46 protein-coding genes (2 of these 46 only partly in view) are annotated in these 57,671 nt (G+C 62.2%); 30 read left to right on the top strand and 16 right to left on the bottom strand.

From position 1 onward, the window contains the following. Both LVD10_RS07740 and LVD10_RS07735 read left to right on the top strand, forming a co-directional pair. Nucleotides 1-1,010, top strand: the 3' portion of a protein-coding gene (locus LVD10_RS07740) for an MFS transporter (RefSeq protein WP_370636813.1). Its footprint begins 475 nt before the window's first position; the window shows 1,010 of its 1,485 coding nt (coding positions 476-1,485); its start codon lies beyond the left edge, outside the window; its stop codon occupies nt 1,008-1,010. Between the two features lie 145 nt (nt 1,011-1,155). Next, the gene (locus tag LVD10_RS07735) at nt 1,156-2,565 is read left to right on the top strand and encodes an alanine/glycine:cation symporter family protein (protein WP_233006443.1); all 1,410 of its coding nucleotides are present in this window, start codon (nt 1,156-1,158) and stop codon (nt 2,563-2,565) included. Nucleotides 2,566-2,684: 119 nt separating this feature from the next. Here the strand turns inward: LVD10_RS07735 and LVD10_RS07730 are convergent, their stop codons facing one another. After that, nucleotides 2,685-3,278 (bottom strand): L,D-transpeptidase family protein, encoded by a 594-nt coding sequence (locus LVD10_RS07730; RefSeq protein ID WP_233006442.1) that lies wholly within the window; start codon nt 3,276-3,278, stop codon nt 2,685-2,687. A 541-nt stretch (nt 3,279-3,819) separates the two neighbouring features. Here LVD10_RS07730 and LVD10_RS07725 point away from each other — a divergent pair. Together LVD10_RS07725 and LVD10_RS07720 are read left to right on the top strand one after the other, a co-directional pair. Continuing rightward, nucleotides 3,820-5,490 carry a flavin monoamine oxidase family protein gene (locus tag LVD10_RS07725; RefSeq protein WP_237062825.1) on the top strand — a complete coding sequence of 557 codons (1,671 nt, stop codon included), beginning with the start codon at nt 3,820-3,822 and terminating at the stop codon, nt 5,488-5,490. A gap of 273 nt (nt 5,491-5,763) precedes the next feature. Next, nucleotides 5,764-6,018, top strand: a complete 255-nt coding sequence (locus LVD10_RS07720; RefSeq protein WP_237062823.1) for a hypothetical protein — start codon at nt 5,764-5,766, stop codon at nt 6,016-6,018. Nucleotides 6,019-6,238: 220 nt separating this feature from the next. On the opposite strand, the gene LVD10_RS07715 is transcribed toward LVD10_RS07720, so the two are convergent. Further along, nucleotides 6,239-7,879, bottom strand: coding sequence for an alpha-amylase family glycosyl hydrolase (locus tag LVD10_RS07715; RefSeq protein ID WP_233006439.1), 1,641 nt, complete (start codon nt 7,877-7,879; stop codon nt 6,239-6,241). Nucleotides 7,880-7,979: 100 nt separating this feature from the next. Further along, the gene (malT, locus tag LVD10_RS07710) at nt 7,980-10,712 is read right to left on the bottom strand and encodes an HTH-type transcriptional regulator MalT (protein WP_237062821.1); all 2,733 of its coding nucleotides are present in this window, start codon (nt 10,710-10,712) and stop codon (nt 7,980-7,982) included. Between the two features lie 322 nt (nt 10,713-11,034). On the opposite strand from malT, the gene LVD10_RS07705 reads away from it, so the two are divergent. The 8 genes from LVD10_RS07705 (at nt 11,035) to LVD10_RS07670 (ending at nt 16,352) form a co-directional block, all read left to right on the top strand. Then, complete coding sequence (locus tag LVD10_RS07705; protein ID WP_233006437.1) at nt 11,035-11,922, top strand: hypothetical protein; 888 nt, start codon at nt 11,035-11,037, stop codon at nt 11,920-11,922. A gap of 79 nt (nt 11,923-12,001) precedes the next feature. Next, on the top strand, nt 12,002-12,652 hold the full coding sequence (locus tag LVD10_RS07700; protein WP_305080580.1) for an MBL fold metallo-hydrolase: 651 nt from the start codon (nt 12,002-12,004) through the stop codon (nt 12,650-12,652). 81 nt (nt 12,653-12,733) lie between these two features. Then, nucleotides 12,734-13,306, top strand: a complete 573-nt coding sequence (locus LVD10_RS07695) for a DUF2799 domain-containing protein (RefSeq protein WP_233006436.1) — start codon at nt 12,734-12,736, stop codon at nt 13,304-13,306. 10 nt (nt 13,307-13,316) lie between these two features. Next, the gene (locus tag LVD10_RS07690; protein ID WP_233006435.1) at nt 13,317-13,748 is read left to right on the top strand and encodes a hotdog fold thioesterase; all 432 of its coding nucleotides are present in this window, start codon (nt 13,317-13,319) and stop codon (nt 13,746-13,748) included. Further along, nucleotides 13,745-14,452, top strand: coding sequence for a M48 family metallopeptidase (locus LVD10_RS07685; RefSeq protein ID WP_237062819.1), 708 nt, complete (start codon nt 13,745-13,747; stop codon nt 14,450-14,452). The genes LVD10_RS07690 and LVD10_RS07685 overlap by 4 nt, the downstream gene beginning before the upstream one ends. Nucleotides 14,453-14,545: 93 nt before the next feature. Continuing rightward, nucleotides 14,546-14,914, top strand: a complete 369-nt coding sequence (locus LVD10_RS07680) for a DUF2750 domain-containing protein (RefSeq protein ID WP_233006433.1) — start codon at nt 14,546-14,548, stop codon at nt 14,912-14,914. 92 nt (nt 14,915-15,006) lie between these two features. After that, a complete protein-coding gene (locus LVD10_RS07675) occupies nt 15,007-15,426 on the top strand; it encodes a VOC family protein (RefSeq protein WP_233006432.1) in 420 nt (139 codons plus the stop codon). Further along, nucleotides 15,423-16,352, top strand: a complete 930-nt coding sequence (locus tag LVD10_RS07670; protein WP_237062817.1) for an SDR family oxidoreductase — start codon at nt 15,423-15,425, stop codon at nt 16,350-16,352. Before LVD10_RS07675 ends, LVD10_RS07670 begins: the two co-directional genes overlap by 4 nt. A 30-nt stretch (nt 16,353-16,382) precedes the next feature. Here the strand turns inward: LVD10_RS07670 and mnmH are convergent, their stop codons facing one another. Beyond that, a complete protein-coding gene (gene mnmH, locus LVD10_RS07665) occupies nt 16,383-17,471 on the bottom strand; it encodes a tRNA 2-selenouridine(34) synthase MnmH (protein WP_233006430.1) in 1,089 nt (362 codons plus the stop codon). Between the two features lie 84 nt (nt 17,472-17,555). Between mnmH and LVD10_RS07660 the strand changes: the two genes are divergently transcribed. After that, a complete protein-coding gene (locus LVD10_RS07660) occupies nt 17,556-19,424 on the top strand; it encodes an SLC13 family permease (protein WP_233006429.1) in 1,869 nt (622 codons plus the stop codon). Between the two features lie 21 nt (nt 19,425-19,445). Here the strand turns inward: LVD10_RS07660 and LVD10_RS07655 are convergent, their stop codons facing one another. Further along, nucleotides 19,446-19,892 (bottom strand): CBS domain-containing protein, encoded by a 447-nt coding sequence (locus LVD10_RS07655; protein ID WP_233006428.1) that lies wholly within the window; start codon nt 19,890-19,892, stop codon nt 19,446-19,448. Between the two features lie 604 nt (nt 19,893-20,496). Here LVD10_RS07655 and LVD10_RS07650 point away from each other — a divergent pair. Then, nucleotides 20,497-20,970 (top strand): hypothetical protein, encoded by a 474-nt coding sequence (locus LVD10_RS07650; protein ID WP_233006427.1) that lies wholly within the window; start codon nt 20,497-20,499, stop codon nt 20,968-20,970. Between the two features lie 78 nt (nt 20,971-21,048). Here the strand turns inward: LVD10_RS07650 and cobB are convergent, their stop codons facing one another. The 3 genes from cobB to selD all read right to left on the bottom strand — a co-directional run bounded on the left by cobB (nt 21,049) and on the right by selD (nt 25,588). Then, nucleotides 21,049-21,762, bottom strand: a complete 714-nt coding sequence (cobB, locus tag LVD10_RS07645) for a Sir2 family NAD+-dependent deacetylase (protein ID WP_233006426.1) — start codon at nt 21,760-21,762, stop codon at nt 21,049-21,051. Between the two features lie 84 nt (nt 21,763-21,846). Further along, nucleotides 21,847-23,154: an NAD(P)/FAD-dependent oxidoreductase gene (locus LVD10_RS07640; protein WP_233006425.1), complete on the bottom strand. Its 1,308-nt coding sequence runs from the start codon at nt 23,152-23,154 to the stop codon at nt 21,847-21,849. Nucleotides 23,155-23,290: 136 nt separating this feature from the next. Next, complete coding sequence (selD, locus tag LVD10_RS07635) at nt 23,291-25,588, bottom strand: selenide, water dikinase SelD (RefSeq protein ID WP_233006424.1); 2,298 nt, start codon at nt 25,586-25,588, stop codon at nt 23,291-23,293. A gap of 207 nt (nt 25,589-25,795) precedes the next feature. Between selD and LVD10_RS07630 the strand changes: the two genes are divergently transcribed. The 3 genes from LVD10_RS07630 (at nt 25,796) to LVD10_RS07620 (ending at nt 33,723) form a co-directional block, all read left to right on the top strand. Next, complete coding sequence (locus tag LVD10_RS07630; RefSeq protein WP_233006423.1) at nt 25,796-31,051, top strand: DUF748 domain-containing protein; 5,256 nt, start codon at nt 25,796-25,798, stop codon at nt 31,049-31,051. 213 nt (nt 31,052-31,264) lie between these two features. Further along, a complete protein-coding gene (locus tag LVD10_RS07625; RefSeq protein ID WP_233006422.1) occupies nt 31,265-33,211 on the top strand; it encodes an aconitate hydratase in 1,947 nt (648 codons plus the stop codon). Nucleotides 33,212-33,237: 26 nt separating this feature from the next. Further along, nucleotides 33,238-33,723 carry an MgtC/SapB family protein gene (locus LVD10_RS07620; protein WP_233006421.1) on the top strand — a complete coding sequence of 162 codons (486 nt, stop codon included), beginning with the start codon at nt 33,238-33,240 and terminating at the stop codon, nt 33,721-33,723. Here the strand turns inward: LVD10_RS07620 and LVD10_RS07615 are convergent. Together LVD10_RS07615 and LVD10_RS07610 are read right to left on the bottom strand one after the other, a co-directional pair. After that, nucleotides 33,720-34,523: an ABC transporter permease gene (locus tag LVD10_RS07615; protein WP_233006420.1), complete on the bottom strand. Its 804-nt coding sequence runs from the start codon at nt 34,521-34,523 to the stop codon at nt 33,720-33,722. The genes LVD10_RS07620 and LVD10_RS07615 overlap by 4 nt on opposite strands. Then, nucleotides 34,524-35,123, bottom strand: a complete 600-nt coding sequence (locus LVD10_RS07610; RefSeq protein WP_233006419.1) for an ABC transporter ATP-binding protein — start codon at nt 35,121-35,123, stop codon at nt 34,524-34,526. A gap of 168 nt (nt 35,124-35,291) precedes the next feature. Here LVD10_RS07610 and LVD10_RS07605 point away from each other — a divergent pair, with 168 nt between their 5' ends. The 11 genes from LVD10_RS07605 to LVD10_RS07555 all read left to right on the top strand — a co-directional run bounded on the left by LVD10_RS07605 (nt 35,292) and on the right by LVD10_RS07555 (nt 47,331). Then, nucleotides 35,292-35,903, top strand: coding sequence for a hypothetical protein (locus LVD10_RS07605; RefSeq protein ID WP_233006418.1), 612 nt, complete (start codon nt 35,292-35,294; stop codon nt 35,901-35,903). 156 nt (nt 35,904-36,059) lie between these two features. Beyond that, nucleotides 36,060-38,306 carry a DNA topoisomerase IV subunit A gene (parC, locus tag LVD10_RS07600; RefSeq protein WP_233006417.1) on the top strand — a complete coding sequence of 749 codons (2,247 nt, stop codon included), beginning with the start codon at nt 36,060-36,062 and terminating at the stop codon, nt 38,304-38,306. A gap of 991 nt (nt 38,307-39,297) precedes the next feature. After that, nucleotides 39,298-39,813, top strand: coding sequence for a hypothetical protein (locus LVD10_RS07595; protein ID WP_233006416.1), 516 nt, complete (start codon nt 39,298-39,300; stop codon nt 39,811-39,813). A gap of 256 nt (nt 39,814-40,069) precedes the next feature. Continuing rightward, entirely contained in the window at nt 40,070-40,225 is a 156-nt protein-coding gene (locus LVD10_RS07590; protein ID WP_233006415.1) for a hypothetical protein, read from the top strand. 34 nt (nt 40,226-40,259) lie between these two features. Further along, the gene (locus LVD10_RS07585) at nt 40,260-40,649 is read left to right on the top strand and encodes a c-type cytochrome (protein ID WP_233006414.1); all 390 of its coding nucleotides are present in this window, start codon (nt 40,260-40,262) and stop codon (nt 40,647-40,649) included. A 688-nt stretch (nt 40,650-41,337) separates the two neighbouring features. Further along, nucleotides 41,338-41,979 (top strand): hypothetical protein, encoded by a 642-nt coding sequence (locus LVD10_RS07580; RefSeq protein ID WP_237062815.1) that lies wholly within the window; start codon nt 41,338-41,340, stop codon nt 41,977-41,979. A 93-nt stretch (nt 41,980-42,072) separates the two neighbouring features. After that, complete coding sequence (locus LVD10_RS07575; protein ID WP_237062813.1) at nt 42,073-43,110, top strand: sodium:calcium antiporter; 1,038 nt, start codon at nt 42,073-42,075, stop codon at nt 43,108-43,110. Between the two features lie 401 nt (nt 43,111-43,511). Continuing rightward, complete coding sequence (locus LVD10_RS07570; protein WP_233006411.1) at nt 43,512-44,102, top strand: nucleoside deaminase; 591 nt, start codon at nt 43,512-43,514, stop codon at nt 44,100-44,102. A gap of 151 nt (nt 44,103-44,253) precedes the next feature. Next, entirely contained in the window at nt 44,254-44,739 is a 486-nt protein-coding gene (locus LVD10_RS07565) for a MarR family winged helix-turn-helix transcriptional regulator (protein ID WP_233006410.1), read from the top strand. A gap of 1 nt (nt 44,740) precedes the next feature. Further along, the gene (locus tag LVD10_RS07560; protein ID WP_233006409.1) at nt 44,741-45,850 is read left to right on the top strand and encodes an HlyD family secretion protein; all 1,110 of its coding nucleotides are present in this window, start codon (nt 44,741-44,743) and stop codon (nt 45,848-45,850) included. Beyond that, nucleotides 45,847-47,331 (top strand): DHA2 family efflux MFS transporter permease subunit, encoded by a 1,485-nt coding sequence (locus tag LVD10_RS07555; protein WP_237062811.1) that lies wholly within the window; start codon nt 45,847-45,849, stop codon nt 47,329-47,331. Before LVD10_RS07560 ends, LVD10_RS07555 begins: the two co-directional genes overlap by 4 nt. Nucleotides 47,332-47,597: 266 nt before the next feature. Here LVD10_RS07555 and LVD10_RS07550 read toward each other — a convergent pair whose 3' ends face one another. From LVD10_RS07550 to LVD10_RS07540, 3 genes are all read right to left on the bottom strand, one after another. Then, entirely contained in the window at nt 47,598-48,014 is a 417-nt protein-coding gene (locus LVD10_RS07550) for a DUF2147 domain-containing protein (RefSeq protein ID WP_237062809.1), read from the bottom strand. Between the two features lie 114 nt (nt 48,015-48,128). Next, a complete protein-coding gene (locus LVD10_RS07545) occupies nt 48,129-49,598 on the bottom strand; it encodes a protein adenylyltransferase SelO (protein WP_233006406.1) in 1,470 nt (489 codons plus the stop codon). A 7-nt stretch (nt 49,599-49,605) separates the two neighbouring features. Next, a complete protein-coding gene (locus tag LVD10_RS07540) occupies nt 49,606-51,078 on the bottom strand; it encodes a Ppx/GppA phosphatase family protein (RefSeq protein WP_237062807.1) in 1,473 nt (490 codons plus the stop codon). Nucleotides 51,079-51,362: 284 nt separating this feature from the next. Here LVD10_RS07540 and ppk1 point away from each other — a divergent pair, with 284 nt between their 5' ends. Further along, the gene (gene ppk1, locus LVD10_RS07535) at nt 51,363-53,453 is read left to right on the top strand and encodes a polyphosphate kinase 1 (RefSeq protein WP_233006404.1); all 2,091 of its coding nucleotides are present in this window, start codon (nt 51,363-51,365) and stop codon (nt 53,451-53,453) included. Here the strand turns inward: ppk1 and LVD10_RS07530 are convergent. Both LVD10_RS07530 and aceK read right to left on the bottom strand, forming a co-directional pair. Further along, the gene (locus LVD10_RS07530) at nt 53,415-53,903 is read right to left on the bottom strand and encodes a hypothetical protein (RefSeq protein ID WP_233006403.1); all 489 of its coding nucleotides are present in this window, start codon (nt 53,901-53,903) and stop codon (nt 53,415-53,417) included. The two genes, ppk1 and LVD10_RS07530, sit on opposite strands and share 39 nt — an antisense overlap. Before the next feature lie 83 nt (nt 53,904-53,986). Continuing rightward, nucleotides 53,987-55,741 (bottom strand): bifunctional isocitrate dehydrogenase kinase/phosphatase, encoded by a 1,755-nt coding sequence (gene aceK, locus LVD10_RS07525; RefSeq protein WP_233006402.1) that lies wholly within the window; start codon nt 55,739-55,741, stop codon nt 53,987-53,989. Nucleotides 55,742-55,883: 142 nt separating this feature from the next. On the opposite strand from aceK, the gene LVD10_RS07520 reads away from it, so the two are divergent. Continuing rightward, nucleotides 55,884-56,492 carry a MarC family protein gene (locus LVD10_RS07520; RefSeq protein ID WP_233006401.1) on the top strand — a complete coding sequence of 203 codons (609 nt, stop codon included), beginning with the start codon at nt 55,884-55,886 and terminating at the stop codon, nt 56,490-56,492. A 40-nt stretch (nt 56,493-56,532) separates the two neighbouring features. On the opposite strand, the gene LVD10_RS07515 is transcribed toward LVD10_RS07520, so the two are convergent. Next, nucleotides 56,533-57,671 carry the 3' portion of a PhoX family protein gene (locus LVD10_RS07515; RefSeq protein ID WP_237062805.1) on the bottom strand. 790 nt of this gene lie beyond the right edge of the window, so the window shows 1,139 of its 1,929 coding nt (coding positions 791-1,929); its start codon lies off the right edge, out of view; it ends in the stop codon at nt 56,533-56,535.

Raw genomic sequence — 57,671 nt, 5'->3', positions numbered from 1 at the left:
TGCTGGGATCCATGCTGCCGTTTATCCTCACCAACGTGATCGGCCTGGAGAACACTTCCAGGGCCGGTGAGGTGGCGCCCTCGGTGATCTGGGCCTTCTACATTGGTGCCTCGGTGCTGCTGGGCAGCGTGCTGTGGACCGTATTCCGCACGAAGGAGTACGCCCCCAGAGAGTACAACGCCTACAAGGGGATCGACGAGAAAGCGCTGGCCCGCGAGCTGGCCGAGCGCAAGACCCTGCTGCAGCGCCTAGGTGGTTTCACCCGCCTGCTGTTCAATATGCCCCGCACCATGCGCCAGCTGGCAGTGGTGCAGTTCTTCTCCTGGTTCGCCCTGTTTATCATGTGGGTGTATACCACCCCGGCCATTACCCAGCATGTCTGGGGCGTGGACGCCAAGTGGTTCGACCACGATTACCTGGCCACCGTGGGCCAGATCCCCGACCATATTGCCGCCGCCAAGGGCGCCGCGGGTGACTGGGTGGGGATTATCTTCGCCGCCTATTCGCTGTTTGCCGCGATCTTTTCCATTGCCCTGACCCGCATCGCCGGTGCCCTGGGCCGCAAGCCCACCTACGCGCTGTCGCTGCTGCTGGGGGGCGTGGGCTATATCAGCTTCCTGCTGTTCAAGGGCGGTGCGCCGACCCAGGTAGACCTGCTGATCACCGAGGTTACGGTGCCCAGCGGCGCGCTGGGGCTGTTGCTGCCGATGGTGGGAGTGGGCATTGCCTGGGCCGCGATCCTGGCCATGCCGTACTCGATCCTGTCCGACTCCCTGCCGGCGAGCAAGACCGGCGTTTACATGGGGATCTTCAATTTCACCATCGCCGCACCGCAGATCCTGTCGGCGCTGGTGGCGGGCCCGATCCTGCACAGCGTGTTCGACAACCAGGCCATTTACATCATCGTGCTGGCCGGTGTGTTCATGATCCTGGGTGCCCTGTCGGTGTTCTTCGTGCGGGAGCCCGAAGTGGCCCCGACCGGGCTGGAACCCGAGCCGGCGGTTGCCTGACCGGCTCCCGTTGTTGCCAACCAAGAAGCCCCTCAATGAGGGGCTTTTGTGTTTTCTGGCCGTCGAGCCTGCGCTTGCCTGTTTTGACAAGCGGGCGCGCCGCTTCATAGACTCCCGGATCTACCCGTAATTGACTGAAACCTGCATGTCATTCCTAAAATCCATCGATGCGGCACTCGCCGCGTTCGCCTCGTTTGTCTGGGGCACTCCGCTGCTGGTCCTGCTGGTGGGCGGCGGGCTCTATCTCCTGATCGTCTCCCGCGGCCGGCCCTATCGCCACCTGGGGCACAGTATCGACCTGCTGCGGGGCAAGTACGATAACCCCGATGACCCCGGCCAGGTGCCACACCGGCAGGCGCTGTCCACCGCCCTGTCCGGAACGCTGGGGCTGGGCAATATCGCCGGTGTGGCGATTGCCATCAGTACCGGTGGGCCGGGTGCGATCTTCTGGATGTGGGTGACCGCCCTGGTGGGGGTGGCGACCAAGTTCTACACCGCCAGCCTGTCGGTGATGTATCGCGGGCGGGATGCCGCCGGCGAGCTGCAGGGTGGCCCCATGTATGTGATCCGCGAGGGCCTGGGACGGCGCTGGATGCCGTTGGCGCTGCTGTTTGCGGTGGCCGGGCTGTGCGGCATGCTGCCGGTGTTCCAGTCCAACCAGACCGTGCAGCTGCTGCGGGAATCCTTCGCCGTGCCACTCGGGGTGGTGGGCGAGGACGGTTCGTTGTGGTTCGACTTCGCCATCGGCCTGGTGCTGGCCATCGCCGCCGCGGTGGTGATTGCCGGGCGCATCCAGCGCATCGGCAAGTTTGCCGTGCGCGTGGTGCCGGGCATGGTGCTGTTCTACCTGGCGCTGACGTTTATCGTCATTGGCTATTTCTGGCAGGACGTGCCGGCGGCGCTGTGGCTGATTGTGAGCGACGCCTTTTCCGGGCAGGCGGTGGCCGGTGGTGCACTGGGCGCGGTGATTGCCACCGGTATCAGTCGCGGGGCTTTCTCCAATGAAGCCGGTATCGGCACCGAGTCCCTCGCCCACGGTGCGGCCAAGACCACCGAGCCGATCCGCGAGGGTGTGGTGGCGATGGTGGGCCCGATTGTGGATACGCTGGTGGTGTGTACCTGCACGGCGCTGGTGATCCTGCTGACCGGGGTGTGGCAGCACGGGGAGGGGATCGAGGGCGTATCGCTGACCGCCGAGGCCTTTTCCCAGGTGTTTGGCCACTGGGGACCGGTGTTGCTGTTGTTGATGGTGTTGCCGCTGGCGTTCAGCACCATCGTTACCTTCTGGTATTACGGCGTGAAGTGTTTTGTGTTCCTGTTCGGGACCCGCTACCAGGCGCTGTATACCGCAGCCTATATCGCCCTGATTGTCATCGGCGCGGTGGCGTCCCTGAATGCGGTCAACAGCATCATCATCGGTATGTACGCGGTGATGGCGGTGCCCACCATGACCTCGACCCTGGTACTGGCAAAACGGGTCAACCGGGCCGCCCACGATTACTTCACCACCCACGACCTCGAGGCAAGCGGGGTAAGCAAGGGCTCACCTTCCTGAGGCACCGGGACGCGCTGGTACGCTGGCGCAGTCGCTGAATCGCGCGGCAGTACTCGCAAACGAAAGCCCCCTTCCCGGGCAGGGAAGGGGGCTTTTTTTATGCTCGCCAGGTGAGCGGGTCAGTGGACGATGCTGACCTTGGTGCCCGTTGGTGTATGGGCGAAGAAAATCTTCGCCATATGCCAGGGCAGGCGGATACAGCCGTGGGAGTCGGGCCAGCCCGGCACGCGGCCGGCGTGCATGGTGATGGCACCGTTAACGCGCATCATGAAGTCCATCGAGGCACCGCGGAAGACTGCACCCGGGGGGCGGCGATCGCGGCGCACATCCACATTGCTGCGCATTACATAACCCCGCGGGCTGACATAGTGGCCGTAGAGGTTGGAGCGGTGGTTCACCTTTTTCTCGGAAATACGGAAGGTGCCCGTGGGGGTGCGGTGGCCGGGCTTACCGGTGGATACCGGCGACATTCCCACCAGCCGGCCGCCCTTGTAGTAGTAAGCCATCTGGTCACTCAGGTCGATGCGGATATGTGCCGCTCCGTGCCCCGCGTCGGGCCGGAACCAGGCCGAGCCATTGTGCTGGGATGGATGGCGCTGGTAGGGGTACGCATAGTCGCGGGCCTGGGCCAGCGGCGCCAGTAAGCTGCCGCTGCCGATCAGCAGGGCTGCGGTGATGGAAAAGATCTTGGTTAGCGAACGACGGCTCTGCATTGCACACCTCTCTTGCAAACAGCTGCATCTGCGAGATGAACCCGCCGCGCGCACCTTCGCGAGGCAAAAGGAACCTACACGTCCGGCAGACGCGACAACAGGTTGTGTATTTCCCCAAAGCGGCGACCGGTGTTTCCTGGTCTCTGCCGCAGACTGGGCCCGGGCGGTAAAACCGCGAACGAGTGGTGTGGATAGTAGGGTTGGGGCTGGCGCGCTTTTACACGAATTAGGTATTACGCCCCGATGGGATAGATACAAGGGGCATAGATGGCAGTTAGGGCCGTTCTGGCTGGCGGCCCAGAAGTAAAACTTTGTTTTGTAAAAAGGAAAATTAATCGAACTTTTATTCAGTTTTGGGTCGCAATCTGTAAAATGGGGTTGGATTATTTCGATTCTGAATAAAAAATCCTCTTTCTATAGCAGGCTTTGCAGTAGCTGGAGGCGCCCCGGGGCGTGGCTGTTCAGGGAATCGGGATAGGCAAGCAAACCGGCCCCCAGAGGTACCCGGGCCGAAAATCCACCGGGCTCCAGGAAGACAACAATGAGAAGCCGTAAGACCCTTTCCCCTATCGCGGGACTGCTGCGCCGTATGCGCGCGGCACAGGAACTCTCCGACAAAACCGGCATTCCCGCCGACGAAAGTCTCGACATCATCAATGAAGGTGCACGCCACGGCGGCAAGAACGCCTCCGAAGAAGGCCGTCGCCAGTTCCTCAAGCAGCTGGGCCTGGGCGCCGCAGTGCTGGGCACCGCCGGTGCCGCGGGTACCGCCTCACGCCCGGCGCAGGCCATTGCCGGTGGTGCCACTGACCCGGGCCGTGTCGCCATTATCGGTGGCGGCGTTGCGGGCATCCGCTGTGCGCACCGTCTGTACCAGTACAACGGCGCCACCAGCAAGGTATTCGAGGGCAACACCCGCCTGGGCGGTCGTGTAAACACCAACCGCGATATCTTCGGCCGTCCCGTGGAGCGTGGTGGTGAGCTGATCTCCACCGAGCACAGCTATGCGCGCAACCTGGCCAACCAGCTGGGGCTGGACGTTGAGGACGTGAACGGCAATGCCGTGCCCGGTGGCAATGAGCTGTACTGGGTGAATGGCCAGCGCTATACCGAGCACCAGTTGAATGCCGAGTGGCGCGACGTGTACAAGGTTTTCAAGCAGGCCCAGCAGGATGCGCCCTGGCTGCCCACCTACGACTGGCACAATGCCATGCACAAGGAGCTGGACCATATCGACGTGAACACCTGGCTGGATCACGTGGGTATCGGGGCCAACTCCAATATGGGCCAGGTCTTCCAGGCGGACATCGTGGCGGAATACGGTATACAGCCGGAAGACACCACCGCCCTGAACCTGATCTACCTGCTGGCCTGGAACCCGATCAACACGGCACTGCCGCTGGCGGGCACCGATGAGCGCTTCCGTATCTCCGGTGGTAACGACCAGCTGGTAACGCGCATGGTAGAGGAGTTGCCGGAAGGTACCATCGAGACCGGCCGCAAGCTGATTGCCGTCAAGGGTGATATCAACGGCCCGTACAAGCTGACTTTTGCCGATGGTTACGAGTATGTATGTGATCGGCTGGTACTGGCGCTGCCGTTCTCGGTATTGCGCGATGTGGATATCGATGCGCGCATTTACGACTCCTTCCTGCCGCAGAAGCGCCGTGCGATCGAGGAAATGGGCTTCGGTACCAACGGCAAGCTGGCGGTGCACTGCGCGACCCGTCCGTGGACACAGCCGCAGGTGGTCGACGGCCAGCAGTTCACCCCGAATGGTGTTACCTATGTGGGCCGTCCGGAGCTGTTTGATACCTGGGATTCCACTTCGGTAACCGGCAGCCAGGATGGCATCCTGGTGGACTTCTTCGGTGGCAGCTACGGCAGGGAAATTGGTGGCGACAAGCCGTTCGCGCCGCCGTCGAAGAGGGACCTGGACCACTTCTTCGGCATCGTGGATAACGTATTCCCGGGCACCAGTGATGCCTTTACCGGCACCGCCATGTTGTCCAAGTGGGCCGCGAACCCCTGGTCGAAGGGTTCCTACTCCACCCAGACTTTCGGTGGTTACACCGGCTGGTGGGGGGCGCAGGGCCTGCAGGAAGGCAACATCCATTTCTGTGGCGAACACACCGCCCTGGAAATGTTTGGCTACATCGATGGTGCCATCAGCACCGGCGAGCGGGCCGCACAGGAAATCCACCAGGGCTGACAGCCGCTGGCTGGGTTTTGCCTGCGAGAGGCGTACCGGTGACGGTGCGCCTTTTTTATTACGTAATGGATGTTTTATGCCATATGGCAGCGGTGACCTGCGCTGGATCCCGCAGGTCTGTGCGACCGGTCTACGCATGTTGGGAGGCTGACCCTACTATCTGCCGTGTATACAGCCTGTGCCCGGCGGGAGCACCTGTTGGTTTCCCTGGTGGGTGCGGTCTCCGTGCATTTCCCGCGCGGGCGCGAGCAGGTTCCGTGAGGAGTAGAGCCAATGAAACGAGTATCCCTGGGTCTGTTGGCCTGGCTTGTCCTGGTGCCGGCTGTATTAGCAGCGGACCGGAAGCCAACAGAAGAAGAGAAGGCGAAAATTGAGGCGGCGCTCGATTCGGTCAGCTGTGAGCTGGGCGTCATCGAGGTAAAGGATTACGGATACCGGGTAATCAGCGCCAGTTGCGAGGGGCGGGGAAGCTGGGTGGTCAAGCTCGACCAGTCTTTCCAGGTGATCAGCCGCAAGCGCGACGATTGAATCGTGCTCTTGGGGCCCGCCTGACACCCGGATGCACTGCCCGAGGGAATTGCGGGCAGAAAAAAGCCGGCTCGGGGCCGGCGAAGAGAGATGTCAAAAGTGCCATCCATTGCGGTACAAGTGACGAGAGAAATAGGGTGAGGCGCCCCGGGGTGACGAATGACGGTTCAGGGCCCCGGGGTGCCTCGTAAACTGACTGATTCGGGCTACCTGCCGTTCTCTAGTTAATTTTCCGGTAGAGCACGCGGGCACCCGCCACGGGCAGGGCGATGCTGCTGTCGGTGACCTTGCCGGCGAAGCCCGCCGGGGTGATATCGCGTGCGTTGCTAAATTCTGCGGGCAGCTCCAGGGAGCCGGCTTCGTGGCCGAAGTTGGCGACCACAAAAAACTCTTCTGTCCCGGTGCGGCGGTAGAACGCCAGCAGGTCGCCGCCGGTGTCGACGATTTCCTGCTCGGCAGTGGCCAGTCCCGGCCACTCGTGGTGCCACTTGAGCAGCGCGCGGAAGCGGTTCAGCATCGATGCGGAATCGTCCTCCTGCAGGCTTACCGCCTTGTGGTAATGCTCGTCCGGCACCGGCAGCCAGGGCTTGACCCGGGAAAAACCCGCATTGATCTCGCCGCCGTTGGACCAGGGCATGGGAGTGCGACAGCCGTCGCGGCCCTTGAATTCCGGCCACAGGTTGATGCCGTAGGGATCCACCAGGTCCTCGAAGGCGATATCCGCCTCCTCCAGGCCCAGTTCCTCACCCTGGTACAGGCACACGCTGCCGCGCAGGGCCAGCTGGGTCAGCAGGAACATCGGCACGCGTGCCGCAGCCTGTTCCGGGTCAAAGCCCCTGTTCCAGCGGGTCATGGGGCGCGGCACATCGTGGTTGCTGATGGACCAGCAGGGCCAGCCCTCCTCGATCACCCGCTGGTTCTTGCGCAGGGTCTCGCGCAGGAAACCGGCACTGCAATCCTCGGCCAGCAGGTCGAAGGAGTAGGCCATGTGCAGCCGGTTTTCGGTGGTGTAATCGGCCATGATCTTGTGGGTATTGTCGTCGCCCACTTCGCCCACGGTCACGGTTTCCGGGTACTGGTCCATCAGGGCGCGCACGCGCTGCAGGAATGCCAGGTTCTCCGGCTGGGACTTGTCGTGGATGTGCCACTGGTAATGGTAGGTATTCACCGGTGGCTGGCCCTTCTCGTCCAGCTCCAGCGGCCGCGCAGGATTGTCCTGCAGGGACTGGTTGTGGAATGCGTGGTTGATGGCGTCCAGGCGGAAACCATCGACGCCGCGGTCGAGCCAGAACTTCAGGTCTGCCAGCAGTTGCTCCTGGACTTCCGGGTTGTGCAGGTTCAGGTCCGGCTGTTCCTTGAGGAAGTTGGTCAGGTAGTACTGGCGACGGCGGGTGCACCAGCGCCAGGCGCTGCCGCCGAAGTTGGACATCCAGTTGTTGGGGGCGCTGCCATCGGGCCGGGGGTCTGCCCAGACATACCAGTCCGCTTTCGGGTTGTCGCGACTGGAGCGGCTCTCCTGGAACCAGGGGTGCTGGTCGGAAGAGTGGCTGAGGATCTGGTCGATGATGATCTTCAGGCCGCGGGCATGGGCTGCCTCGATCAGGTTGTCGAAGTCCTGCAGGTTACCGAAGATCGGGTCCACATCGCGGTAGTCGGACACGTCGTAGCCGAAGTCCACCATCGGCGACTTGAAAAAGGGTGAGATCCAGATGGCATCCACGCCCAGGGACTGCACATAGTCGAGCTTGCTGGTGATACCCGCCAGGTCACCGATACCGTCGCCATTGGCGTCGCAGAAGCTGCGCGGATAGATCTGGTAGATAACGCTGTTGCGCCACCACTCGGTGTTGTTGCCACTCATAACTACGTCCCATCGGCAGTCGTTTCTCAGGATAGGGTCAGTATGGCGATGGCGGGCAACTGATGCCTCCTCCCCGAGTGGGGAGGAGGGCGAGAGAAAGTCAGGAATGACCCTGGTCGGAGGGCTGGTCCTGCACCGAGCGGAGCATCTGCTCGGCCAGGGCAATGGCCTCCTGGCGGTCCTTCACATCCAGTTTCTGGTACAGGCTGCGAATATGGGTCTTGATGGTGCTGGGCGCTACCTTGAAGTGCCGGGCGATACGCTCGTTCGACAGGCCGGAGTGGATGGCGTTGAGCACCTGCCACTCCCGCGGGGTAAGCGGCGAGTGTCGCAGGAAGTCGGGCACCGCATCGCTGTCGAGGATTTCACGGATGATGGTCTCGTCCAGCTCGATCCTGATTCCGCCATCCAGTTCCGGTTGCTGCTGGGCCAGGCGGATCAGTTCCTGGGCCTTGTCCTGCTCGGCTTCACCCAGGCCGCTGTCGATGGCGGCCTTGAGGATCACGATCAGTGGCTTGCCGACCTGCAGGAAGCTGGCCTTGAAATCCCGTTCCACGGCGATGCTGAGGGCCTCGCGGATGGCATGCACGGCGGCCTCGCGCTGTTCCCGCAGCCACAACAGGTGCGCTTCCAGCACCAGGTTGCGCAGGCAGTCGGTCACCAGGCCGCACTCGCGCGCCACCTGTTGCAGCCGGCTCAACAGCCGGTTGGCGTCAGACCAGCGGTGTACCTCGATCAGGGCGCGCACATGGTTGCGGCCATGGCACTGCTCGAAATGGTTGCTGGGACGGTCCGCTACCGGCTGCGCCTGCTCCAGCCAGGCGGCGATGGCCTGCTGGTCGTTGAGGGCGCGCCAGGCGCGCAGCCGCGCCGCATCGGCATTGGCGACCCAGTCGCGGTGGTAGCGCTCGCCGGCCAGCAGGCGGTCGATGCGCGACAGCCATTCCAGCGACTCGTCCCGCTCGCCGCGGGCCTGGGCCACCTTGAGCAGCAGGCTGTACTCCTGCAGCAGCCAGCGTTCGCCGGCCTTGCGGTTGATCTGCATGCCGCGCCGGGCCGAGGCGGCAGCGTCTTCCAGGCGGCAGTCCTCCCACTCCAGCTGGCCGCCCAGCCGGCAGATAAATTCGGAGATGGGCAGGCCCACCAGGTGGTGTTCCTCCACCAGCCGCTGGGCCCGTTCCTGCAGGGCGGCAGCCTTCTTCAGCAGGCCCTGGGCGATGGCGATCTCGGTCTGCTGGCAGATGGCCCAGGCGGCACTGGGATGGTCATTCTCGGCCAGCGCCAGTGCTTCCACTTCACGCATATGGTCGATGGCATCATCCAGCGCGCCGAGGCAGAAGCCGGTTTCCCCCACCACCAGCAGCGCGGCGATACGCTCGCCCAGCTGGTCGGGGCGCAGCAACTCCAGCGCCTCCTCGGCATACTCCTTGGCTACCAGTGTCTGGCCGCGGGCCACGGCGGCCTGGGCGCGCACGGTGGCAAAGGCACCCTCGAAATCACGCCACTGCTCCGGGTCCTCGCGCTGCAACCAGCTCTCTGCGGCGGTCAGGACCTTCTCGCACTGGTCGTATTCAAAATTATCCCGCGCCAGCTTGGCGGCAATCAGGGTAAAGCGGGCGTTGCGCTGCAGCTTGTCGGCGCCGAGCCAGGTCAGGCAGTCATTGAGGACGCGGATCTGCCCCTCACGCAGGAACTGCTCGCCCTGGGTGTGCAGCAGCTGCTGCAGGCGCTCGGTATCCTCCGCCGCCAGTGCGTGGCGCAGGGCCTCCAGCGGCTGCCCCAGCTCCTGCCAGGTGTCACTGGCGATACGGTGCAGTTCCTGCAGCCGGGTTTTCTCGGTCAGCTGGCGCTGGAGGAAGCGCGCGAACACCGGGTGGTAGCGGAACCACTGGCGACTGGAGTCCTGCGCCTGCAGGAACAGGCCGCGGCGTGCCGTCTGCTCCAGTAGCTGCTGGCCGCCCTCGAGGCCACTCAGGCGCTCCGCCAGGGTGGCATTGACGCGGGTGAGGATGGAGGTGCAGGCGAGCAGCTCGCGCAGTTGTGGCTCCAGCCGTTCCAGCACTTCCTCGGCCAGGTAATCGAGGATATGGGAGTGGCCCTGCTCCAGCTCACCCAGGTATCGATCCACTTCCTCGGCGTTGCGCACGGACAGGGCGAACAGTTGCACCGCCGGGGGCCAGCCCTCGCTGAGCTGGTGCAGCTGCTCGACGCGGTCGTGGTCGAGGCTGAAGGGCAGGCGCTGCTGCAGCAGTTGTGCGGTTTCCGCAACATCCAGGGCCAGCTCGTCGCTGCCCAGCTCCAGCAGGCGGCCCTGGACCCGCAGGGTGGCGAGCCCCAGCGGCGGCTGGCTGCGGCTGGTAAGGACCACGCCGATACCCGCGGGTGCGTGGCGCAGCAGGAAGCGGGTGATGTCGTGCACCGCCTCGCTGTCGATCTGGTGGTAGTCGTCGAGCACGATACGCAGCTCGCTGGGCAGGCCGCGCAGCTCCGCCAGCAGCTGGCTCACTACCAGTGACGGGTCGGGGCGTTGCTGGGCGCTGACCAGGGCGTGGGTTTCAGGCACGCCATTACCGGTGGCGCGGTGGACGCTCTCCACCAGGTAACGGCAGAACTGGCTCGGTTCGTTATCGCCACTGTCCAGCGAGAACCAGGCCACCGGGCTGTCCTGGTTGGCGGCCCAGGAGGACACCAGGGTGGTCTTGCCATAACCCGCCGGGGCGGTCACCAGCATGACCTGGTCGATATCGCCCCGGTCCAGCAGGGAGAGCAGGCGCGGGCGCGCCAGGGTGTTCTCCGGGCAGTCCGGCAGGCTGTATTTGGAGGCTAGTAGCATCGCTGAGAGTCGGCCCGTTGATTGGTTTTTGTACAGGCGTAATTATGCATGATGAGCATTCCATGGCTACCGCTGCGTGACATCCTCCCCCGCGGGGGAGGATGTCGGCATCGATCCCGGCGCAGGGTGTCCTCCCGGTGGTTTGGCCGGGCGCTTGCAAAACCGTGACCAGATGGTACTTTCGTGTTCAACCTGCGACCAGGTTCCGGTTTTTCAGCGGTGCCATTACACACAATGTGACAAAAACGAGCCGCGCAGATGTCCTGACGTGGCCAGAACAACAAACACAACAACAAAAAAGAACAACCAATCAGGGGCATTCATGACCGATATAGTCATTCTGGCAGCGCCGGGAATGGGGGCGGCAGACGATAGTTTCGCCGAACCGCTGTTCCGCGCCTTGCGCCAGGGGCTGGGGGACGACTGGGGGCGGCTGCACTGCGACACCATTCCCTGCCACGAACACCTGCACACCAACGTCGAGCGCGTCTTCGAGGGGATGAAGAAGCGCGATATGGATTTCCTGCGCGCGCGCCGCTTTATGCTGTACGGCATGGCCGAGAGCGCCGCGCAGTTCTCTTCTTCGCAGCAGCGCGACGGCAACTACGACAAGACCCAGCAGGCCATTTACCGCACCCTGGAAAAGGCCGCCGCCGCTGCCGGCGACACCGCGCCGGTGTTGCTGCTGAGCCATTCCGCCAGTTGTGCGACGCTGTCCAATTACCTGTGGGACGCCCAGCGCCCCACCATCGGCCATGGGGTCTGGCGCGACGGCGGGCCGCGCGGGGTGCACAAGGGCTCGGCCCGCGACCTGTTCCTGCGCCTGAAGACCCTCAGTCACTGGTACACGCTGGGGCCCACCATGCCGCTGTGGTCCGCCGCCCTGCCACGGGAGCAGATCCAGGCGGTGACCGCCGACACCCGCGGTTACAGCTTCCGCTGGAAGAATTTCTACCACCCCGATGACCTGTTCGGATGGCCTCTGAAACCCCTCAGCCCCTCCTACAACCAGGCGGTGTACCGGGATTACGAAACCTGTTCGCTGGCAGAAACCGGTGCGGCGCAGTGGGGGCCACAGCTGGTGGCGCACCAGGGATACTGGGACAGTGAGCTGGTGCAGGAGCAGTTGCTGCAGGATCTGCGTGCCCTGTTGCAGCGTACCGGAGGGCGTCCGGTGGCGGGCCGGGGCCACACCGCCGCCACTGCCTAGGTGTCCGGAACGGTGCCGCTGAATCGTGTGTTCGCCTCTGTATAATGGCGGCTGAATTCAACGTTGGTGGTTTACTCCTATGTCCCTGCAGTTTCATACCGTCCCGGTCACGCCCTTCCAGCAGAACTGCACGCTGCTGTGGTGCGATGACAGCAAGCGCGCCGCGGTGGTCGACCCCGGCGGCGATATCGAGCGTATCCTGGCGGCGGTGGAAGAGCGTGGCCTGGAACTGGAGAAGATCCTGCTCACCCACGGGCACCTGGACCACGTCGGTGGTACCGCCGCGCTGGCGGCGCAGCTGCAGCTGCCCATCGAGGGTCCGCAGCGCGAGGATGCTTTCTGGATCGAGCAGCTGGCGGTGCAGACCCAGATGTTCGGTTTCCCTCCGGTGGAGACCTTTACCCCGGATCGCTGGCTGGAGCAGGGCGACACCGTCACCGTGGGTGAGGAGACGCTGGAGGTGCACCACTGCCCCGGCCATACGCCGGGCCATGTGATCTTCTTCCATCCCGGCAGCCGGCTGGCCCTGGTAGGGGATGTGCTGTTTGCGGGCTCCATTGGCCGTACCGATTTTCCCCGCGGTGACCACGACACCCTTGTCCGGTCTATCCGCGAGAAGCTGTGGCCGCTGGGTGACGACGTGCGCTTTATTCCGGGCCACGGCCCCATGTCGACCCTTGGCCACGAGCGCGAGACCAACCCCTTTGTCGCGGACAAGCGCTTCGGCTGATGTGCCCGCGAAAGCGATTCAGGGCAATGCAGTAAGCCAATGACAGGACCGCGTGCCGCGTGGTCAATCGAGAGGCCAATCATGATAAGACTGAAGAGCCTGCTGATCCCTGCCGCCGCCCTGGTGCCGGTGCTGCTGTCCGGCTGCGCGGTGATTTCCGAGGAGCAGTGCCGCGCGGGCAGTTGGTATGAGCTGGGCGTCCAGGATGGCAGCCGCGGTGTCGGCCAGGCAAAGGTCTTCGAAATGGCGCAGGAGTGCCAGCATTACGGTGTGCGGGTGGACAGTGAGGCCTGGCTGCGCGGCCACGAGGAGGGGGTGGAGGAATACTGCACCGCGGCAAATGGTTTTTCCCAGGGGCGCCGTGGGCGCAATTACCAGGGCGTGTGCACCGGTCCCACCGCCGACCTGTTCCTGAAAGAGTATGAACGTGGGCTGGCGCTCTACCGGGTGGAACAGGAGTACCGCCAGCTGGTCAGCCGCCACGAATACCTGCGGGATGAGCTGTATTCGGTCCGCGCCGCGCTGCGCTCGGCGGAGTCCGAGGAGCAAGTCCAGGTGCTGCAAATGCGTCGCCGGTCCCTGCGCCGCGAGCTGCGAATGCTGGACCTGGAACTGCATCGGTTCGGCGCCCCTGGCGTCAATTTCTGGTACTGAGGAAGTTTGTATGGGTATCTGGCACCGGGAAGTCTCCCTGGCAGAGCTGAACGAGATGTGCAGCGGCTGTATGCCGGCGCACGTGGGCATTGAAGTCACCGAGCTGGGTGACGATTACCTGACCGCCACCATGCCGGTGGACCGGCGCACGCGCCAGCCGTTCGGTATCCTGCACGGGGGTGCCAGTGTGGCGCTGGCGGAAACACTGGGGTCCATTGCCGCCAACCTGGTAGTGGATGGGGAAAAGTTCTACTGCGTCGGCCAGGAGATCAACGCCAATCACTTGCGCCCGGTGGCGGAGGGTGTGGTTACCGGCACCACGCGCCCGGTACACATTGGCCGCAGCAGCCAGGTGTGGGAAATCCGCATTACCGACCCGGCGGGCAAGCTCAACTGTATCTCCCGTATCACCATGGCCGTTCTGCCCCACGGCGACCGATGATCGACGCCGGGCAGTACGTATTCGAGGAAGTGCCGTACCGGCTGGTGCGCTCGCCCCGGCGCAAGCGCCTGGGCCTGGTGCTGGCCGGGGCCGGCGTGGAAGTGCGGATACCGCAGCGCTGCGCGGCGCGCCACGGCCATCGCTTCCTGCAGGAAAATATCCACTGGGTGCGTGCCCAGTTGCTGCAGGCGCGCCAGCGCGCGGCGGAAATTCCCCGGCATCGTTTTGCCTTCGGTGAGGCATTCCCCTGGCTGGGAGGCCGACTGCCGCTGTTGCGCGCCGCGCGCCCGGCAGGCGCCGGTATACGCGATGATGCCATCTACCTGTATACCCGCGCGCGCGAGCCCGACGCGCAACAATTGCAGGCCGCCCTGCAGCGGCTCTACCAGCGCGAGGCACTGGCGCAGTTCCAGCAGCGCTCGGCTGAAGTGGCGGCGCGGCTGGGATTGCGCTTCAGCTCGGTAAGGGTACGGCGCACACGCAGCAAATGGGGGCACTGTACCCTGCGTGGCGAATTGCAGTACAACTGGCTGGTGTGCCTTGCGCCGGTAATGGTGGTGGATTACCTGGTGGCGCACGAGGTGTGCCACCTGCGGCACCATAACCACAGCCCGGACTTCTGGGCGCTCGTGGCAAGTGTCTGCCCGGATTACCGCGAGCAGCGGCGCTGGTTGCGGGACAACGGCCACCGGCTGGTACTGTGAGTCCGTTTCGTGCCGGTCCCCTGCGCCATGTTGTCTTTGGTGCCTTGCGCGAATCTGGCGTAAACTGCCATCGAATTCCAAGGTACCGCTGCCATGCAAGTCGAACCCCTGAGCAATGATTTTGAAGACAACTGCGCGCGCTTCCTGCCGGAAGCCGCTGCGCAGGGCTGTGTCTGGGCCCTGGAGGGCGAGGAGGGTTTCGCACTGTGCGCGTCGGAAAAATATCCGGAAACGGATGTGATGCCCTTCTGGTCGCAGCGGGAATTCGCCGAGGTACATATTTCCGGCGACTGGGCCGGCTACCGGGTGGTGGCAGTCGACCTGGAAGAGTTTATGGATGACTGGCTGACCGGCATGCACGACGACGTGCTGCTGGTGGGCATCAACTGGAACGGCGAGCTGGAAGGAATTGAGCTGGAACCGCTCGACCTGCTGGAGCAGCTGGAACAGGAGCTGCAGTAACAGCCTTACAGGCCTGGTGGCGCCGGCATCAACCGGACCGGGTCTGCGGGTTGCCGGCCAGCGGAGAAGATAACGATAACAGGGGTCTCAGGATGGGACAGTTTCTCGGTCTGCGCACTGTAGTTTACGGCGTCTCGGAACTTGCGGAGGCGCGGGGCTGGTATACCCAGGTGCTGGAACTGGAACCCTACTTCGAAAGCGAGGGTTACGTGGGCTTCGACGTCGGTGGCTTCGAACTGGGCCTCAACCCCGATGCCCGCAGTGTCACCAGCCGCGCCGATGGCGTGATCGCCTACTGGGGGGTCACCGATATCGCTGCCGAGGTGGAGCGATTGAACACCCTCGGGGCCCGCCAGCACGGGGAGACCGTGGATGTGGGGGACGGCATCCGGATGGCCAGCTTCCTCGATCCATTCGGTAATATCTTCGGCCTGATCGAGAATCCCCATTTCCGCGAGCGGGCGCCGGCAGCCGCCGGTGCAGAGCAGGAACCATGGAGCCGCGACCAGTGAATAGACCCCCTGTCTCGAGTTATCGCCCATCGGATGCCGGCTTCGCCGCCGAAAGCCTGGTACAGATCGGCCGCGGCTACGTGGTACCCGACCGGGTTGCGCTGATCACCGGCTGTTCCAGTGGTATCGGGCGCGAGCTGGCCCTGGCCCTGCACCGCCGCGGCACCATCGTGATCGCCACCGCGCGACGCCCGGAGAGCCTGCAGGAGCTCGCGGACATGGGCATTGCCACCGAGGCACTGGACGTCAACTCCCAGGCCGACATCAATCGCGTGGTGCATGCGCTCAAGGCCGCTTACGGTCGCCTGGATATCCTCATCAACAATGCCGGTTACGGCCAGATGGGACCGCTGATCGAACTCGATACCCGTGCGCTGGAAAACCAGTTCCGCACCAATGTCTTTGCTCCCATGGCCCTGATCCGTGCCTGTGCGCCGTTGATGCGCTCGGCCCGTCGCGGCCTGATCTGCAACATCGGTTCGGTGTCCGGTGTCCTGCCGACGCCCTTTTCGGGCGCCTACTGCGCCTCCAAGGCGGCACTGCATACGCTGTCCGATGTGCTGCGACTGGAGCTCAAGCCCTTTGGCATCCGCGTGATGACGGTGCAGCCGGGTGCGATTGCGTCCGAGTTTGGCCGCCATGCGGAGGTTTCCCTGCGCGGGTTACTGGCGCCGGACTCCTGGTACAAGCGACAGGAAGATGCAGTGCGCGCGCGCGCGCAGGAGTCCCAGCACAACGCCACCCTGGCAAGGGAAATGGCGCGGCAGCTGGTGAAGGAATTGCTGCGCAAGCGCCCCCGGCGCCTGGTGCGGATCGGCAACCGCAGTCGAATGCTGCCGTGGATGGCGCGCTGGCTGCCCCGGCGGCTGCGCGACCGGATACTGGCGCGGCGCTTCCAGCTGACCCGTACTTCCCCCAGCTCCTGAGAGGTATTGCAAGGTCAATTGCCGGCGGCGTCACTCACCGGGGCGGGATGCCAGCCACTCGGCCACTTCCGCATAAGTGCCGCGGAACAGCACAGTGCCGGCATGTTTCTGCATGGTGTGATCGTAGGCGCGGTCGTAGTACTCGCTCAGCAGCGACATCACCACCGGGATATAGCCGTCGCTGTTGCCGCTGCGGGCCAGCTCGGCATTGGCGGCAGCCAGCTGTTCGTCCAGCTGCTGGTGGCGCAGGCCGCCCAGGCGCTTGCGCAGGCGCGCCAGGCTGGTGCGTAATTCTTCCCCCAGGGCTGTGTGCGGTCCTTCATCGGCGTCGGCGAAGCGGGTCAGTGCGGTGCTGACATAGTCGCGCACGATCCGCCGGGCGCGGTCCTCCACCGGCTCGTCCACCAGCACCCGCGGCGCTACATGCATACCCTGGCGCAATATCACCGGCAGCGCGCAGCGCCCGATCAGGCGGCTTTCGTCCTCCAGGAAAACCGGTCCCTGTCCCTCGCCGAGCTTCAGGAGTTCGATACCCAGTTCATTCTCGAAGTCGATCTGCGAAGGCTGGGGCAGGCTGGTACGGCCGAATGATGATCCCCGGTGCCGGGCAATCCCCTCCAGGTCCACCGCGCGGTGGGCATATTGCAGCAGCTCGGTCTTGCCGGACCCGGTGTGGCCGCTCAACACCACAAAGGACAGGCGCGCGCACTGGCGCGCCAGCTCCTCGATCAGGAAAGTGCGCATCGCCTTGTAGCCGCCCTCGACCAGCGGGTAGTCGATGCCGGCCTCGCGCAGCAGCTGCTGGGCGGTGCGCGAGCGCAGCCCGCCGCGGAAGCAGTACAGGTAGCCATTGGGGTGGCGCTCGATAAACCCGCGCCAGGCGGCCAGGCGCTCGGCCCGGACCTCGTCGGTGGCCAGGGTCCAGCCCAGGTCGATCGCGGCCTGCTGGCCGGCCTGTTTGTACTCGGTACCCACCGCCTCCCGTTGGCGATCGTCCAGCAGGGGGTGGTTCTCACTGGTGGGGAAGGCGCCGCGGGCAAATTCCACCGGGGCGCGCACATCCATCAGCGGGATGTCATCCAGGAACAGCTGGCGGTAGTTGTCGGTGTTGTGGCGCAAATCATGACTCCTCTCAAGGCGGCGTGAGTGTAACCTGAAAAGAGGATTTCCACAGGACCAGGTTGCCACGGACGCCGGCTTCCCATGACGCTCGACCAGCTCACGCTCTTCATTATTCTCAGCATTACCATCGCCATGTTTATCTGGGCGAACTGGCGCCATGACATGGTGGCGCTGGGATCGCTCCTCGCCTGTGTGGTGACGGGGCTGGTGGCGCCGGAGGACGCTTTCGATGGTTTTGGCCACCCGGCGGTGGTGACCGTTGCCTGTGTGCTGATCCTCAGTCGCGGCCTGCAGAGCACTGGCGCCATGGATGTCCTGGCCCAACGGCTGATCCCCAGGAGCGGCAGCGTAACCGCAATCATCGCTGCGCTGACCGCGGTCGGGGCGCTGATGTCCGGCTTTATGAACAACGTCGGCGCCATGGCATTGTTGATGCCGGTGGCAGCGGATGTGGCCGAGCGTAACAAGCTGCCACCGGGCAAGGTACTGATGCCGTTATCGTTCGGCACCATCCTGGGGGGCATGACCACCCTGATCGGCACCCCGCCCAACCTGATCGTATCGGGCTTTCGCGACAGCGCCGGTGCCGGCAGTTACGGTATGTTTGATTTCACCCCGGTAGGCCTGGTGGTGGCACTGGTGGGCGTGGCGTTTGTATCGCTGATCGGCTGGCGCCTGGTTCCGTCCCGCACCCAGGCGGGGGCCGCCACCTTTGACACCGGTACCTACCTGACCGAGGCGCTGGTGGAGGAGAAAAGCGCCGCCGATGGGAAAACCCTGTGGGAAATCTCGCAGATGCTGGAAGAGGAGGATGCCCAGGTTGTGGGGGTGGTGCATAACGACACCCGGGTCTCCCCGGCCACGCCGGCGCAACGCATCCGTAGCGGGGATATCCTGATCATGGAGGCGGAACCGGAGGCGCTGACCACGTCGGTTTCGAAGCTGGGCTTGCGCCTGGCGGCAGACCCGGAAGAGGAGGATGCCCAGGACAAGAAGCAGGAGCAGCGCCGGGAAAAGAAGGAAAAGAAGAGCCGTCACCGGGAGAGCGGCGATGAGGAAGAGAAAGATAAGGACAAAGAGCGCTCCACCGCCGACGATATCCAGCTGCGGGAACTGGTAGTAATGCCGGATTCGCCACTCACCGGCCGTACATCGCGCATGTTGCGGTTGCCGGCCCGCTATGAAATCAACCTGCTGGCGCTGTCCCGCCAGGGGCGTCGCTCGGTCCGGCGCCTGCGCTCGACCCCGCTGCGGCCCGGTGACGCGCTGCTGATGATGGGTACCGACGACAGCCTGAATACTTTCGCTGCGGAGCAGGGCTGTGTTCCCCTGGCCAAGCGGGATATCAGTATCCCCAACAAGGAAAAAGCCGTGGTCGCCCTGGTGGCCATGGCGCTCGCGGTGGCGGGGGCGGCCTTCGGCCTGCTGCCCGCGGCGATCTCGTTTTCGGCCTGCGTGCTGGCTTTTATGGCGCTGAAGGTAATGCCGCTGCGCAGCGTCTACGAGTCTGTGGACGGTGCGGTAATTGTGTTGCTGGGGGCACTGATTACCGTGGCGGAGGTAATGGAGCAGACCGGCGCCGCGGACCTGATCGCTCGAGTGCTGCTGGATAATATTGCCCAGGGTAACGCAGTGATTACCCTGGTGATCCTGCTGGTGGTAACCATGACCCTGTCGGACTTCATGAACAATGCCGCCACCGCCGCGGTGATGTGCTCGATCGCCATCAGTGCCGCGGCCCAGCTGCAGGTGAACCCCGACAGTTTCCTGATGGCGGTGGCGATCGGCGCATCCTGCGCCTTCCTGACCCCGGTGGGGCACCAGAACAATACGCTGATCCTGGGGCCCGGTGGCTTTAAGTTCAGCGATTACTGGCAGATGGGGCTGCCCATGGAAATCCTGGTGATACTGGTGAGCGTACCTATGCTGTTGTGGGTCTGGCCGCTCTGACCCTGCCAATGGTGCGGGTATTCAGGCGATGGAATCGTCTACCGGTTGCGCCAGCTCCGCCAGGAATTTGCCGCAGAAGCGCAATACATCGGTTACCGTGACGATGCCGGCGAGTTCGCCCTCGCGCATTACCAGCACCGAGCCGATGCCGGTATCGGCCATGGCCATCAGGATCCGGTCCAGGGGGTCGTGGATATCGGCAATATAGGGGCGCCGGGCACAGAGGTCGTGTACATACAGCTGTTGCTCCTCCAGCCGGTGTCCCGGAGCGTTGGCGCGCTCTATATCGCCCCGCGAGATAATCGTTTCCAGGTCTCCATCCCGGGTTACCGGCAGGTGGTGGACCTCGTGCTCTTCCATCATTTCCAGTGCCGCCTCAACCGTGGCATTGATATCAATATGTAACGGAAAAGGCGTCATGACTGCAGCGAGTGTGGGTATCTGGTGAATATCATGCGGTTTTGACATATGGGCCCCCGGGTTTTTCCAGCCCAAGTAGCATAGGCCATGGGATCGGCAGGGCCAAACAGATGAACTGTGCGCCACCGCAGCCTTAGAACAAAAAGTAAGTCTTACCTGGTGTTTTTGGAATATTGATTCTTTATGGCTGTGGTTATCCCGTGAGGCAGGCAATACCAGTTGATATTTAGGGGGGAGGGCTTATTATTCTGCCCCCCGCCGCGCAATACCCCAGCGGCCGGAATGTATATAATTGATGCAACGAGTTATCCAACCTTTATTCGGAATTGTGTCTGGAATCTGTTTTTTGGTTCCGTACAGCCCCGGGGCTGGTAATAACACTCCGTTTAACCGTCGTTTTTCCCGTTCAGGTGCGCCAGTATCGATTGGCTGGAAACCTTTACGGGGTTATATGCCCATGCCCTGGGAAAGTAAAAATAACGGCGACGGTATGGTGGTAATACATAAATAAGTATTAAAAAATTTTATTTGTTTAATAGATTCCTGGTTTCCTGCCAGTGCGTGCATGATCCCAGTCAGCCCGCAGCGTTTTGGCAGCGCAGGAATTGTCCCAGCAAGCACTATCAATATTGCAAGAGTCGAGGTGGAGTGAATGTTTCAGGAGTTTGACCAGATTGAGCAGCAGATTGCCGAGCACCAGGCAAAAATAGAGGAGCTGCAGGAGCAGATGGCCCGGGCGGAACGCAAAAAAGACGGTGTAATTGCTTTCGATAAAGCGCTGGTCAACCTGTCGGCTGAATACCAGATGGACGAAGAGGAGTTCTTTGTCGCCCGTGGTGAGGCCATTGTGAACTGGCTCGTGGCCCAGCTCGATGATGAGGATGCACCGGAATATGTGCAGACCCTGAAGGCGCGCGTGGCCCGCTCGCTGAAGCGTAATGGCGAGGCACCGAAGCGTGGGCGTAAGGCTGCCAACGGCAAGGCCAGCGAGCCCAAGCTGGAAGTTGGCCATTACCGCAATCCTTACACCGGCGGAACCGTGGAAAAGAAAAAGCGCAACCCGAAGCAGCTGAACCAGTGGATTGAAGAGCACGGGCTGGAAACAGTGAAAGAGTGGAAGATCTGATTACCTGAGAAAAACCGGGCAGAAGGTTTCTGCCCGGTTTTTTTACGTTCGATATTCCCCTTTCCATTTCCCTTTCCCTTACTCCTGCCTGTCCAGTATCTCGCCAATGAGTTCGCCAACAGTGCTGGACGCCTTACCGTAGCGGTGCTCGCAAAAGGCATTGCCGAGACGGCTGCGTTCAAGGTTGACTTCTACTGTGCGGGCACCGGCCAGATTGGCATATTCAACAAAGCCTGCTGCCGGATAGACATTGCCGGAAGTGCCAACGCTGATAAACAGGTCGCAGCGTGAGAGTGCATCGTAGATGCGATCCATCTGCAGGGGCATTTCCCCGAACCAGACCACATGCGGGCGCAGGGTGCCGGTGCGGTGGCAGCATGCGCAGGGCATATCGACGGTGAGATCGCCGCGGAGGGGGAACAACCGGCCGCTGGCACTACAGCGCATCTTCAGCAGCTCCCCGTGCATATGCACCAGCGCGCGGCTGCCGGCGCGTTCGTGCAGGTCGTCGATATTCTGGGTGACCAGCAGGAAATTTCCGGTACAGGCCTGTTCAAGCTCCGCGAGGGCCTGGTGTGCCGGATTCGGGGCGACTGCCGGCGACAGCAGTTGCCGGCGCCGGGCATTGTAGAAAGCCTGCACCAGTTGCGGGTCCCGCGCGAAGGCTTCCGGGGTGGCCACATCTTCCAGGCGATGGTTTTCCCACAACCCGTCGCCGCCGCGGAATGTCTGCAGGCCGGATTCCACGGAAATTCCAGCCCCGGTCAGTACAACGATATTCTGGTAGCGCATTGGCAATGCCCGGCTCTGGATCAGTTGCGTGGAAAACCGGTATTGGGCCCGGAGTACCCGAAAACGGGTTGGCCGGGCCGCGGCTCAGTGAAGCTTCATGCGCGGTTTTACAAAGCGGTTGGCCTGTCCCACCAGGTAGATCACCATGGCTTTTGCCCAGCCGTGCACGGCAGCGAGATGCATGCGGTACAGCGAGCGATAGGCGAGCCCGGCAACGCGTCCCTCGATGGTAAGGCTGCCTTTGACCAGCGCTCCCATCAGGTTGCCCACCGCGGTGTGCTTGCTGAGGGATACCAGCGACCCCCGGTCGTTGTAGCGAAATGCCCGCAGGGGTTTTCCTTCAACCCTGGCAATCAGGTTGTGCTCTGCCACGCCAGCCATCTGTTGCGCGGATTGCGCCCGGGGTGGCACGCGGAAATTCCTGGCATCCAGGCAGCCGGCACAGTCGCCTATGGCGAAGATGTCCGGGTCGGTATCCGATACCAGCTCTGGTGAAACCTCAATCTGGTTGAGCTTGTTGGTGGCCAGGCCATCGAGGCGGGAAAGGAAGTCCGGCGCCTTGACGCCCGCTGCCCAGACACGGATGGCCGCCGGGATTTTCTCGCCGTCTGCAGTGGTCAGCCCGTCGGCCGACGCCTCGGCTACCGCACAGCCGGTTATGACCCGTACACCCAGGCGTTGCAGTTCCCGTTCGGCGTTGTTGCCGAGCCGTGCGGGCAGGGCCGGTAACAGGTGGTCTCCCGCCTCGATCAGGGTAATCTGGAGTGCATCGCTGTCGATCTTGCCATAGCGTCCCATCTGCTCTGCGGCATCCACCAGTTCTGCCGCCAGTTCCACGCCCGTGGCTCCGCCGCCGACAATGGCAATCTGCAGGCGCTCGGTGGTGCGGGTTTCCAGCTGCAGGAACCGGTCCAGCAGCAGCCGGTGAAAGCGGCGAGCCTGCTCACTGCTGTCGAGGAAGACGCAGTGTTCGCGCACCCCCGGCGTGTTGAAGTCATTGCTCTGGCTGCCAAGGGCCAGCACCAGGTAGTCGTACTCGAGCTCCCGCGCGGGAACCAGCTCGTGGTCATCCTCGTCGATAACCGGTGACAGGGTAATAACCTTGCGCTCGCGGTCGACAGACTCGAGGCTGCCCAGCTCGAAGTTGAACTGGTTCTTGCGGGCATGTACCTGGTAATTGAGTGCGTCGAGGCCGGTGTCAATCGAGCCGGTGGCCACCTGGTGCAGCAGGGGTTTCCAGATATGGGTGCGGTTCCGGTCCACCAGGGTTACCCGGGCGGCGGGATTTTTCCGGGTGCGGCCGGGCAGTAGCGAACGATTGAAATAGTGCCCGAGACGGGTGGCGAGCTGTAGCCCCCCGGCACCGCCGCCGACGATTACGATCTGCTTCATGGATGGTCTTCCTGTGTCGTTTTTGAATTCGACTCCCCAACTGTGAAGACCTGATTCTGATTAGTTATGGGCGCAGTATCTCGCGCCGGCAGCGGCTTGGCAATGCCGCGCTGGCGCGTGCCACTGCGGGAGCCGGTCAGGCGCGTACCGGCTCAGCGTTCTCCGCGCGGGGGACTGGGCGGGATTGCTCGCCGGCCCGCTGCAGGGTAATCGGCTGGTCACCGGTTATCTCCGTCACACTGCCGATGATGGTCGCATCGGTGCAGCCTACGCGGTGCAGCTCGCGCAGGCAGTCGCCCGCCCGGTCCGACGGTACCGCAGCCAGCAGGCCGCCGCAGGTCTGCGGGTCCGCCAGCAGCGCCCAGTGTGGCAGCGGCTGCCAGGCACGCGGGTTCTGCACCCGGTCGTAAAAGCGCGCATTTTGGGGATGCAGGCTGGATAACCAGCCCGCTTCGACACAGTCGGCGGCTCCCTCGACCAGCGGCAGCTCCTCCGCCACCAGTGACGCACCACACGCCGGCGGGCCGGCCAGCATTTCCAGCAGGTGGCCCAGCAGGCCGAAGCCGGTGACGTCGGTGAGGGCATGGGTGCCATAGCGCCCGAACACATCCGCGGCACCGGCGTTACTGGTCAGCATGGTTGCCAGTGCATGCTCCACCCAGCGCGGGTGGGCGGCACCGGCGCCCTCCGCGGCCAGTACCGCGCCGATGCCCAGGGGCTTGGTGAGTATCAGCTGGTCGCCCACCTGGGCACCGGTCTTTTCAAGCAGCTGGCCGGCATCGGCGAGCCCGTTGACGGTCAGGCCCAGTTGCATTTCGGCACCCTCGGCGGTGTGGCCGCCGCCCAGCGCGCAGTCGTGCCGGTTGAGTTCGTAGATGGCGCCGTCGAGCAATTGCTGCAGGTCACGCTGCACCAGTTCCGGTGCTGCTACCGGCAGGGTGGCCAGCAGCTGCGCGGTCACGGGCCGTGCATGCATGGCAAACAGGTCGGACAGTGCGTGCAGGGTCGCCAGGCGGCCAAAGATCCACGGGTCGTCGATGGGCGCCCGCAGCTGGTCCGAGCTCTGCACCAGCAGCTGGCCGGGGGGCAGCTCCATTACCGCCGCATCGTCACCGGCGCCGCGCAGCAGGAACTGCGACTGCTGGCGCGGCAGTTGCTGCAGTGCCCGCTGCAGGATCTCCGCACCCACCTTGGCGCCACAGCCGTTACAGCGCATCTGTGACAGGGCGGCGCCGCCGCGTTCGCGCACCGCCTCGGGGCGGCGGCGGAACAGTTGCCGTCCGCCGTCGCGGTCCATGTCCACCGGTAACTCGGCAAAGCGGCGCATAAACGCACGGTCGATATGGTCTTTCCAGCGCCACAGGGATCCTCCCGCCAGGGCCAGGCCGTTGCGGGATGCCACCGCGCGCCGGTCGCCGCAGGACAGCAGGCTGAGAAAATCGCGCTGGGGCCGGAAGGCCCGCAGGGGACGCTCGGTTACCGCGGCGCGCAGGTTATGGAACAGCACCGGGCCCTGGCGCACCGCGTAGACACCGGCCTTGGGCAGCGGTGACGGCACGAAGCTGGCGGTGTCGCCGGCGGCGAACACATTGTCAAAGCCTTCGGCGCGCAGGTTCTCGTCGACACGGACAAAACCCCGCTCATCCAGCGCCAGGCCGCAGTCGGCCAGCCACGGGTGGGCCCCCGCATTGGTGCACAGGGCAATTTCATCCAGTGCCAGGGTGCGATCGTCGTCACTGACCAGGCCCTCGTCGGTGACCGCCTGCACACGCCAGTTGCGGTGCACGGTAACTCCCAGCCGGCGCAGTTCACCCGCTACCAGCCGGCGTGCCAGTAGCGGGTAGCCGTCGGGCAGGTGCGCACCGCCATGGACCAGGTGCACCTCGACCCGCCCGGTATAGATCTGTTCTTCCAGCGACCATGCAATAGCCATGGCCAGCTCGCAGCCGCCGGCGCCGCCACCCACCACACCGATACGGATATGCTCGCGGCTCTTCAGTACACGCTGCTGCAGCTGCTGCCAGAAATGGTGGAAGCGGTTGATGGGTTTTACCGGCACTGCGCGCTGGGCACCCGGCAGGTTGCGGGCTGGGCCGGCGCCGATATCCAGTGAAACCAGGTCGTATTCCAGCTCCGGGCGGCCCTCCAGGGAGATGCGTCGGCTGACCGGGTCAATACGGCGTGCACGGGCACGGATAAAGCGGGCGCCCGCGGCGCGACACAGGCGCACCAGGTCGATATGGGTTTCGTCCAGCTGGTAGTGGCCTGCCACCAGCCCCGGCAGCATGCCGGAATAGGCTGTCTGTACGTCGGGGGACACCAGGGTCAGGCGCACACCGGGCAGGGGGTTCATGGCCCACATCTGCAAGACAATGGCGTGGGAGTGTCCGCCGCCGACAAGGACGATGTCCTGGTAATCAGGGTTCTGTTGCATGATCGCTCGCCGGGAAACCCGGGTGAGTGGTTGGTTGAGATAGACAGTCTATCTGTTCGATCCGAATTCGCATGGAAGTCGGGCGCATTATGGCGAAAGCCGGCGACAGCCGCCAAAAAAAATCGTGGCGCTGGTCTTTAATTACCGGGCACAAGTGCGGTTAGCGCTTGCACCAAATTCATTGCTCCCGCGCCAGTGTCATCAATAATGCCAAAGCAGTCCGCCCAGCAAAGTCCCGATCATGTCGCGCGCCTGCTATGGCTGGTGGTGGGAATTGTCGTGGTAACGGGCCTGCTTCAGCTGGTGTTGGCCATGGTGCTGGAACAGCGCCTGGAAACCTGGCTGGAGCAGCGGGGTTACCGCGCCGACATCGGTTACCTGCACCTGTCGATTGCCGACCTGCGTGTGGAAATCCACGGTGTGGAATTGCGCAATCGCGAGGGGCGCGGTTTGCGTGCCCGCGAACTGATGCTCGATTACAGCTGGTGGCAGCTGCTGCGGCGCCGTATGCATTTCCAGCGCGCCTGGCTGGATGGTGTTGAGTTCGACCTGGAATCGCGACCGGGAGAGCAGGTGCGGCGCATCTGGGAAGTCGCCGGCTGGGACCTGGGCGAGGGCGGGCAAAAGCGCGACCGGGATTTTCAGCTGTTGATCGACCAGCTCTATATCCGTGACAGCCAGCTCTGTTATCGCGCCCGCGAAGCCTGGAAGAAACCCAATTGCCTGCAATTCAGTCGCCTGTCGGCACAGGACTGGCGGCTGTCACTACACCGCGAGGGCGACACCCCCCTGCAGGTCGAAGTGGCTGCCGGGAAACTGTCGGCGCGTGACCTACTGGTGCGTGAACAGGGTTCCCGGTCGATCCATACGGTACTGGTAGGGCTTGACCTGACCGATGCGTTGTTTGCCCGGCCCGGTACCCGCATCACTGCCGTGGAACTGGTGGCGGATCGTTTTGGCAGTTGCCTGCCGCAGGAATGGGCCGATGCCTTCCCCGCCTTCGGGCGCATCATCGGGCACTGTGGCATCGCCCGCCGGTTACAGCTGGAGGGCGACCTGTCTTTCAGTTTCGGGTCCGGCGCGCAGGTCGGTTGGCTGCGTGGCAACGGCCAGGGCGTGATCCTGCGCCGCAGTGACCGGCGCTGGCCCGACTGGCGCGCGGAAACCCTGGACATCAACCAGATGGAATACTCCCGCAGCGCAAGCGCGCTCGCCTGGCAGCAGGGCGGTGCCACCGCGTTCGACTGGTGTCCGCCGGCGTGGCGCCGGCCGGGGATGCACTACTGCGTGCGCGCCGGCAGTATGAACCTGCCCGACCCCACCACTATCGACTGGCAGAACCGCCTGGTGATCCACGGTGGCCCGGTGGACCTGCGGCAGGTACAACTGCTGGATGTCGCTGGTGCCAACAACGACCCACTCACTGCCCACAGTGTTTTCGCCTCCTCCCTGGAATACCGTGGCAAGTCACGCCGCCTGTCCCTGGACGCCTTCCAGCTGGAAAGTGCCAGCGGCTGCCTGCCCGGGCGACTGTGGGGGATACCGGATTATTGCGGTCGGCTGGCGGGCCTGAAAACCCCGGAGCGACTCGGTTTTCGCTTCCCCGACAGCACCCGGGACCTGCCCCTGGGTGCCAGCAGTGGCCCCCTGCGCCTGGGGCAGCTGCAACTGTGGCAGAAGCCGGCAGCGGGTCGTCGTGGGGAGCAGAAGCAACTGCTCGAGCTGGAGGCATTGCGCTGGCAGCGGCTTAACCTGCTGGGTGGCGAGACGCCCTACCTGGTGCAGGATTTCTCGCTGGCACACCTGTCGGGTTGTGTCCCCGATGCTGCATTGCCGAAAGACCTGCGCCCCCTTTGCGGGCGCGCACAGCACCTGCAGGGACGCGGCAGCTTTGCCTGGCAGGGCGGCGAAGCGGGATACCTGGTGGCGGGCGAGCTGGTGCTGGAACGACTGCTGCTGGCCGACGGCCTGCACCAGCCCACCGGCCTGCTGCTCACCGGCCTGCACGGGGGGCCGGCAATGTTGCGCCTGGCGGGCGGGGAGAGGGCCACTGGTCCTGGCACGGGGCGCGCCGGGGGAGGTGCGTCGCCGGGAAGCCCGGCTGGTGATGGCGAATTCGCAATCGGGGCAGAAAAGGGCCTGCTGCCGGAAGAATTGGCGCGCTCGCGCCGTGAAGCCGATGGGACGGAAGAGCCGGACGGCCCCGGCACTACAAGCCTTGATAACCCCAACCTGAAGGTGGAGGAATTCACGCTGGCGCAATTACAGGGGTGCCTGCCGCCGGCCTGGGAAGTATTGCTTTATCGCAATTCCGCCGGGATGCCCACCTGTTTCGAGATGGACAAACTCGAGCAGGAGAGCGAACTGCGCCTGGCCTGGGGTGGCGGCCTGTTACTGCAGGCCGGCGATACCAGTGCGGAGCGGGTACTTGCCACCACCCGCGGCGGGCGCGAGCTCCTCTACCTGGAGGCGCTGGAGATACCGGCTGCGAAGGTCCTTTTGCCTGCCGCCGGGCCGCGCCTGGTGGAACTGCCCGGCATGTCCCTGGAGGCGGCCCGCGGTTGCCGGCCGCGGAAGGGCAGTCGCGACACCGGGAACACGGCGGAATGCGCCCGGCTGGAAGACCTGGCCCTGGGGAACAGCTTCAGCATTCGCGCCGACGCGCGCCAGCTGGCCATGGACCTGGGTGAATCCCGGCTGGGACAGGCGCGGCTGCTGGGTGCCGAAGATGAGTACCTGGCGGGGATTGAAGACGCCCGTGTCGGCTTGCTGAAGCTCGACTGGTCGCGGCCGGACAAGATGCCCGACCGGTTACGTGCGCAGGACGTGGCAGTGGCAGAAGTCCACGGTTGCCTGCCGGAGAGTGTCTCCCTGCGGCCGGGATTGCCGCGCTGTGGTTCGGTCGACGATGTGAGGCTGCAGGGCAGTGACGACGCAGCCGAATTGCGACTGGGGGAAACGGTGATGAAAACATCGCCGGTGGCCCGGCCGCTGTGGCGGTTCGAGTCGGCGCGCGTGGCAGAGCTGGGGCTGGATGAGGAGGCGCTGTTGCTGCGCAACCTGGAGCTGCGGGAAGTGCAGGCCTGCGGCATGCGCGAGCTCTTGCCGCCGGCCGTGCGGGCGCGCGGGGTCGGCGACTGCATCGTGGCGCCGCGACTCGAGTTCACCGGTGTCAGCCGCATCGGCCTGGGCGCCGCGGCGCCAATGGTGGAACTGGCAGCGCTACAGCCGGAGCCAATCCGGCTCTGGCAGGAAGGCGGTGATTTCGCCCGTTTTGGCGTGGACCAACTGGGCTGGCAAAGGCTGCGCTGGAGCGGCGGGACAGAGCTGTCCGTCACCGATTTCCGGTTGGGCGGCTTTGTCGGCTGTGATACGGGTCCTGTTGCGCGGGCGGTGGAGCAAGTGGCGGAGGCGCTGGAACCCCCGGCCACCGAACCCTGTATCCGCCTGCGCAGCCTGTCCCTGCCGGGCCGGCAACAATTGTCGCTGGCGGGGCCATTCGGCAGCGATGGCGCCATCGAGCTGGACGGTCTGGTAATCAGTGGCCGCGCCGGGCGGCCGCTGGAAATCCGGCAGCTGCGACTGGACCAGCTGAGCTATGGGGGGGAGTCGCCCTTTATCAGCCTGGCGGGAGCCAGTGGGTGTCTCTCCGCAGACTGGTTCCCGGGTACCGGCCTGACCCCCTGCTACCAGCTGGGTGAGATCCGCGTGGAGCGGCGGGGCGTCGACCCGGCCAACGGTGCCAGTACCATTTACGGCCTGACAGTGGGGGAGGGCCGGTTCACCCAGGACGGTTTCCCGTCCGGGCTGCCTTCCGGGTTGCTGCTGTTTGACTCCCTGGGCGCCGACCGTGTGTATCTTGGCGAAGGCCTCTTCGCGGTCGATGGCCTGTTGCTGGATACCATCTCCGGTTGCCTGCCGAGGGGGTACGTGGCGCCGATCCACCACTGCTTTACCCTCGGGCGGCTGGATGTCGACGGCAGTTACCGGGCCGGGGACCAATACCTGCAGCTGGCAAAGCTTGATGCCAACGAGTTGCTGGTACTCGGCACCGATGGGCGGGAGCTGGTGCGGGCCACCGAGATCCATACCGCGCAGGCAGTACTGCGTGAAGGGGAAATCGGGATACCGTGGCTGGAGGCCAGTGAGCTGGGATTCCTGGGGCGCCACGAGGAGGCGCCCGAATTCAAGCGCCATGGCTGGGACAGTGAGGTGCGGCAGTTGCGGGCGGAGCAGGTAACCTATTCAACTGCAGCCAACGCGCTGGAGATCAGCGATCTTGAGATCGAGCGGCCCAAGCTGATCCTGTTCCGCGACAAGGGAGGCGACTTCCCGATTGAAGAGCGATTCGGGAAGCTGTTGGGAGTGGAGGGCGAACCCGAGCCCGCTACCGCGGAACGGCGGCCGTTCCGTTACCGGCTGCATCACGCCACCCTGCAGGGAGGACGCTTTACCTGGCTCGACCGGCAGGGGCAGTTCCGCGCACGGCTGCCTATCCGCCAGATCTACGTAAAGCTGGAAAATGCCGGCAATTATCCCGAGGACGACCCGGCCACGATCGTATTGAAAGGCCGTCCCGGCGGCTATGGCGAGCTGCAGCTGGCGGGTACGCTCGATTACCTGGCGACAGAAAAATGGAATGCCAGCCTGACTGCCAGCATCGCCAACGCCAACCTGATTCCCGCCACGCCGTATATGGCCAACCTGCTGGGCTATAAAATCCTGCAGGGCCAGCTGGATGCTGTTGTCGATATCATCATCCACGAAAACAAGGTGGACGCGGTGGCAGACATGCGCCTGAATAAAATACGGGTGCGCCGGGTGCGTGACAGCGATCAGCTGTCGGTGGAAGAATCAATGATTCCCCTGAACGTCGCTCTCTACCTGTTGCGGGACGGGAAGGGCGATGTCCGCTTCACCATGCCGGTGACTGGCAACCTCTACGACCCGAGTTTTTCCTTCAGCTTTATTTTCAGCGAGCTGTTGCAGCGCGCCATTCTCGAGGCCCTGTTCAGCTATTTTACCCCGCTGGGCTTTTACAGCCTGGGGCAACTGGCATGGCAACGCCTGATGGCAGTGGACTTTGACCCGATTGAATTTGCGCCAGGCAGCGCCGAGCTGAATGATGCCGCCAGGCGGCAGCTCGACGAGGTTGTGGAAACCCTGCAGGAAAGACCGGAGGCGCGTCCCGGTATCTGCGGCATTGCGAATGCCCGCGACTGGCACGCACTGGACCCGCAGACCACGCCACCCATGTGGCACAGTCGCCGGACACGGGAAACACTGTACCGGTACCCGCCGATTGAAAAACTGGAGGAACTGGAACGCCTGGCGCGCCGGCGCAGTCGCGCGGTGGCCCGGTTCCTGATTGAGGCCGGTATTTCCGCCGATGAATTTATCCAGTGCGCGCCCGATTACAACGGCCGGGATTTCGACGAGCCGCGGGTGGAGTTTTCCAGTTAGGGGCGCGCGGGCGTTGAATACCCGGCCGTCCACAGATAGTGCGCGGCAATTGCCGGGATTGGAAAACCCAATTGCCAGCTATGGTTGAAAAGCCGTTCATGTGAATGCAGTTTATTGACGTGCGATCCACTTTGCGGGTTTTCCCGATTGTGGCAATACCTGCCAAGTGGCAGAAATCTGCAGCGCAAGCGCTCATCAAAGGGAGACGCCAACATGCCGAAGAACCTCGCCCAGAAACTGATCGAGTCACACCTGGAAAGCGGCACCCTGGAACCGGGCAGGCCGATCGAACTTAAGATCGACCAGACCCTGACCCAGGATGCCACCGGCACCATGGTGATGCTCGAATTCGAAGCGCTGGGGCTGCCGCGGGTCAAGACCGAGGTGTCGGCGCAGTATGTCGACCACAACCTGCTGCAGACAGACTTCAAGAACGCCGACGATCACCTGTTCCTGCAGAGCGCCTGTCGCAAGTTCGGCGCCTGGTACTCGCGCCCGGGCAACGGTGTCAGCCACCCGGTGCATATGTCCTGCTTCGGGGTGCCCGGCAAGACCCTGCTGGGGTCCGACAGCCACACCTGTGCCGCTGGTTCCATGGGCATGCTGGCGATTGGCGCCGGCGGGTTGCAGGTGGCCCTGGCCATGGCGGGTATGCCGTTCTCCGTCACCATGCCCAAAATCATGGGGGTGAAGCTGGAGGGCGAACTGCCACCCTGGGTCAGCGCCAAGGACATTATCCTGGAAATGCTGCGCCGGCATTCGGTCAAGGGCGGGGTCAACAAGGTCATCGAATATTACGGGCCTGGCCTGAAGAACCTCACGGCGATGGATCGCCACGTGATTGCCAATATGGGCCAGGAACTGGGCGCCACCTCCAGCGTGTTCCCTGCCGATGAAACGGTACGCGCCTTCCTGCGCCAGCAGCAGCGCGAGGACGACTTTGTCGAGCTGAAGGCCGACGAGGGGGCTACCTATGACGAGGAAGAGACCATCGACCTGTCTTCGCTGGAGCCGCTGATCGCCTGCCCCTCCAGTCCGGACAATGTGGTGCCGGTGAGCGAAGTGGCGGGCAAGCCAATCTACCAGAGTTATATCGGTTCCTCCGCCAACCCGGGCCTGCGGGATTTTGTGATACCGGCGCGGATGGTGGAGGGCAAACATGTGGACGAGAGCGTCTCGTTCGACATCAACCCCACTTCCCGCCAGTTGCTGGAGGAGATCAGCCGTACGGGTGACCTGGCGCGACTGCTCGAGGCGGGTGCGCGCCTGCACCAGACCGGTTGCGGTGGCTGTATCGGCATGGGCCAGGCTCCGGCCAGCGGCCAGATCAGCCTGCGCACGGTACCGCGCAATTTCCCCGGTCGCTCCGGCACCAAGGAAGACCAGGTTTACCTCTGCAGCCCCGAAACGGCCACCGCCAGCGCACTGCGCGGTGAGATCACCGATCCCCGCGATATGGATATGGACTACCCGCAATTCAGCGAGCCCGATGAGCTGCCGGATATGCGCCCGCTGCTGCAGCCGCCGCAGGAAATCCCGGTGGAAGTGGAGCTGGTCAAGGGCCCCAATATCCAGCCGCTACCGGATTTTGACCCGCTGCCGGAAACATTGAAGGGCCCGATCCTGCTGAAGGCCGGCGACAATGTCTCCACCGACGAGATCCTCCCGGCCGGCGCCGAGATCCTGCCGCTGCGCTCGAATATTCCCGAGATCAGCCGCTACACCTTCTCGCGCATTGACGAGCAGTTTTACGACCGTGCCATGGACCTGGATGGCGACAGTTTTGTGATCGGCGGTGAGAATTACGGCCAGGGTTCCAGCCGCGAGCACGCCGCCATTACCCCCCGTTACCTGGGTGTGCGTTGCGTGATTGCCAAGAGCATGGCGCGCATCCACCGGCGCAACCTGATCAATTTCGGTGTGCTGCCGCTGCTGTTCGACAAACCGGAGGATTACGACCGGCTGGAGCAGGACGCCGAGCTGGAAATCGACAACCCTGCCGACCAGCTGAAGGAGGGTGAGCCGGTGGAAGTCAGGGATGGCAAGAGCGGCGACACCTTCACCGTGGTACACAACCTCTCCGCTGAGGAAATCGATACCCTGAAACAGGGCGGGCTGATCAACAAGACACGCAAGGACCATCCGGATATCGACGCCTGATCCGGTCCCGCCCGGGGTTTATTCGCATGGAAGCGCTGCAGCAGTTCCTGGATATCGACTGGCAGCTGGTATTGCACCACGTGGTTGATATGGCCTGTGCCTATGTGCTGGCTTTGCCCATCGGCTGGGACCGGGAAAAGCGCGAGCGCTCTGCAGGCCTGCGAACTTTCCCGCTGGTGGCGGTGGCCGCCTGTGGTTACACGCTGGTGGGGTTCGCGGTGCTGGACTCCACCGGCGCCGAAGGCCGGGTGATCGAGGGGATCATCACCGGCATGGGCTTTATCGGCGGCGGCGCCATCCTGAAAAGCGTGTCCGAGGGCGAGGGGCGTGTGCAGGGCACGGCGACGGCGGCGAGCCTCTGGGCCACCGGCGCCATCGGCCTGTCGGTGGCCCTGGGCCGCATGGAGATAGCCATCGTGATCAGCGCGCTCACCTTTACCACCCTGCGGGTGGTGACATCGGCCAAGGAGCACCTGCCGGGGGTGAAAAAAACAGAGGATCCCGGCGATTAGGCGGTACTGCTGGTAAGCCGGTCCAGCCGCAGGCGCTCGCGGTGATCGAACAGGCGGCGCGAAGCCACGCTCACCGCGACAAAGGTGCCGAAGCCGGTGCCGGCGGCAATGGTGAACATGATCAGGATCTGGTATTTCACCGCCAGTGCCGGCGCCGTGCCCGCCAGGATCTGGCCGGTCATCATGCCCGGCAGCGAGACAATACCGGCCGCCGCCATCGAGTTGATGATCGGCATCAGCCCCGAGCGCATGGCTTCGCGGCGGATGCTACCGCAGGCGCTGGACCAGGTTTCCCCCAGCATCAGGCGGTTCTCCACCAGCTGGCGCTGTCGCCACAGCCCCTCGGTCAGGCGGTCCAGTCCCAGTGCCACGCCGGTCATGGTGTTGCCCAGCATCATGCCCAGCAGCGGGATTGCGTACTGTGGCTCGTACCAGGGCGTGGGCCCGATCACCGCCACCAGGGTGAGCACGGTAACGCTGAATGCCGAGACAAACATGGCGGCGGTGCCGATGGTAAAGCTCCAGCCGCCGCGCAGTCGTCGCTGCTGCCGCGCCATCACCTCGCGACCGGCCAGCAACAGCATACCCAGCCCCATCAGCGCCACCCACAGCAGGCTGCCGACGGAGAACAGTGCCTCCAGTACCAGGCCCACCAGCGCCAGCTGCACCGCCGTGCGTGTGGCGGCCACCAGCAGTGAGCCGGCCAGGCCCAGTCGGGCCAGGTAAATACAGGTGGCCAGCACCACCACCAGTCCTGCGGCCAGCGCCAGTTGCCACCAGGAGAGGTCAATCACTTCCATTCAGCGCTCCTCCAGCCGGCCATCGGCAATATGGAAATGCCGGTCGGCGACGCGTTCGATCTGCTCCTGGTCGTGGGCGACCCAGAGTGCCGGCAAGCGGCGTTTGTGAATGCACTCCACCAGCCAGTTTTCAGTGGCGCGGGTGGTGTCGGGGTCCAGGTTGGCAGTGGGCTCGTCCAGTAGCAGGGCCGCCGGTTTGAACGACATGGCCCGCACCAGGGCCAGGCGCTGCTTTTCGCCGGACGACAGGCGGTCCACCGACCACTCCCCCGCCTCATCACTGAAGCCCAGTGCGGCCAGCGCCTCGGGCTGCGGTTGTTGCAGGTGTTCCCCCACCGTATCGAACCACCAGGCGCTCTCGGCCGGCACCAGCATCACCTGGCGGCGCCAGGCATGACCACGCATTTCCCCCTGGGCCCGGTGCCCCAGCCGGGCCGTGCCGCCGTGGGGCTCCAGGTCGGCGATCGCCCTCAGCAGCCGTGTCTTGCCGCTGCCGCTGGCCCCGGACAGGCAGATGATCTCGCCGGGCGCCACCTCCAGGGAGGCGGGCTGCAGGAGGTCGGTGGAGAGCTGGTCGAGGGAAAGACGCTGCTCCTTCAAGGTAATTTCCCGCTGTCATGCCCGGGAGTCCGGGGGCTACACACAGCGCTTGGCGCGTCGGGGCGCAATGCCGGGTTATCGGAAAAAAATTTCTTTTTTTGAGTCATAAGTGATTTTTTGTTTCAATATTGGCGCTTATTTTAACTATATAACCTTGGGGTAATCACTATGTCCAAACTCAGCAAACTGGCTGCAATCCTTGTCGCCGGTGGTGTGGCCATGCCACTGGCAGCACAGCCAGTCGCCGAAGTCGGTGCGGTATACCAGGGCAGCTGGGGCTTTCATGGCGAGACCATCAGCCTCGACGCCGATGCCGCCGCGCTCAATGGCATCGCCGACAGCGGGTTCGGAATCGGCGCCAGCTATGCCGGTCGCAAAGGCATGTTCAACTTCTCTGTCGGCGGTAGCATTTTCTTTATTGATGACGAGGACGAGTTCTCCCAGGACGTGGAGAATATCGTAACCGGCGACCAGAGGACGCAAGATTCGAGCATCGATGCCGGCTCGCTGTATATCGACGGCGGCCTGGTGCACTCCTTCAGCGACCGTTTCGAGGCTGGCGTCAACGTCGGTTACCGATACTTTGATATCGACCGCACCATCACCAGCTGTACCGACTGCTACAGCGAGGATATCAGCATCGAGAGCGATAGCTACATCAAGCCATTCGCAAGGTTCCTGTTCACCGACCGGGTACTGGGCTCCCTGGCCTACTACAGCTACAACGGTGACAAGGGTGTGGAAAGCACGCTGCAGTTCTCCGCCGAAGTCCGTATGTAAGCGGTCGCCATGGGCTTTCCCGGGGGCAGTGATCGCTGTCCCCGCAAGTGCCAAAAACGGGTTGCCCAGGCCCACAGTTACTCCCGGCCTTTGAACCCTTCCCGATTCCTCGCCATAATCCGCCTCTCCCAGACAGAATAACGAGATTCACGCTGTATGACTGAACCCTCCGTCTACGAGGCGACCGAGCGCCTGCCGCTGAAGGAATATACCGAGAAGGCGTACCTGGACTACTCCATGTACGTGATTCTCGACCGCGCCCTGCCCAATATCGGCGACGGCCTGAAGCCGGTGCAGCGCCGTATCGTCTACGCGATGAGCGAGCTGGGCCTCAAGAACACGGCCAAGTACAAGAAGTCCGCCCGCACCGTGGGCGACGTGATCGGTAAGTATCACCCGCACGGCGACAGCGCCGTGTACGAGGCCATGGTGCTGATGGCGCAGTCATTCAGCTACCGCTACCCGCTGATCGACGGCCAGGGCAACTGGGGTTCGCCGGATGACCCCAAGTCCTTCGCCGCCATGCGTTACACCGAATCGCGTATGGGCAAATACTCCGAGGTGCTGCTGTCGGAGCTGGGGCAGGGCACCGTGGACTGGCAGCCCAACTTCGACGGCACCATGGACGAGCCATCGGTGCTGCCGGCGCGGGTGCCGAATATCCTGCTGAACGGCACCACCGGCATCGCGGTGGGCATGGCCACCGATATCCCGCCGCACAATCTGCGCGAGGTGGTGAATGCCACCGTGGCGCTGCTGGAGAACCCCAAGGCCACCGTGGCCGAGCTTTGTGAGTATATCCAGGGCCCGGATATGCCTACCGAGGCCGAGATCATCACGCCCCGTGCCGACATCCACAAGGTCTACGAGACCGGCCGTGGCTCGGTGAAGATGCGTGCGATCTGGAACCGGGAGGATGGCGATATCGTCATCACCGCATTGCCGTACCAGGCCAGTGGCGCCAAGGTGCTGGAGCAGATCGCCCAGCAGATGCAGGCCAAGAAACTGCCCATGGTCACCGACCTGCGGGACGAGTCGGACCACGAGAACCCCACCCGCCTGGTGATCGTGCCCAAGTCCAATCGTGTGGATGCCGAGCAGGTGATGAACCACCTGTTCGCCACCACCGACCTGGAAAAAAGCTACCGCATCAACATGAACATGATCGGTATCGACGGGCGCCCACAGGTGAAGAGCCTCGACAAGATCCTGGGTGAGTGGCTCAGCTTCCGTACCGTCACCACCCGCCGCCGCCTGCAATTCCGCCTCGACAAGGTCGAGAAGCGCCTGCACCTGTTGCAGGGCCTGTTGGTGGCCTTCCTGAATATCGATGAGGTGATCGAGATCATCCGCACCCACGATGAGCCGAAGCGGGAACTGATGGACCGCTTCGAACTCACCGACGTGCAGGCGGAATATATCCTCGACACCAAGCTGCGCCAGCTGGCGCGCCTCGAGGAAATGAAGATCCGTGGCGAGCAGGCGGAGCTGGAAAAGGAGCGTGACACGCTCACCAAGACCCTGGACAGCGCCCGTCGCCTGAAAACCCTGATCAAGAAGGAACTGCTGGCCGCCGCCGACGAGTTCGGTGATGACCGTCGCTCACCGATCGTGGAGCGCGAGGAAGCCAAGGCCTTCAACGAGGCGGACCTGCTGACCTCCGACCCCATTACCGTGGTGCTGTCCGAGAAAGGCTGGATCCGCTCCGCCAAGGGCCACGAGATCGACCCGGTGGCCCTCAACTACAAGGCCGGCGACGGCTTCAAGTTCGCCGCCCGCGGCAAGAGCAACCAGCCGGCGCTGCTGCTGGACAGCACCGGCCGCAGTTACGCCATCGCCTCCCATACCCTGCCGTCTGCGCGGGGCCAGGGGGAACCACTGAGTGGCCGCATCAACCCGCCCTCCGGCGCCACCTTCGAGGGCCTGCTGATGGGGGCAGAGGACCGGCGCGTGCTGCTGGCCTCCGACGCCGGCTACGGTTTCGTGGCCAAGCTCGGGGACCTGCAGTCCCGCAACAAGGCGGGCAAGGCCATGCTGACCCTGCCCAAGAATGCCCGGGTGCTGCCGCCCTGTGCCATCGAGAACCCGGACGAGGCACTGCTGGCGGCCGTCACCAGCGAGGGCCGCATGCTGGTATTCCCGGTTTCCGAGCTGCCGGAGCTGTCGAAAGGCAAGGGCAACAAGATCGTCAATATCCCCTCCGCCCGTGCGGCCAGCCGCGATGAGATCGTGGTGGGCGTGGCCGTGCTCGAGGGCAAGGCCCAGCTGGTCATTCACGCCGGCAAGCGTCACACCCGGATCAAGATCTCCGAACTGGACCACTACCTGGGCGAACGGGGCCGGCGCGGCAACAAGCTGCCGCGTGGGTTCCAGAAGGTGGACCGGGTTGAGGTCGAGGACTGAGCCCGCTCCGCCGGGAATGACAACAGCAACTCAAAACAGGCGCCAAATGGCGCCTGTTTTTTTGCATGTGGATACAGGGGATGGTTATATCTGGGCATATATGTCCAGATATAGGCATTGATGGTCAGATGTAACCATATGCCCAGATATGGCCACGCCTATTAATAAACTGTTATGTGTCTGTGAGCTAAGAGCGATCTATAAATGATATATCTCGAGCACAAAGGAAATCGAATTGCTAGCTTTAAGGTTTTTGAATCTGATCAGCCATGGCACATCTGCGAGTTTTCGCCTTTAGAGAGGTTTAGCGAACACGAAGAATTCTTCAAAGCGTTTCAGAAGGAATATCAAAGCAGAGAGGTTGGTAATTTCGATGAGCATTTTGGCAAGCTAGTGGCAAACAACTACAAGTTGGTTTCGGGTAGTAGAGAGTCTGTTCGCTTTACCCTATTGTTTGAAGAGGCGCACGTAAGGTTGCGAGCTCATTTTGTACAAAACACATAACAAGGCCAAGCACGCGGACTCGCTAACGCTCGCTCGGTGTTGGCGGCGTTAACTGTAAAAATATGGAAGAAATCGCACTAGGATCACTTAACTCGAAGTTCTATGAGAAGAATGGAGAAACTTACTACAAGATATCGCCAATACTCGGGCAACAAATTAACTTCTTTTTGGATGCCCCAGTGTCCGAGATCAAAGTACTAAAAAACACGGGTGAGGTGCTGTTGCTAAAGCGTGGCGGCCTAAAATTGAAGATGGCCTTCAAGCCATATGTGCCGGGGCTGTTGAAGCTACGAATATACCCTTTATATTTGGGCTTCATACCAATGGGGGTATATTTCTGTGAAATATCAGAAACCAATAAGAAAAGGCTGTTCCGTGCGTTCAGCAACAGTTAACAAGGCGGTGTTGTCGCCTTCGGCTGGGACTGCCATTCCGCTGGCGCTCCATGCCAGCCCCAAACCGCGGCGTTATACCTCACGTGGAATCGATGACTGAGAAAAAACTTACCATTCCAGCCGATTATGGTTGTTTAGCAATTCTTGATCCAGAAAGCTATGTCGGCTTCGTATCTGAGGATTGGGCTATTGAAGGATTAAAAAAGCACTTCATTGATCAAAATAAATGTGGCTCTCTAATCTCTTGGGGCTGCAGCTACGGAAATTGGATTGTTAAATTGGTTTTTGGTTCATCTAATGAGGTAGGGGTTCGATCATTCTTCTCCGGCCTTAAAACAAATGGAAAATTACTTATCACAACATACGATAGCTTAACGATGGCAGCTCAGTTCGAAGATGTTTCTCTTCCGGAGGCACACGAAGTCGAGCGGGTTATTGAGGTGGCGCCAGGCAGCTATAGAGTTACAGTAATTCAGTGCTTTAAAACTGAGCAAGCTGAGTCTGACGACGTGTTTAATCAAACAATACCGCATTACATAGTTGCATTAGAGCCGGTAAATGAAGAAATTCCCCCTATTAAGGACGTGCCGTGGTTCGAAGGCTATTAAGGCATAGCAAGGTGCTGCTAGGGACAAACCTACGCTGCGCTTCGGCTGCTGGTTATTAGGTCGTTAGATTCTGTCCGCCTCGGAGGGACTGGATTTTGGATCTTAGTAGAAATAAAATACTGAATATGAAGACGGTAACAAAGTAAAAATTAAAATTCCTATATCTACCAGCGGGGTGTGGGGCGGAATCTGTGGGCTAATCTTCCTACTACCATGGCGCAATAGCTGGATTAACCGTGGTTTTCTGCTGTCGCTGATGTCCGCCGGCATTTTGTTGCTGCTGCTTTTGCCGATGCGCGGCTTTGGTGTCGGTGTGCTGGTACTGGTGACACTGACGCCCCTGGTTATCATTCTGGTTTGTGCTGCAGGTGGTATTGCGGGCTCAGGCTGGCTGCGCGCACAGGGAAAATAATCTGGCTCAATTGACTGGCAACAGGATGCACTGTATGAAACGCACACTATCCATCGCAACATTATTGGCAACGTTCTCGCTGGGGGCAGGTGCTTCAGAGCAGGAGACCCGTCACCTCATTGGGTTTGGTGCCCTTACATTTGCCGACAATTGTGTGAAGTGTCACAAGATAGACGGCTATGGTGAGGAAGCGCTGTACCCATCCCTGCGAGATCCCGCGTTGCTGGCAAACAAGCCACTGCTCATTGACACGCTGTTGCACGGCCGCTCGGCACCCCGCCGCAATGGCGGTGAAGAGGATCTGATGCCGGCGCTGGAGTTTCTGACGGACCGCGAAATCTCGGCGATCATCGCGTTTATCACCAATACCTGGGGTGATGAGGTGTTGCTGGTGAGTGAAGGGGAAATCAAGGCGGCGCGCTGAATCGGCTCTACTGAACCGGGCGGAACGAGAGAGCGCTCTGCATAAACGAAAAAAGGTCGGCCCGGGGCCGACCTTTTTTCGTTTATGCAGCGGGTTACGCGGGCTTTCTTGCCAGCGGCTGGCACATACAGTGCACGCCGCCACCGCCGGCGGTGATCATAGAAATGGACAGTGGAATTGCTTCTAAAAGGAAGGTGACCGTCAAAAATTTTTCATGTTACCGTGAAGCGTTGCTTCCACTCGCAAGCGCGATTGGTTGCGGACGTAAGCCTTACCTCACGGGAACGCGTTTTGCCGCATCTACTATCCCTTCCAGTAGTAACTTCACCTCCACACAGTTTGACGGGCCTCGCTTTCGCAGTGGGGATTTACTAGGTGCCAGGGGCGAGCTCATAATGTTCGCTGCGGCAAAATATAACAAGACGCCGAACGATACGCAGCGCAAGCGCTACGATCGTTGCCTATGTCGTTAGGGCGCCAAGTGATAAAAAGTACGAAAGTACTCGCGCCAAATACGAGATTTCAGCGTCAAAATTTTAACCTACTTGAAGATTTAGTTTTGCTCGTCTTGTTGCTGCAGTCTGCATTGTGGTTGTATGAGGAATATTCGAAACGTGTGTGTCTATTATCTGCAGTAATCTCAGCAGACGCTGTGAGTACATATAGCATGGAAAATTAAACCGATAAAATGAAAGTTATCGTGACAATAAAGTTAATTGTATTTTCAGTGCTCACTATATTTTCTAGTTCTTTGTATGCAGACAGTCTTTTTACACGTGAGCCAAAGGAGAACTGTAGCGCTAGTTGTTATTATTTTGATCAAGTCGGTAATGTTCTCTTACTTGTTTTAAAGGATGATGCTGGAGAGGTGGTGCAAACTAAATTTATATCAAATGAACTTCCCCCGGGGATTAGTCTTGATAATCCGAGCAATGTTTACCACTCTGGTCAATCTAAAGAATGGAGGCCTGGCGATACATCTGGAGCCGTCCAGCCCCAGAGTACTTCTTCAGTCCATATCGAATTTGATTCAAGCGTTCTTCCATATAGTGGGGGAGCTCTAGGAGCTGTAGTAATCCGCCTTACTCATGGTTATGGAGGTAATGCATTTTTCTTTGAAGTATTTTCTTGTACTAGGAGTGAGCCAGAAAAGCTGGGGACAAGTGAGCGTGATTGGGATATAAGCACCCACCACTATCATGGGGTTTTTGGCACAAAAGTACATGCTGCAGTGGTTGCTCAGCTGAAGGTTAATGGAGTTTTGCTAGAGCCTTGCGCCTATTCTAATAACATTGAGATACCTGACCCAACTCCAAATCCGGAGATTTAGTTCGCAGTACCGCCTAACAAGCGACTGTGGTGCCAAACAGCCATTTTGAAACTACCTACCTGCGGCTTCTAGTGAGCCGGCCGAGGTGATTTCGTGACCCTAGATCCCGCTAACTGGTCCCTGACCACCAGTATTATATTGCTCTGTACAGCAGCTACAGTTATCGGCGTGTGTGGCGTGAAGTTGACGCGCCGCGCCGAAATCCTCGCCCAGTGTACAGGAATGGGCCAGGCCATCATGGGCACCCTGTTTCTCGGGATGATCACTTCCGTCGCTGGAGTCATCACCTCGATAAATGCGGCCTGGCAGGGGGCGGGGGAGCTGGCTGTCAGTAACGCCATCGGTGGCATCGCCGCGCAGACTACCTTTCTTGTATTCGCCGACATAGTCTACCGGCGCGCCAACCTGGAACACGCCGCGGCCTCCGAACAAAACCTGTTTCAGACCGTGCTGGTCATGCTTATGCTGGGCCTGGCGATACTCGCCAGCGCCGGTCCCGGTTATACCATCGGTCATGTCGACCTGTTTTCTCCACTGCTATTAGCAGCCTATATTGGCGGCGTTCGCCTGTTGTCTGCCGCCGGAGACTACCCCATGTGGCAACCACGCCAGACCGCCCTGACCCAGCGCGAACCAACTGAGCGTGAGTCAGCACCTGTTGATCTCAGGCAGCTCTGGTTGACCTTCGCAGCGCTGGCCATGGTGGTGGCCGCGGCCGGCTGGGTCACCAGCCACGCCGGCATTGTCATCGCGCGGGAGTCAGGGCTGTCGCAGACAATTGTCGGCAGTCTGTTTACCGCCGTCGCCACCTCCCTTCCGGAGCTGGTTATTGCCCTCACTGCAGCCAGGCGCGGCGCTGTCACATTGGCTGTCGGCAATATTATTGGTGGGAACTCCTTCGACGTACTTTTTCTGGTCGGCTCCGATATGGCCTTCCGCCAGGGCTCTATCTACACCACCATCAACCAGCAGCAGACCTTCTGGCTGGCCATGAACATTGTCCTCAGTGCGATTATTATGATGGGGCTGCTGCGCCGCCAGGCCCACGGATCAGGAAATATCGGTTTTGAAGGGATTGCGGTACTGGCATGCTATTTCAGCGGGGTGGCATTGTTGTTCTGGGGTGGGTGAGCGCGCGTGCGGCCTGGCAGTGTTTTCCCCTCATTCCGGATATGGTGAGCCCTGTTTCCGAGTCGGGTGAGGCCGGGTAAGGGGAATTGAGTTGGCCAAGCAGTATAGTTTGAGAAAGCAGACTTGCCATTGATGCGCGATGCCATAGGCATGGTCGGTGCTTCCTGTGCAACTCTTGCCTGTCGACGACAAAGTTACGATTTCTCATTGGCGGATGGGGTTGCTGGTTATCAGCAATGACCTCTCGATTGACCTTTATCTCAGCAGGTTCTGTTCTCGGCTCGAGCCTGAAAAGGTGTGTTGCCATGATGCTCGACCGCATCGGGACTTCACTGTGCTGTAATGTCTTGTATCGGGGTGTTACGCCTTGACCAAATAAAGGAAATTCCTGGGGTTAGAGGATGAAACCACTTCTCGCTGCTGACGCGGAATCAAGCGAAGAGGCGTTAAGGGTGATCGCCCATATGCCGACCAAAAGCCTGCCGGTGCTAATGGGCAGTGACTTTGCCCGTGGACTGACAGATGCGGATTTTATGCGTATTGCTGTGTTCCTGGCCCATAAAAGCTACGGTGAGGGCGGTTGCCCCATTGGGGCGGTGATCATTGATAATTCGACCAGGCAGATCGTAGGGAAGGGGCACAATACCCTGGTTCAGGAAAATCACCCCTATAACCACGGCGAGACTGCCGCTATCAGGGATGCGGGGCGGATCGACTTCGGCCGGACAACCCTGTTTACCAGCCTGAGCCCCTGTGACGTCTGTGCGACCCTGATCTACATGCGGGGCTTCAGTCGCGTGGTAGTAGGGGATGTAACCAACGCGGCCGGCAATGAAGCGCTGCTGCGGGCAAAGGGTATCCCGGTCGATATTCTCGAGGACAGCCAGGGAGCAGGGCTTTATCGTAGATTTCGCTCCGAGAAACCTGACCTGGACCTTGAAGATTGGCGAGGGCTGGGGGCACTGCAGAAGGGACGCAATAGGCCACTGTGATAGTGGCCCTGGAAGCTCCCCGGCGATGACTGGCCGTTCAGGCAGTTTTCAGGCTTATCGACTACCCATCCAGCCAGTCCATGCGGATTTCCCTCCCCCCATTGCGAAGATTATAAGCAAGCTTATAATTGGCGCCCTTATCGGAGGGGGCATGACCGTAAACAACAATTCCGTCCAGCAAATTCCCGCTGTGGATTCCGCAACCCAGGATATAGCCGCGCAGATGAGCTTCGAGCTCCACAGCGCCGCACGCCTGCTGCGCCGCAATTTCGACCGCCGCGCCCGCGCCCATGACCTGAGCCGCTCCCGCTGGCAGGTGCTGTGGTACCTGTCGCGGGAGCAGGGTCTGAAACAGGCGGAGCTGGCCGAGCTGATGGATATTGCGCCCATCAGCCTGGGGCGGCAGCTGGACAACCTGCAGGGGGAGGGGCTGGTGGAGCGCCGCCAGGACCCTGACGACCGCCGCTGTTTTCGCATCTTCCTGACCCGGGCGGCGGAGCCGGCACTGCAGGTGCTGCGGGGGCTGGCCCAGCAGGCCCGTGCCCAGGCCCTGGACGGGTTCTCCACCGAGGAAGTGATACAGCTGCAGGGCCTGCTCAGCCGTCTGCGGGACAACCTGACGCGCGAGGAGAAGTGAGGTGGTAAAGAAACTGGAGCAAGTGGCCGGCAGGCTGGCCGAGCGCGCGCCGCGCCGCTTCGGGGTGCGCCAGGCGGGATTTGCCGCGGGCATCCTGGTGGCGCTGCTGGTGGCCGGCTGGTGCCTGTTCGGCGGCGGCAGCACCGTCGAGACCGAGAACGCCTATATCAAGGCCGACAAGATCGCGCTGGCGCCCGAGGTCAGCGGTGTTATCTCTATCGTCGCGGTGCGTCCCAACCAGCCGGTGAAGCGCGGCGAGTTGCTGCTGAAGCTGGACGACACCCCCTTCCGCCTGGCGGTGGAAGAGGCCGAGGCGCACCTGGCCCAGGTGCGCAACCAGCTGCTGGCCCGCCGTGCCGAGTACGCGGAGGCCGAGGCAGCGGTGGAGCAGGCGCGCAAGGATGCCGACTTCCTCCGGCGCCAGCTGGAGCGCAATGAGAAGCTGGGTAGCAAGGCGCTGTCCGAGGCGGAGCTGGACGAGTCGCGCCAGAAACTGGAACACGCCCGCGCCCAGATCTCCATCAATACCGAGAAGCTTTCCAGCCTGCGTGCGGAGCTGGGCGGCAACCCGATGATCCCGCTTGAGGAGCAGGCGGATCTCAAGGTGGCCCAGGCCAAGCTGGACAAGGCCCGCTACCAGCTGTCCCGCACCGAAATTACCGCGCCGGCCGATGGCCTGATCGCCAACGATGTGCCCCAGGTTGGGGAGATGGCCCCCGCCGGGGTGAGCCTGGTCAGTATGCTGGGGGGCGAGGGCATGTGGGTCGAGGCCAACCTGAAAGAGACCCAGCTGGCGCGCGTGCGTGCCGGGCAGCAGGCGGAAGTCACCCTGGATGCCTACCCGGGCTTTACCTGGCAGGCGCAGGTGGACAGCCTGAGCCCGGCCAGCGGCAGCGAGTTCGCGCTGATCCCGCCGCAGAATGCCAGCGGCAACTGGGTCAAGGTGGTGCAGCGGGTGCCAGTGCGCCTGCGCCTCTACCCGGCCAAGGACTCCCCGACCCTGCGCGCCGGTATGAGCGCCGAGGTCACCATCGACACCAGTGAGGACGACAAGCTGGTTTCCGCCCGCGTTTCCGGGGGTGACGGCAGCCGCGTTGTCCTGTCGGAATGACGGAAACCCGCCGCAGACTGATCACCGTGAGCATCATGCTGGCAACGGTGATCCAGGTACTGGATACCACCATTGCCAATGTGGCCCTGCCGCATATGCAGGGCAGCCTGGGCGCGGGCAGCGACCAGATCAGCTGGGTGCTCACTTCCTATATCGTGGCGGCGGCGATCATGACGTTGCCGGTAGGCTACCTGTCCCAGCGCTATGGCCGGCGCAAGCTGTTCCTGTGGTCGATAACCGGGTTTACCCTGGCGTCGATGCTGTGCGGCCAGGCGGGCAGCCTCAATGAGATGATCCTGTGGCGCCTGGTGCAGGGCGTTTTCGGCGCCGCCCTGGTGCCGCTGTCCCAGGCCACGCTGCTGGATACCTACCCGCCCGAGCGGCACGCCTCCGCCATGAGCCTGTGGGGCGTGGGGGTAATGCTGGGACCCATCCTGGGGCCCACCCTGGGCGGCTGGCTCACCGAGTACTACTCCTGGCGCTGGGTCTTCTACATCAACCTGCCCCTGGGCATCCTGTCCCTGGTGGGGGTCTATCTATATTTGCCCGGGGGCAAAACCGAAAAACCGCGCTTCGACGCCCTGGGTTTCGGCCTGCTGGCGCTGGCCGTGGGGGCGCTGCAGATGCTGCTGGATCGCGGTGAGCAGGTGCACTGGTTCGAGTCCCTGGAAATCCAGCTGTACGCCATCGCCGCGGCGCTGGGGCTGTACCTGTTTGTGGTGCACTCCATGACCAGCCGCAGCCCCTTCCTGTCGCCGGGCCTGTTCCGCGACCGCAACTATGTCTCCGGGCTCGCCTTCATTTTTGTGGTGGGCATCATCTTGCTGGCCACCATGGCGCTGCTGCCGTCTTACCTGCAACTGTGGAAAGGCTACCCGGTGGTGGCCACCGGCATGATCCTGATGCCCCGCGGGGTGGGGGTCATGCTGGCGATGCTGGTGGTGGGGCGACTGCTGAAGTATATCGACGGGCGCCTGCTGATCCTGGTGGGCATGGTGCTGGTGAGCCTGTCCCTGTGGCAGATGGCCGGGTTCAACCTGCAGGTGGGCCAGCGCGCCCTGGTGACCACCGGCGTGCTGCAGGGGTTCGGCCTGGGGATGGTGTTTGTGCCCATCTCCACGCTCGCCTACGCCACCCTGCCGGGCCATCTGCGCGGCGAGGCCACGGCGCTGTTCAGCCTGTCGCGCAACCTGGGCAGCAGTGTCGGCGTGTCGATCGTGATGGCGGTGCTGACCCGCAACCTGTGGATCAACCAGCAGCAGCTGGCGGAACGGGTGCAGGTGCCGGGGGGCATGCTGTCCGGCACGCCGTCTGCGGAGCAGCTGATGGCGGTGCCGCAGGCACTGGTGAACGAGATTTCCCGGCAGGCGGCGGAAATTGCCTACGTGAATGATTTCCAGATGCTGATGTGGATCAACCTGGCGGCCATGCCGCTGGTATTGCTGCTGACCAACCCGGGACGGGAGCCGCAGGCGGCCTGATAGGGTTGGGGTTTGTGACGAATTGCGGGGGATCCTGAACCGGGGCGAACACGAGGTTCGCCCCTACGAATCACCAGCACTGAGTCGGCGAAGCTTGTGTTCGCCTGGTTGTGCGTTTGCCGCCCGGCGCTCCGCCGGACGGTCGCAGCCAGCGGCCGCTCCTACGCCACCATTGCCACTGTTATCGCGCCGGGACAACCAGGTAGGATTGGGCCGCGTAGGGGCGAACCTTGTGTTCGCCCGGTAATGCGGCCGCGTGGAAGGGGTTATTCGACCCGCTGCCAGCTCTGGGTGCGGTAGAAGAAGCCCAGGTAGCCGCGCACCTTGAGGGTGTTGCCCTCGCGCCACATCTTGCAGTCGTAGACCTTGCCCTTGGTGGGGTCGAGGATCTGCCCGCCCTCGTAAATATCGCCTTTCTTGACCATGCCGGTGATCACGTTCATACCGACAATCGGCTTGCCCTGGCGCTCACCCGGGCACTTGTCGCACAGGGTGTCGTCGGGCTTCATCAGCAGGTCCACCACGCGACCGTAATAGCGGCCATTACTCTCGTAGATTTCCACGATGGACTTGGGCTGCCCTGTCTCGTCGTCGATGGTGCGCCACTTGCCCGTTACTTCGGCGGCGGTGGTGCTGAACGCGAAGAGCAGGCCGGCGGCGAAGGTCAGCAGACTTCTCATCATCTTTCTATACCCGTGATTGTTGCTTCAGGTGACCACCATCTTACAACAGGTCACCACAGGAGCAGGAATCTGTTTTCAGTTTAGCTGCCAGCGGAGCATCCTGTTTGCCCGGGTTCAGGAAGAACAGCTGATGGGCATGTGTTTGCCCGAGTCCGGCGGGGCGGCGGCCCAGGTCTCGTGGTCCGGGTGTTCGTCGAACGGCGCCTGCAGCAGCCCGAACAGGGTCTCCAGGGGCCGGAAATCATTGTTGCCGGCGGCATCGATCACTTTCTGTGCCAGGTAATTGCGCAGGATGTACTTGGGGTTGGCCGCCAGCATGGCGCGGTTACGGCTGCGGCTGTCGCGCTGTTCGTGGGCCAGCCGCTGGTCGTAGTGGTTGAGCCAGTGATCCAGGGCCTCGTGCTGCGCCACCGGGATCAGCTCCTGCAGTGCTGCGGGCGGGCGTTCACCCCGGTAGTGGGCCAGTGCGCGAAAGAACAGGGTGTAATCGGCACCGGCCTGCTCCAGCAGTTGCAGCAGTTGTGCGCACAGTTGCTGGTCGGCATCATCGGCGCTCTCCAGCCCCAGTTTGCTGCGCATGCGCGCCGCGTATTCCTCGATCAGCAGCGGCTGGAATTCCTCCAGGCAGTCCTTCAGCGTATCGGCGCTGACAAAGTCCGAAAAGGCGTGGGCCAGGGCGTTCAGGTTCCACAGCACGACACCGGGCTGCTGCTCGAAGGCGTAGCGGCCGGTGTGGTCCGAGTGGTTGCAGATAAAACCGGGTTCGTAATCGTCGAGGAAACCGTAGGGGCCGAAGTCGAAGGTATCACCGATAATCGACATATTGTCGGTGTTCAGTACCCCATGGGCGAAACCCACTGCCTGCCAGCCGGCGGCCACCTCGGCGCTGCGGCGGGTGGCGAAGCGCAGCAGGGCCTCGGCCTGCTCTGCGGCGGGCAAATCGACTGCTTCGGGCAGGAAGCGCGCACAGGTGAATTCCACCAGCCGGTGGAGCGCCTCCAGTTGCCTGGTGTAGAACAGGTACTCGAAGTGGCCGAAGCGGACATGGGACTCCGCTACGCGGATGAGCATGGCGCCGGTCTCGATCTGCTCGCGGGCCACCGGTTCGTCGCTGCCGACAATGCACAGGGCGCGGGTGGTGGGGATGCCCAGCCCGTGCAGGGCCTCTCCAGCCAGGTATTCGCGAATGGTGGAGCGCAACACCGCGCGGCCGTCACCGAAGCGCGAATAGGGTGTCTTGCCGGCGCCTTTCAGGTGCAGTTCCCAGAGCCGGCCATCGTGTTCCACCTCGCCGAGCAGCAGGGCGCGGCCATCCCCCAGGTCCGGGTTGTAAACGCCGAACTGGTGGCCGGTATATTTCATCGCGAATGGCCGGCTGCCGTGGAACAGGCGCTTGCCACAGCCGAGCTCCGCCCACGCGGGATTACCGGCCTCGGCCGGGTCGATGCCCAGCCGCGCCATCACCGCCGGGTTGGCGTGGATAAGGTGCGGGCGCTCGAATGGGGCGGGATCGACCCGGCTGCCGAAGGCGTCGCCGAGATCCGCAAAGTGATGGCTGAGGGTGACCTGGTCCAGTTTTTTCATAGTGCCTTTAATTGTAGGGCTCCAGTAGCAGCCCCGGCGAACGTGACTGCCAGTGCTCCGCTTCCTGGTACAGCAGGTCCTCGATCGCCGGATTGCTTTCCAGCCACTGCCGGGACAGGCGCAGGCGGTAGTGTTCCCCGCCCGCACTGAGTTCCACGCCATCGAGGTCGTGGTCGGCGTGGTCGCGGTGCACGATACAGGCCAGTCGCAGGCACAACAACAGGTCGGGATTGGGGTGGAAGCCGTAATGCTCGCGCGGCGGCTTGATGCGCCCGCGCTGGTTGCGCACCAGGTGCGCCAGGTGCTCCTGCTCACTGCGCCCAAACCCGGCCAGGTCCGCCTTCTCGATCATATAGGCCCCCAGCTTGCGGGAATTGCTGTGGGACAGTGCCAGGCCCAGCTCGTGTAACTGTGCCGCCCACTGCAGGCGCCGCCGCTGGTCGTGGGGGCATTCCGGGCGCAGCATCAGCAGCAGGTCCTCGGCGGTATTCACCACCCGGCGTGCCTGGTCCGGGTCTATCTGCCCCCGCTGCATCATATCCGCGACGGTATCCGCGCGGCGGTCGCCGCCGTGCAGGCGCCCGGCCAGGTCGTGGACGATGCCCTCGCGGATCGCGTAGGGCGAAACCCGCATGCGCTCGATATCCAGCTCGCGGAACACCGCCAGCAGGATCGCCAGGCCGGCGGCGAATACCGGGCGGCGCTCCTCGTCGAAGTCCGGCAGGTCCAGGTCGGCGACGGTCTTGCAGGCTGCCACGCGTTCTGCCAGCCCCTCCAGCGCGTCGCGCTCGATGTCGAGCAGTTCGCCATTGTTCAGCACCCGCGCCACCGCCTTGATGGTGCCCGAGGCACCGATGGCCTCGCAGTTTTCGGCGAAGTGGCGCAGGCCCTGGAGTTCGGCGCTGGCGGCGCGGCGCGCGCGGGTAAAGCTGTTTTTCCTGGCGGCGTCTATTTTGCCGTCGGCAAAGAAGCGGCGGTTGTAGGCCACGCAACCCATGTAGAGACTCTGCAATTCATGGGGTACTTCGCGCCCGCGCACCAGTTCTGTGGAGCCGCCGCCAATATCCACTGCGCAGCGCAATCGTGGCGGGCCATCCGCGGCGGCGATGACGCCGGAGTAGATTAGCCGCGCTTCCTCGATACCGCTGATAATGTCAATCGGAACCCCTAGAATCGCCTCGGCCCGCTCCATAAAGCCATCGGCATTGCTGGCGGCGCGCAGGGTGTTGGTGCCGACTACCCGCACATGGTCCACAGGCAATTGTTCCAGCACCGGGCGGAATCTCTGCATGGCTGCCAGGGCGCGTTCGGCCACCTCCGGGTCCAGGTTGCGCTCGTCGTCCAGCCCCGCGGCGAGCCGTACCATGGCGCGGTCGGTATGCAGGCGCACCATGCGCTGGTCGCGGAATTCGGCCAGCAACAGGTGGAAGCTGTTGGAGCCGAGATCCAGTGCCGCGTAGCGTTCGGCGTCATGCAGCATTATTGTTCCTGTCAAAAAATTGTCATCTGAATGTAGCAAACTGCCCTACTATTATCCGGCGATACAATAAAACCGGGCCCGCCGTCACCTGCGAGCATTGCCAGTGGAGCCGGGCAGAATAATCGCTGTACGTAAAATACTGGCGCAGATACGCGAGCGGGGCAATGTGGATAGAGCTACAGGGTAGCGGGGGGCCTTTGCATCCGCCGCATCCATTCATTGCATCCACCGCATCCGCCGGGCCGTATCATCTCAGTCGCCCAAAAGAATCTAGCAAGTGGTACATGGTTAACAATACACCGGTATATCCCAAAGAGCTAAGCTGGCTCTCCTTCAATGAGCGCGTCCTGCAGGAGGTGGAGGACGAGCGCGTACCCATTATCGAGCGGGTGCGCTTCCTGGGTATTTTCTCCAGTAACCTGGACGAATTCTATCGTGTGCGGGTTGCCGATGTGCGGCGGGTAGCGACTTTTGCCAAGAGCGCAAAAAAGAAGCAGTATTTTTCCGAGCTGCTGGCCAGTATCAATGAGAGGGTACTGCGCCTGCAAAGGCGCTCATACGCTGCCTATACCAAGGTGCTCTCGGACCTGGGACAGCATAATATCCACCTGGTCAGCGAGAACCAGCTGACAGACAAACAGCGCACGTTCGTGGAGGAGTATTTTCACAGCGAGGTGCTGCCGGAGCTGGAGCCCTTCTTTATCGATGACCGGGAAAATATGCCGCTGCTGAATGAGGCGAGTATTTACTTCGCTATTTACTTAAAGCTGAAAGATGGTAGTGAGCGTTTCGCGGCCCTGGAGATCCCTACTGATACACTGCCACGGTTTGTGGTGATCCCGCCGCGGGAAGGACATCACGAAAAGGTTTATATCGTCCTCGATAATATCATCCGTGCCTGCCTGGTGGATGTTTTCCGCTATGTACTGCCCATCGAGCGTGCGGAAGCCTTCATGTTCAAGATCAGTCGCGATGCGGAACTCGAGCTGAGTGAGGAAATCACGCAGAATATCGTCGCGCGTGTGGCCAAGTCCCTGAAAAAACGCAAGCAGGCGGACCCGGTACGGATGGCTTACGATGCGGCCATGCCGGAAGTGGTATTCAACCTGGTGAAGAAAAAGCTGCGGATGGGCAGCTTTGACAGCTATACCCCGGGCGGGCGCTACCATAATTCCAAGGATTTCATGAAATTCCCGGCGGAATCTGCCCGGCATCGCTACAAGCCGCTGCAACCACTCGAGACCCTGCCGGAAAAGGAGAGTGTCTTCGGGCTGCTGAATGTCCGTGACCAGTTGCTCTACTATCCGTACCACGACTTCCGGGCGATCAGCAACCTGCTGATTTCCGCGGCCATCGACCCCCAGGTAAGGGAGATTCGCATCAACCTCTATCGGGTGGCCAGCAATTCCCGTGTGGTGGCCGCACTGATCAATGCGGTGCGCAATAACAAGCGCGTCGTGGCGGTGGTGGAGCTGCAGGCACGTTTCGATGAACTGGCCAATATTCACTGGTCCAACGAACTGCGTGATGCCGGTGTCGAGGTGATATACGGGGTGCCAGGGCTGAAAGTGCACTGCAAGCTGATCTCGATCCTGCGGGAGGAAAACGGCCAGCAACGATTCTACAGTCACCTGGGCACAGGCAACTTCAATGAGAGCACCGCGCGCGTCTACTGCGATTTCAGCCTGTTGACCAGTGACCAGAGGCTGGGGCAGGACGTGTACAACGTGTTCGAGTTCATCCAGTACACACACCAGCGTCCCGAGTACCGGCATATTGCCGTGTCACCCTATACCAACCGGCCGGCGTTGCTGTACGCCATTGACCGGGAAATCCAGGCTGCCGAGCGCGGTGAGCGAGCCGAACTGTTTTTCAAGTGCAACAACCTGGTGGACAGCGAAATCATCGCGCGGCTCTACCGTGCCAGTGGTGCCGGTGTGCGCATTCGCCTGATTGTGCGCAGCATGTGCTCACTGGTCTGCGAGACGCCGGGCCTGTCTGACAATATCGAGGTGATCAGCCTGGTGGACAAATACCTGGAGCATGCACGGGTGTATATGTTTCACAACGGCGGCGAGGAAGAAGTGTGGCTGTCGTCCGCAGACCTGATGACCCGTAACCTGGATCACCGGGTAGAGGTCACCTTCCCCATCTGGGACCAGAAGCATCGTGATACGGTGCGGGAGATCATGGAGTTGCAGTGGCGTGACAACCGCAAGGCCCGGATACTCGACCGCGACCAGAGCAACACCCGTATCGCCGGCCACGGTGCCCGTGGCTGCCGGGCGCAGGATTCGGTCTATCGCTTCCTGAAGAAAGCCCAGGACAGGCTGCCGCTATCGACTGAAGCCGACCAGGTGGCCGCGACTGAATGAGAAGCGGTAACGCTTGCCCACTTTCAGCCGGTCGCTGCACTTCGACTGGATCGTGATACGGGGGTACTGAGGGGTGACCACCCAGGTGCTGAATTCATTGCCGGGGCCGCGCTCGATCAGCCAGTAGTGATCCCCCGCCGCGCAGTCGCCGGAGGCACCGCACTTGCCGTAGCCCCATACGTAGGCGTAAACGTCATACTGGGCGGGGTGTTCACTGGTTTCCACGAAGGGAGTATCCCGGTCGCCGGTGGTGCGATACAGGCGGGAGAAGCTGACCTTGCGGAAGCCACGCGCCGGGGCGTCACAGCTGGTGGTGTGCTGCTTGGCCACCACCCGCGCATGCCCGCGGTCGCTTTTCTTGCCGCCATTCAGCTCGCTGGGCAGGTAACCGCAGCCGGGACCAGCCACTGCCATGATGCCAACCAATAATGCCGCGCCGTAAAACTGCACAGTCAACTCCTGGTACGGTTTAGATGCGGGGCGCCTCCCGGGAGAGCCCTGTCCCTTTCACTATAGCCGCTACCGGGGTGCTGTTATTGCGCCTTCGCTTTCTTGCCGGAGCGACGCCTGAAGCGCCATTTGCGGCGGTAGGGGAAGGCGCTTTCGATATGGCCGTCGCGGATGCGGTCCTGCAGGCGCTGCCAGTAGCGGTAGTCGTAGAGGTCGCTGTGCTGTCTCTCGAACGCCTTCCGCGCAAAAGGGTTGCCGGAGAAAAACAGCCGGAATTCCTCCGGGAATACGTCTGCTTCGGCCACGGTATACCAGGGCTGGTCAGACAACTCCTGCTCTGCGGTCTGGGGTTCCGGAATCTTGCGGAAGTTGCATTCGGTCAGCGGGCACAGCTCGTCGTAGTCGTAGAACACCACCCGGCCGTGGCGAGTGACGCCAAAGTTTTTCAACAACATATCACCCGGGAAGATATTGGCGGCCGCCAGCTGCTTGATGGCGTTGCCGTACTCCTCCATGGCCTCGCGTACCTCCTCATCACTGGCGTCCTGCAGGTAGAGGTTGAGTGGCTCCATGCGCCGCTCCACATACAGGTGCTTGATGATCACCCATTTGTCGTCGATCTGCAGCTTGGAGGGAGCCAGCTCCTGCAGCTCTTCCAGCAGCTCGTCGCTGAAGCGGTTGCGGTAAAAAATGAAATTGGTGTATTCCTGGGTATCCGCCATGCGCCCGACCCGGTCTGACCGGGATACGAACTTGTACTTGTCCTTGACGATTTCCTCGGTGACCGTCTTGGGCCGGTCGAACCTGTCCTTGATGACCTTGAATACCACCGGGTAGGAGGGGAGCGTAAATACGCTCATCACCATGCCCTTGATCCCCGGGGCAATGATGAACTTGTCATTGCTCACCTTCATATGGGCCAGGATATGGCGATAGAACTCGGTCTTGCCGTGCTTGTGGAAGCCGATGGAGTTATACAGCTCCGAGCGCTCCTTGAGTGGCATGATGGTGGAGAGGAAACGCACGAATCGCGACGGGATGGGGGCGTCCACCATGAAGTAGGAGCGGGTGAAACTGAAGATAATGCTGGCGGAATCGTTACTGTAGAGCACCGTGTCCACGAAAATGGCGCCGCGGCCATTGTTCAGGCACGGCAGTATCAGCGGGATCACCTCACCACCGTACATCAGCCTGCCCACCAGGTAAGCGGCCTTGTTGCGGTAGAACACCGACTCCAGCATATCCACGCGCAACTGTTTTTCATCGGTCACGTGGGAGAGTGGCCTGGCCCGCAGGGCCTCACAGATATTCTTGATATCCCGCTCTTGGTTCTCCCAGGGGATCGAAAAACCATAGTCGTTGAGGATGTCCTCGATCATGCACTCGAGGCCGTGCTTGCCGCTGTAGCTGATATAGATGCTGTAGTCCCGCAGCGGCTTGTCGTCCGGTGGCCGGGAGGGTTTCACAAACAGGTTACTGTCGTGAATATGGGCATGCTCGAACTGCTTGCAGAAAACCGAGTTGAAGAATGTCTCGGCAATTTCATAGTTGCTGTGGTTGGCGATCAGCTGGGCGAAAGTGGCGCGGGCCTCGCGCCACAGCTGCAGCATGGTGGTGTCCTTGCTGGTAACCGAGTGCACCAGCTTTACCACCTGGTTGACCTTGGTCTTGTAGAGGTCGATGCGCTCCTTGTTGGCGTGGTGGACGCCCTGCCAGGCGGCAGTCTCAAAACGTGCCTTGGCCCCCAGGGTAATATTCTGGAAGTCCGCGAAATAGGCGTCGAAGCCATTGAGGATGGTCTTGGCGATTCGCCGGGCTGTCGGGGAGTGGTTGGTCATGCACTAGACTTCGTATTTCAAGGCCATTGCCGTAGGAGCGGCCCATGGCCGCGACAGTTCCCGGTCCCGGGTGGATCGCGGCCATGGGCCGCTCCTACAAGTGATTCCTAGCCGATAGTAGCACGGTGCGCCGGAGCAGCCATTGAACGATTGGATCAGTAGCTTTGTCTTTTTCTTTGCCGTAATCGACCCGGTGGGCACGCTGCCGGTGTTTATCGCCGTGACGGCGCGGCATGCGGAATGGCAGAAGCGCAAGATCGCGATCATCGCGGTGCTGGTAGCCACCGGTATCCTGCTGTTCTTCCTGCTCGCCGGCCAGTACCTGCTGGAGACCATCGGCGTGCCCCTGTCGGCCTTCCAGGTGGCCGGCGGTGTGGTGCTGTTCCTGTTTGCCCTGACAATGATTTTCGGTGAGGGCAAGCCGGAGCAGGAAGTCGAGATCGCCAGGAGTGGCCACGAGACGGCGATATTCCCGCTGGCGGTACCTTCCATCGCCTCGCCCGGGGCCATGCTGGCGGCAGTGGTACTGACCGACAATTACCGCTTTGACCCGATCCACCAGATGCGCACCGCCACTTCAATGCTGGCGGTGCTGGGGATCGTCCTCCTGTTGCTGCTTACCGCACAGTGGATTCACCGCTGGATTGGCAATGCTGGCGCCAGTATCGTCAGCCGGGTCATGGGGCTGATCCTCGCATCGGTTGCCACCACCAATGTGCTGGTGGGAATCCAGCAGTTCTTTTCCATCTGAGTGCCGACCGCGATCCATTTACGAGCCAGCAGCCAACCTGTCAGCTTCCCACTACGCCGCCATCTTTCCGGCTGATCGCCAGCACACTGGGCCGCGGCGGCAGGGCCGGGTCATTGTCCGGCCAGCGATGCATGGGGTTGTCGAAGCTTGAGCGGCCACCGTCGGCGGGATGCTGCACGGCGATAAAAAGGGTGGTGCCATCGGGGGTGAATTCCGGCCCGCACACCTCGGCGCCCTGCGGGCAGCCAAAGAAATGTTTCGGAGCGGCGCGTAATTCACCTTCGGTGGCCATGGCCCAGAGGCCGTCATGGAAGCCGAAGTCCTCGCAGCCGTCGGTGGCAACCCACATATTGCCGGCGTGGTCGAACGCAACATTGTCCGGGTTGGCGAACCAGCCGTGCGGCGATATAGCCCCGGTCACCTGCTGGCCGTAGGCGCCGCGCTCGTTCGGGTCCTCGGCGTTGGGGTTGCCGCCGAGCAGGAAGGTATGCCAGCGGAAAATGTCGCTGGTGTGGTCGCGCTCGCCATCCCGGCCCGGCGGTACGATTTCCAGCACGTGGCCGGCGGCATTGCGTGGGCGGGGATTGGCGGCGTTGGTGTCGTCGGCGCCGCGCCTCTTGTTCTTGGTCAGCATGACGTAAGTGCAGTCGTTGACCGGGTTGGTCTCCACATCCTCCGGCCGGTCCATGGGCGTGGCGCCCAGCAGGCTGGCGGCGCGGCGGGCGTCTACAAGGACGTCAGCCTGGTTGCGGAAACCGTTTTCCGGTGTCAGTGGACCCTCGCCAAAGATCAGCGGCAGCCAGCGGCCGCTGCCGTCGGCATTGAATTGCCCGGCAAACAGGGTGCCTGCCGTAAGCAGGTTGCGATTGGCCCGGTGGTTACCCGGACGGTAGGCCTCGGCGGAGACGAAGCGATAGACGAACTGGCCCTCGTCGTCATCACCACCATAGGCCACCACTGGCTGGCCTGGCTTGCAGGCCAGGGTAAACCCCTCGTGTTCAAAGCGTCCCAGTGTGGTCAGCTTGCGCGGGCGGGATTCCGGGTCGTAGGGATCAAATTCCACCATCCAGCCGAAGCGGTTGGGCTCATGCGGCTCGACGCCGATATCAAAGCGCGGGTCATGGTCACCCCAGTTGCGATTGTCCGGGGCAATGCCAAATGCATGGTGATTGCGGGCCT

This window comes from Microbulbifer zhoushanensis (assembly GCF_021729055.1).
GTDB classification, from domain to species: domain Bacteria; phylum Pseudomonadota; class Gammaproteobacteria; order Pseudomonadales; family Cellvibrionaceae; genus Microbulbifer; species Microbulbifer zhoushanensis.
Note: the sequence above shows the minus strand (reverse complement) of the source record. Positions and strands in the feature narration are given on the sequence as shown.

Excerpts from the sequence above, each read along its gene's own strand:
- LVD10_RS07615 (WP_233006420.1), bottom strand. The coding sequence starts at position 34,523 with ATGGAAGTGATTGACCTCTCCTGGTGGCAACTGGCGCTGGCCGCAGGA.
- LVD10_RS07705 (WP_233006437.1), top strand. The coding sequence starts at position 11,035 with ATGACCGATATAGTCATTCTGGCAGCGCCGGGAATGGGGGCGGCAGAC.
- LVD10_RS07550 (WP_237062809.1), bottom strand. The coding sequence starts at position 48,014 with ATGATGAGAAGTCTGCTGACCTTCGCCGCCGGCCTGCTCTTCGCGTTC.
- LVD10_RS07595 (WP_233006416.1), top strand. The coding sequence starts at position 39,298 with ATGACTGAGAAAAAACTTACCATTCCAGCCGATTATGGTTGTTTAGCA.
- LVD10_RS07585 (WP_233006414.1), top strand. The coding sequence starts at position 40,260 with ATGAAACGCACACTATCCATCGCAACATTATTGGCAACGTTCTCGCTG.
- LVD10_RS07630 (WP_233006423.1), top strand. The coding sequence starts at position 25,796 with ATGCCAAAGCAGTCCGCCCAGCAAAGTCCCGATCATGTCGCGCGCCTG.
- ppk1 (WP_233006404.1), top strand. The coding sequence starts at position 51,363 with ATGGTTAACAATACACCGGTATATCCCAAAGAGCTAAGCTGGCTCTCC.
- LVD10_RS07570 (WP_233006411.1), top strand. The coding sequence starts at position 43,512 with ATGAAACCACTTCTCGCTGCTGACGCGGAATCAAGCGAAGAGGCGTTA.
- aceK (WP_233006402.1), bottom strand. The coding sequence starts at position 55,741 with ATGACCAACCACTCCCCGACAGCCCGGCGAATCGCCAAGACCATCCTC.
- LVD10_RS07655 (WP_233006428.1), bottom strand. The coding sequence starts at position 19,892 with ATGTCAAAACCGCATGATATTCACCAGATACCCACACTCGCTGCAGTC.
- LVD10_RS07540 (WP_237062807.1), bottom strand. The coding sequence starts at position 51,078 with ATGCTGCATGACGCCGAACGCTACGCGGCACTGGATCTCGGCTCCAAC.
- selD (WP_233006424.1), bottom strand. The coding sequence starts at position 25,588 with ATGCAACAGAACCCTGATTACCAGGACATCGTCCTTGTCGGCGGCGGA.
- LVD10_RS07605 (WP_233006418.1), top strand. The coding sequence starts at position 35,292 with ATGTCCAAACTCAGCAAACTGGCTGCAATCCTTGTCGCCGGTGGTGTG.
- LVD10_RS07680 (WP_233006433.1), top strand. The coding sequence starts at position 14,546 with ATGCAAGTCGAACCCCTGAGCAATGATTTTGAAGACAACTGCGCGCGC.
- LVD10_RS07660 (WP_233006429.1), top strand. The coding sequence starts at position 17,556 with ATGACGCTCGACCAGCTCACGCTCTTCATTATTCTCAGCATTACCATC.
- parC (WP_233006417.1), top strand. The coding sequence starts at position 36,060 with ATGACTGAACCCTCCGTCTACGAGGCGACCGAGCGCCTGCCGCTGAAG.
- LVD10_RS07675 (WP_233006432.1), top strand. The coding sequence starts at position 15,007 with ATGGGACAGTTTCTCGGTCTGCGCACTGTAGTTTACGGCGTCTCGGAA.
- LVD10_RS07650 (WP_233006427.1), top strand. The coding sequence starts at position 20,497 with ATGTTTCAGGAGTTTGACCAGATTGAGCAGCAGATTGCCGAGCACCAG.
- LVD10_RS07685 (WP_237062819.1), top strand. The coding sequence starts at position 13,745 with ATGATCGACGCCGGGCAGTACGTATTCGAGGAAGTGCCGTACCGGCTG.
- LVD10_RS07700 (WP_305080580.1), top strand. The coding sequence starts at position 12,002 with ATGTCCCTGCAGTTTCATACCGTCCCGGTCACGCCCTTCCAGCAGAAC.
- LVD10_RS07730 (WP_233006442.1), bottom strand. The coding sequence starts at position 3,278 with ATGCAGAGCCGTCGTTCGCTAACCAAGATCTTTTCCATCACCGCAGCC.
- LVD10_RS07695 (WP_233006436.1), top strand. The coding sequence starts at position 12,734 with ATGATAAGACTGAAGAGCCTGCTGATCCCTGCCGCCGCCCTGGTGCCG.
- LVD10_RS07725 (WP_237062825.1), top strand. The coding sequence starts at position 3,820 with ATGAGAAGCCGTAAGACCCTTTCCCCTATCGCGGGACTGCTGCGCCGT.
- LVD10_RS07580 (WP_237062815.1), top strand. The coding sequence starts at position 41,338 with ATGAAAGTTATCGTGACAATAAAGTTAATTGTATTTTCAGTGCTCACT.
- LVD10_RS07690 (WP_233006435.1), top strand. The coding sequence starts at position 13,317 with ATGGGTATCTGGCACCGGGAAGTCTCCCTGGCAGAGCTGAACGAGATG.
- LVD10_RS07720 (WP_237062823.1), top strand. The coding sequence starts at position 5,764 with ATGAAACGAGTATCCCTGGGTCTGTTGGCCTGGCTTGTCCTGGTGCCG.
- LVD10_RS07620 (WP_233006421.1), top strand. The coding sequence starts at position 33,238 with ATGGAAGCGCTGCAGCAGTTCCTGGATATCGACTGGCAGCTGGTATTG.
- LVD10_RS07735 (WP_233006443.1), top strand. The coding sequence starts at position 1,156 with ATGTCATTCCTAAAATCCATCGATGCGGCACTCGCCGCGTTCGCCTCG.
- LVD10_RS07590 (WP_233006415.1), top strand. The coding sequence starts at position 40,070 with ATGTCCGCCGGCATTTTGTTGCTGCTGCTTTTGCCGATGCGCGGCTTT.
- LVD10_RS07640 (WP_233006425.1), bottom strand. The coding sequence starts at position 23,154 with ATGAAGCAGATCGTAATCGTCGGCGGCGGTGCCGGGGGGCTACAGCTC.
- LVD10_RS07545 (WP_233006406.1), bottom strand. The coding sequence starts at position 49,598 with ATGAAAAAACTGGACCAGGTCACCCTCAGCCATCACTTTGCGGATCTC.
- cobB (WP_233006426.1), bottom strand. The coding sequence starts at position 21,762 with ATGCGCTACCAGAATATCGTTGTACTGACCGGGGCTGGAATTTCCGTG.
- LVD10_RS07715 (WP_233006439.1), bottom strand. The coding sequence starts at position 7,879 with ATGAGTGGCAACAACACCGAGTGGTGGCGCAACAGCGTTATCTACCAG.
- LVD10_RS07625 (WP_233006422.1), top strand. The coding sequence starts at position 31,265 with ATGCCGAAGAACCTCGCCCAGAAACTGATCGAGTCACACCTGGAAAGC.
- malT (WP_237062821.1), bottom strand. The coding sequence starts at position 10,712 with ATGCTACTAGCCTCCAAATACAGCCTGCCGGACTGCCCGGAGAACACC.
- LVD10_RS07555 (WP_237062811.1), top strand. The coding sequence starts at position 45,847 with ATGACGGAAACCCGCCGCAGACTGATCACCGTGAGCATCATGCTGGCA.
- LVD10_RS07565 (WP_233006410.1), top strand. The coding sequence starts at position 44,254 with ATGACCGTAAACAACAATTCCGTCCAGCAAATTCCCGCTGTGGATTCC.